Origin of the sequence: Pantoea phytostimulans (assembly GCF_046118715.1) — a bacterium.
Taxonomy (GTDB): Bacteria; Pseudomonadota; Gammaproteobacteria; order Enterobacterales; family Enterobacteriaceae; genus Pantoea; species Pantoea phytostimulans.
The window spans coordinates 2,762,456-2,819,806 of the sequence record NZ_CP173698.1 but is presented as its reverse complement, the minus strand read 5'-3'; the positions used below and the strand labels follow the sequence as shown (position 1 = coordinate 2,819,806).

The 57,351-nt window shown below is 51.8% G+C and carries 51 protein-coding genes (2 of these 51 only partly in view); 32 read left to right on the top strand and 19 right to left on the bottom strand.

What is annotated here, in order from left to right:
- A protein-coding gene (gene uxuA, locus ACF2G4_RS13215) for a mannonate dehydratase (RefSeq protein WP_243079890.1) crosses the window boundary here: on the bottom strand, positions 1-1,143 show its 5' portion. Its footprint begins 42 nt before the window's first position; the window shows 1,143 of its 1,185 coding nt (coding positions 1-1,143); the start codon lies at positions 1,141-1,143; the stop codon falls past the left edge of the window.
- A gap of 149 nt (positions 1,144-1,292) precedes the next feature.
- On the opposite strand from uxuA, the gene ACF2G4_RS13210 reads away from it, so the two are divergent.
- The gene (locus tag ACF2G4_RS13210) at positions 1,293-1,985 is read left to right on the top strand and encodes a FadR/GntR family transcriptional regulator (RefSeq protein WP_409074951.1); all 693 of its coding nucleotides are present in this window, start codon (positions 1,293-1,295) and stop codon (positions 1,983-1,985) included.
- On the opposite strand, the gene ACF2G4_RS13205 is transcribed toward ACF2G4_RS13210, so the two are convergent.
- The gene (locus tag ACF2G4_RS13205) at positions 1,974-3,029 is read right to left on the bottom strand and encodes an AI-2E family transporter (RefSeq protein WP_243079889.1); all 1,056 of its coding nucleotides are present in this window, start codon (positions 3,027-3,029) and stop codon (positions 1,974-1,976) included. The genes ACF2G4_RS13210 and ACF2G4_RS13205 overlap by 12 nt on opposite strands.
- Before the next feature lie 392 nt (positions 3,030-3,421).
- Here ACF2G4_RS13205 and ACF2G4_RS13200 point away from each other — a divergent pair, with 392 nt between their 5' ends.
- The gene (locus tag ACF2G4_RS13200; protein ID WP_243079888.1) at positions 3,422-4,642 is read left to right on the top strand and encodes an MFS transporter; all 1,221 of its coding nucleotides are present in this window, start codon (positions 3,422-3,424) and stop codon (positions 4,640-4,642) included.
- A gap of 94 nt (positions 4,643-4,736) precedes the next feature.
- Here the strand turns inward: ACF2G4_RS13200 and ACF2G4_RS13195 are convergent, their stop codons facing one another.
- A complete protein-coding gene (locus tag ACF2G4_RS13195; RefSeq protein WP_215845340.1) occupies positions 4,737-5,552 on the bottom strand; it encodes a TIM barrel protein in 816 nt (271 codons plus the stop codon).
- 412 nt (positions 5,553-5,964) lie between these two features.
- Here ACF2G4_RS13195 and ACF2G4_RS13190 point away from each other — a divergent pair, with 412 nt between their 5' ends.
- Entirely contained in the window at positions 5,965-7,470 is a 1,506-nt protein-coding gene (locus ACF2G4_RS13190) for a CoA-acylating methylmalonate-semialdehyde dehydrogenase (protein ID WP_409074950.1), read from the top strand.
- A gap of 132 nt (positions 7,471-7,602) precedes the next feature.
- Positions 7,603-8,421, top strand: coding sequence for a 5-deoxy-glucuronate isomerase (gene iolB, locus ACF2G4_RS13185; RefSeq protein ID WP_409074949.1), 819 nt, complete (start codon positions 7,603-7,605; stop codon positions 8,419-8,421).
- Between the two features lie 99 nt (positions 8,422-8,520).
- Here the strand turns inward: iolB and ACF2G4_RS13180 are convergent, their stop codons facing one another.
- From ACF2G4_RS13180 to iolD, 4 genes are all read right to left on the bottom strand, one after another.
- Entirely contained in the window at positions 8,521-9,378 is an 858-nt protein-coding gene (locus ACF2G4_RS13180) for a MurR/RpiR family transcriptional regulator (protein ID WP_243079885.1), read from the bottom strand.
- Positions 9,379-9,585: 207 nt separating this feature from the next.
- Positions 9,586-10,482: a myo-inosose-2 dehydratase gene (iolE, locus tag ACF2G4_RS13175; protein WP_332625997.1), complete on the bottom strand. Its 897-nt coding sequence runs from the start codon at positions 10,480-10,482 to the stop codon at positions 9,586-9,588.
- Positions 10,483-10,537: 55 nt separating this feature from the next.
- Complete coding sequence (locus ACF2G4_RS13170) at positions 10,538-11,551, bottom strand: Gfo/Idh/MocA family oxidoreductase (RefSeq protein WP_409074948.1); 1,014 nt, start codon at positions 11,549-11,551, stop codon at positions 10,538-10,540.
- 58 nt (positions 11,552-11,609) lie between these two features.
- On the bottom strand, positions 11,610-13,547 hold the full coding sequence (iolD, locus tag ACF2G4_RS13165) for a 3D-(3,5/4)-trihydroxycyclohexane-1,2-dione acylhydrolase (decyclizing) (protein ID WP_243079884.1): 1,938 nt from the start codon (positions 13,545-13,547) through the stop codon (positions 11,610-11,612).
- Between the two features lie 546 nt (positions 13,548-14,093).
- Between iolD and iolC the strand changes: the two genes are divergently transcribed.
- Entirely contained in the window at positions 14,094-16,007 is a 1,914-nt protein-coding gene (gene iolC / locus ACF2G4_RS13160) for a bifunctional 5-dehydro-2-deoxygluconokinase/5-dehydro-2-deoxyphosphogluconate aldolase (protein WP_215845346.1), read from the top strand.
- Between the two features lie 64 nt (positions 16,008-16,071).
- Here the strand turns inward: iolC and ACF2G4_RS13155 are convergent, their stop codons facing one another.
- A complete protein-coding gene (locus ACF2G4_RS13155; protein ID WP_243079883.1) occupies positions 16,072-16,626 on the bottom strand; it encodes a DcrB family lipoprotein in 555 nt (184 codons plus the stop codon).
- A 240-nt stretch (positions 16,627-16,866) separates the two neighbouring features.
- A complete protein-coding gene (locus ACF2G4_RS13150; RefSeq protein ID WP_409074947.1) occupies positions 16,867-17,532 on the bottom strand; it encodes a 7-cyano-7-deazaguanine/7-aminomethyl-7-deazaguanine transporter in 666 nt (221 codons plus the stop codon).
- A 203-nt stretch (positions 17,533-17,735) separates the two neighbouring features.
- Between ACF2G4_RS13150 and tusA the strand changes: the two genes are divergently transcribed.
- Positions 17,736-17,987 carry a sulfurtransferase TusA gene (gene tusA, locus ACF2G4_RS13145; protein ID WP_409074946.1) on the top strand — a complete coding sequence of 84 codons (252 nt, stop codon included), beginning with the start codon at positions 17,736-17,738 and terminating at the stop codon, positions 17,985-17,987.
- 25 nt (positions 17,988-18,012) lie between these two features.
- On the opposite strand, the gene ACF2G4_RS13140 is transcribed toward tusA, so the two are convergent.
- A complete protein-coding gene (locus ACF2G4_RS13140) occupies positions 18,013-20,307 on the bottom strand; it encodes a zinc/cadmium/mercury/lead-transporting ATPase (protein ID WP_409074945.1) in 2,295 nt (764 codons plus the stop codon).
- A gap of 88 nt (positions 20,308-20,395) precedes the next feature.
- Positions 20,396-21,025, bottom strand: coding sequence for a lysoplasmalogenase (locus ACF2G4_RS13135; RefSeq protein WP_215845349.1), 630 nt, complete (start codon positions 21,023-21,025; stop codon positions 20,396-20,398).
- 152 nt (positions 21,026-21,177) lie between these two features.
- Between ACF2G4_RS13135 and ACF2G4_RS13130 the strand changes: the two genes are divergently transcribed.
- Entirely contained in the window at positions 21,178-21,534 is a 357-nt protein-coding gene (locus ACF2G4_RS13130) for a DUF2500 domain-containing protein (protein ID WP_243079880.1), read from the top strand.
- A gap of 144 nt (positions 21,535-21,678) precedes the next feature.
- On the opposite strand, the gene ACF2G4_RS13125 is transcribed toward ACF2G4_RS13130, so the two are convergent.
- Together ACF2G4_RS13125 and ACF2G4_RS13120 are read right to left on the bottom strand one after the other, a co-directional pair.
- Positions 21,679-22,707 carry an acyltransferase family protein gene (locus tag ACF2G4_RS13125; protein WP_409074944.1) on the bottom strand — a complete coding sequence of 343 codons (1,029 nt, stop codon included), beginning with the start codon at positions 22,705-22,707 and terminating at the stop codon, positions 21,679-21,681.
- A 202-nt stretch (positions 22,708-22,909) separates the two neighbouring features.
- Positions 22,910-24,043, bottom strand: coding sequence for an EpsG family protein (locus ACF2G4_RS13120; RefSeq protein ID WP_409074943.1), 1,134 nt, complete (start codon positions 24,041-24,043; stop codon positions 22,910-22,912).
- A gap of 196 nt (positions 24,044-24,239) precedes the next feature.
- Between ACF2G4_RS13120 and ACF2G4_RS13115 the strand changes: the two genes are divergently transcribed.
- The gene (locus ACF2G4_RS13115) at positions 24,240-25,235 is read left to right on the top strand and encodes an alpha/beta hydrolase (RefSeq protein ID WP_409074942.1); all 996 of its coding nucleotides are present in this window, start codon (positions 24,240-24,242) and stop codon (positions 25,233-25,235) included.
- An 83-nt stretch (positions 25,236-25,318) separates the two neighbouring features.
- Here ACF2G4_RS13115 and ACF2G4_RS13110 read toward each other — a convergent pair whose 3' ends face one another.
- Both ACF2G4_RS13110 and rsmD read right to left on the bottom strand, forming a co-directional pair.
- Entirely contained in the window at positions 25,319-25,591 is a 273-nt protein-coding gene (locus ACF2G4_RS13110; protein ID WP_215848207.1) for a DUF1145 family protein, read from the bottom strand.
- Positions 25,581-26,180 (bottom strand): 16S rRNA (guanine(966)-N(2))-methyltransferase, encoded by a 600-nt coding sequence (rsmD, locus tag ACF2G4_RS13105; RefSeq protein ID WP_243079879.1) that lies wholly within the window; start codon positions 26,178-26,180, stop codon positions 25,581-25,583. The genes ACF2G4_RS13110 and rsmD overlap by 11 nt, the downstream gene beginning before the upstream one ends.
- A gap of 233 nt (positions 26,181-26,413) precedes the next feature.
- Between rsmD and ftsY the strand changes: the two genes are divergently transcribed.
- From ftsY to rpoH, 4 genes are all read left to right on the top strand, one after another.
- Positions 26,414-27,907: a signal recognition particle-docking protein FtsY gene (gene ftsY, locus ACF2G4_RS13100; RefSeq protein WP_332625992.1), complete on the top strand. Its 1,494-nt coding sequence runs from the start codon at positions 26,414-26,416 to the stop codon at positions 27,905-27,907.
- A 5-nt stretch (positions 27,908-27,912) separates the two neighbouring features.
- Positions 27,913-28,581 carry a cell division ATP-binding protein FtsE gene (ftsE, locus tag ACF2G4_RS13095; protein ID WP_215845351.1) on the top strand — a complete coding sequence of 223 codons (669 nt, stop codon included), beginning with the start codon at positions 27,913-27,915 and terminating at the stop codon, positions 28,579-28,581.
- The gene (ftsX, locus tag ACF2G4_RS13090) at positions 28,571-29,554 is read left to right on the top strand and encodes a permease-like cell division protein FtsX (protein ID WP_215845352.1); all 984 of its coding nucleotides are present in this window, start codon (positions 28,571-28,573) and stop codon (positions 29,552-29,554) included. Before ftsE ends, ftsX begins: the two co-directional genes overlap by 11 nt.
- 258 nt (positions 29,555-29,812) lie before the next feature.
- On the top strand, positions 29,813-30,670 hold the full coding sequence (rpoH, locus tag ACF2G4_RS13085) for an RNA polymerase sigma factor RpoH (RefSeq protein WP_215845353.1): 858 nt from the start codon (positions 29,813-29,815) through the stop codon (positions 30,668-30,670).
- 73 nt (positions 30,671-30,743) lie between these two features.
- On the opposite strand, the gene panM is transcribed toward rpoH, so the two are convergent.
- A complete protein-coding gene (gene panM, locus ACF2G4_RS13080) occupies positions 30,744-31,130 on the bottom strand; it encodes an aspartate 1-decarboxylase autocleavage activator PanM (RefSeq protein ID WP_215845354.1) in 387 nt (128 codons plus the stop codon).
- A 402-nt stretch (positions 31,131-31,532) separates the two neighbouring features.
- Here panM and ACF2G4_RS13075 point away from each other — a divergent pair, with 402 nt between their 5' ends.
- From ACF2G4_RS13075 to ugpQ, 10 genes are all read left to right on the top strand, one after another.
- Complete coding sequence (locus tag ACF2G4_RS13075) at positions 31,533-32,645, top strand: branched-chain amino acid ABC transporter substrate-binding protein (RefSeq protein WP_215845355.1); 1,113 nt, start codon at positions 31,533-31,535, stop codon at positions 32,643-32,645.
- 115 nt (positions 32,646-32,760) lie between these two features.
- Positions 32,761-33,687 (top strand): high-affinity branched-chain amino acid ABC transporter permease LivH, encoded by a 927-nt coding sequence (livH, locus tag ACF2G4_RS13070; RefSeq protein WP_215845356.1) that lies wholly within the window; start codon positions 32,761-32,763, stop codon positions 33,685-33,687.
- Positions 33,684-34,955 carry a high-affinity branched-chain amino acid ABC transporter permease LivM gene (locus tag ACF2G4_RS13065; RefSeq protein WP_215845357.1) on the top strand — a complete coding sequence of 424 codons (1,272 nt, stop codon included), beginning with the start codon at positions 33,684-33,686 and terminating at the stop codon, positions 34,953-34,955. The genes livH and ACF2G4_RS13065 overlap by 4 nt, the downstream gene beginning before the upstream one ends.
- Positions 34,952-35,719, top strand: a complete 768-nt coding sequence (livG, locus tag ACF2G4_RS13060; RefSeq protein ID WP_215845358.1) for a high-affinity branched-chain amino acid ABC transporter ATP-binding protein LivG — start codon at positions 34,952-34,954, stop codon at positions 35,717-35,719. The genes ACF2G4_RS13065 and livG overlap by 4 nt, the downstream gene beginning before the upstream one ends.
- A 1-nt stretch (position 35,720) precedes the next feature.
- Positions 35,721-36,434, top strand: coding sequence for a high-affinity branched-chain amino acid ABC transporter ATP-binding protein LivF (livF, locus tag ACF2G4_RS13055; RefSeq protein ID WP_215845359.1), 714 nt, complete (start codon positions 35,721-35,723; stop codon positions 36,432-36,434).
- A 475-nt stretch (positions 36,435-36,909) separates the two neighbouring features.
- Entirely contained in the window at positions 36,910-38,226 is a 1,317-nt protein-coding gene (gene ugpB / locus ACF2G4_RS13050; RefSeq protein WP_409074941.1) for a sn-glycerol-3-phosphate ABC transporter substrate-binding protein UgpB, read from the top strand.
- Between the two features lie 56 nt (positions 38,227-38,282).
- On the top strand, positions 38,283-39,170 hold the full coding sequence (gene ugpA / locus ACF2G4_RS13045; protein ID WP_409074940.1) for a sn-glycerol-3-phosphate ABC transporter permease UgpA: 888 nt from the start codon (positions 38,283-38,285) through the stop codon (positions 39,168-39,170).
- Positions 39,167-40,012 carry a sn-glycerol-3-phosphate ABC transporter permease UgpE gene (ugpE, locus tag ACF2G4_RS13040; protein WP_215845361.1) on the top strand — a complete coding sequence of 282 codons (846 nt, stop codon included), beginning with the start codon at positions 39,167-39,169 and terminating at the stop codon, positions 40,010-40,012. The genes ugpA and ugpE overlap by 4 nt, the downstream gene beginning before the upstream one ends.
- A gap of 3 nt (positions 40,013-40,015) precedes the next feature.
- A complete protein-coding gene (locus ACF2G4_RS13035) occupies positions 40,016-41,089 on the top strand; it encodes a sn-glycerol-3-phosphate import ATP-binding protein UgpC (RefSeq protein WP_409074939.1) in 1,074 nt (357 codons plus the stop codon).
- On the top strand, positions 41,086-41,829 hold the full coding sequence (gene ugpQ, locus ACF2G4_RS13030) for a glycerophosphodiester phosphodiesterase (RefSeq protein WP_409074938.1): 744 nt from the start codon (positions 41,086-41,088) through the stop codon (positions 41,827-41,829). Before ACF2G4_RS13035 ends, ugpQ begins: the two co-directional genes overlap by 4 nt.
- Here the strand turns inward: ugpQ and ACF2G4_RS13025 are convergent.
- Positions 41,826-42,104: a DUF2756 domain-containing protein gene (locus ACF2G4_RS13025; RefSeq protein ID WP_243079875.1), complete on the bottom strand. Its 279-nt coding sequence runs from the start codon at positions 42,102-42,104 to the stop codon at positions 41,826-41,828. The genes ugpQ and ACF2G4_RS13025 overlap by 4 nt on opposite strands.
- Positions 42,105-42,305: 201 nt before the next feature.
- Here ACF2G4_RS13025 and ggt point away from each other — a divergent pair, with 201 nt between their 5' ends.
- From ggt to gntU, 5 genes are all read left to right on the top strand, one after another.
- Positions 42,306-44,057, top strand: a complete 1,752-nt coding sequence (gene ggt, locus ACF2G4_RS13020; protein WP_409074937.1) for a gamma-glutamyltransferase — start codon at positions 42,306-42,308, stop codon at positions 44,055-44,057.
- Between the two features lie 445 nt (positions 44,058-44,502).
- Complete coding sequence (locus tag ACF2G4_RS13015; RefSeq protein WP_215845364.1) at positions 44,503-45,198, top strand: pirin family protein; 696 nt, start codon at positions 44,503-44,505, stop codon at positions 45,196-45,198.
- 102 nt (positions 45,199-45,300) lie between these two features.
- Positions 45,301-46,296, top strand: coding sequence for a gluconate operon transcriptional repressor GntR (gntR, locus tag ACF2G4_RS13010; protein WP_243079873.1), 996 nt, complete (start codon positions 45,301-45,303; stop codon positions 46,294-46,296).
- Between the two features lie 138 nt (positions 46,297-46,434).
- Positions 46,435-46,971 (top strand): gluconokinase, encoded by a 537-nt coding sequence (gene gntK, locus ACF2G4_RS13005; RefSeq protein ID WP_215845365.1) that lies wholly within the window; start codon positions 46,435-46,437, stop codon positions 46,969-46,971.
- Positions 46,972-46,974: 3 nt separating this feature from the next.
- The gene (gntU, locus tag ACF2G4_RS13000) at positions 46,975-48,315 is read left to right on the top strand and encodes a gluconate transporter (protein WP_243079872.1); all 1,341 of its coding nucleotides are present in this window, start codon (positions 46,975-46,977) and stop codon (positions 48,313-48,315) included.
- A gap of 234 nt (positions 48,316-48,549) precedes the next feature.
- Here the strand turns inward: gntU and ACF2G4_RS12995 are convergent, their stop codons facing one another.
- Both ACF2G4_RS12995 and ACF2G4_RS12990 read right to left on the bottom strand, forming a co-directional pair.
- Entirely contained in the window at positions 48,550-49,143 is a 594-nt protein-coding gene (locus tag ACF2G4_RS12995) for a YhgN family NAAT transporter (RefSeq protein ID WP_409074936.1), read from the bottom strand.
- Between the two features lie 73 nt (positions 49,144-49,216).
- Positions 49,217-49,444, bottom strand: a complete 228-nt coding sequence (locus tag ACF2G4_RS12990) for a hypothetical protein (protein WP_409074935.1) — start codon at positions 49,442-49,444, stop codon at positions 49,217-49,219.
- Between the two features lie 43 nt (positions 49,445-49,487).
- On the opposite strand from ACF2G4_RS12990, the gene asd reads away from it, so the two are divergent.
- The 5 genes from asd to glgA form a co-directional block, all read left to right on the top strand.
- Positions 49,488-50,597 (top strand): aspartate-semialdehyde dehydrogenase, encoded by a 1,110-nt coding sequence (gene asd, locus ACF2G4_RS12985; protein WP_409074934.1) that lies wholly within the window; start codon positions 49,488-49,490, stop codon positions 50,595-50,597.
- Between the two features lie 359 nt (positions 50,598-50,956).
- Positions 50,957-53,140, top strand: a complete 2,184-nt coding sequence (glgB, locus tag ACF2G4_RS12980) for a 1,4-alpha-glucan branching enzyme (RefSeq protein WP_215845369.1) — start codon at positions 50,957-50,959, stop codon at positions 53,138-53,140.
- Positions 53,137-55,119, top strand: a complete 1,983-nt coding sequence (gene glgX / locus ACF2G4_RS12975; protein WP_409074933.1) for a glycogen debranching protein GlgX — start codon at positions 53,137-53,139, stop codon at positions 55,117-55,119. Before glgB ends, glgX begins: the two co-directional genes overlap by 4 nt.
- A 10-nt stretch (positions 55,120-55,129) precedes the next feature.
- The gene (gene glgC, locus ACF2G4_RS12970; RefSeq protein ID WP_215845371.1) at positions 55,130-56,422 is read left to right on the top strand and encodes a glucose-1-phosphate adenylyltransferase; all 1,293 of its coding nucleotides are present in this window, start codon (positions 55,130-55,132) and stop codon (positions 56,420-56,422) included.
- Between the two features lie 61 nt (positions 56,423-56,483).
- Positions 56,484-57,351, top strand: partial view of a glycogen synthase GlgA gene (glgA, locus tag ACF2G4_RS12965; RefSeq protein ID WP_215845372.1) — the 5' portion only. The gene runs 566 nt beyond the window's last position; the window shows 868 of its 1,434 coding nt (coding positions 1-868); its start codon is at positions 56,484-56,486; its stop codon lies off the right edge, out of view.

Here is a 57,351-nt window from a genome sequence, read left to right as displayed (position 1 = left end):
TCGCAATTCCGCTAATCCTTTCAGACGGCCAATGGCTGAATAGCCGGGATTGGTACGCTTGTGCAGATCGTCTAACATTTGGTGGCCATGATCGGGACGCATCGGAATCGCGCGTTGGTTCCCCGCCCGGCGGCGACGTTGTTCTTCTGTCAGAATCGCTTTGATCACGCCGACCATATCGACGTCACCGGCCAAGTGCGCCGCCTCATGGAAACTGTTGGGATTTTCTTCGCGCTTGGTGGCGCGCAGATGGATAAAGTTGATGCGGTCAGCGTACGTTTCCGCCATCTCGACCAGTGCATTGTCTGCCCGCACGCCATATGAACCGGTGCAGAAGCAGAAGCCGTTATGCAGGCTGTCGACAGTTTCTTTGAGCCATTGCATATCCTCCTGCGTCGAAATAATGCGCGGCAAACCGAGAATAGGGCGCGGGGGATCATCAGGATGCACCGCCAGTTTAATACCCACTTCTTCCGCCACCGGCACGATGGCACGCAGGAAAGTCGCCATGTGTTCACGCAGTTTGGCCTTATCGATACCGTCATATTGCGCCAGCTGCGCCTGGAACTGTTCCAGCGTATAGCCCTCTTCGGCGCCTGGCAAACCGGCAATAATATTACGTACCAGCGTGGTTTTTTCCTCTTCGCTCATGGCGGCGAAGCGGTTAGCAGCAGCTTGCTGCTCTTCAGCACTGTAATCTTTTTCGGCACCGGGACGTTGCAGCAGAAACAGTTCAAAGGCGGCAAAAGCATCCGCATCAAAGCGCAGGGCTTTTGCGCCATCGGGCAATTCCCACGCCAGATCGGTTCGCGTCCAGTCGAGTACCGGCATGAAGTTGTAGCACACCGTATCAATGCCACAGGTCGCCAGATTGCGGATCGATTGCTGATAGTTAGCGATGTAACGCGCATAATCGCCGCGCTGGGTTTTAATGGATTCGTGCACCGGAATGCTTTCGACCACCGACCAGATCAAGCCTTTTTCCGCCAGTAACGCCTGACGCGCTTTGATCTCTTCCACCGGCCAGACTTCGCCATTCGCAATGTGATGCAGCGCGGTCACAATGCCTGTTGCACCCGCCTGACGTGCATCATCCAGAGAAACCGGATCGTTCGGGCCATACCAACGCCAAGTGTGTTCCATTTTCACTCCCTTTGTGATTTGGCCCAGTGGTCAGGCCGCTGGACCAAGAGTAAGATAGTGCGCTATAAAAGGCCGTGATCGGGATCGCAGCATGAAAAAATGTGAGCGCTGCGACACGTCGGTCTTCTGCGCACGCAAAGGAGAAAGAGATGGCGCTACCTGTACTGAAAGCAGAACGTTTATATCGTCAAATCGCTAACGCGATTATGGACAGCATTAAAAAGGGCGAATTTGTGCCGGGCGGATTATTGCCTGCGGAACGTGAGCTGGCGAAGCAACTTGGTGTGAGTCGCTCATCGGTACGCGAAGCCTTAATTGTTTTGGAAATGACGGGCTGGGTGGATATCCGTACCGGAAATGGCATTTATGTGGCGCAAGCGCTGCCGCAGGGCGGCATAAAAAATGACATCAGAGAAACAGAAAGCTTCAGTCTGCACGACCTGCTTCAGGCGCGTGAAGCTTTTGAAGGGATGTTAGCTGCCTTTGCAGCGCGTCATGGCACTGCACAACAGCGCGCCGCCTTGCTGGCGTTGACAGCAGAATTGCAGCAGTTTAATGAAAATGACGCCGCGTTTCTGGAGCAAGATAAACAATTTCATCTGTTAATCAGCGAAATGAGCGGCAACGATCTGCTGCGCGACATGATGGAATATCTCTGGAACAAGCGTCAAAGTCCGCATTTTAAACGGTTGGAGCGGCACTACGCAGATAACGCATTTGCCCAAGAAATGAATGAGGATCATCAGCACATTGCCGAGGCGATTGTCGCGGGTGATGAAACCGCTGCACGTGCGACGATGGAAAAGCATCTACAACACGTGCAGCAGCGTTTACTTGGTTAATCCTTTCGCGCGTTTGGGACGTCCGGTACCCAGCATGATCGCCAGACGGCTACCGCCCGGCGTGGTCTCCATCAATATTTTCGTAATGCTGGTCAGCGGCACCGATAGCAGCATACCGACCGGCCCCAGCAACCAGCCCCAAAAAATCAACGACAAAAAGACCACCAGCGTTGATAAACCCAGTCCACGCCCCATCAGGCGCGGTTCCAGCATATTGCCGAACACCATGTGAATGGCAGAGAACAGCGCCGCCACCATCACGGCATCAAAGAGGCTGTTCAGCAGCAGCGCCTGAATAAACGGTGGAATACCCGCAAGGATTGGACCGATGTTAGGAATGAAGTTGAGAATAAACGCCACCACGCCCCACAGCAGCGCGAACTTCACGCCCAGCAACACTAAGCTGAGCCAGACGGCAACGCCGGTAACTAAGCTAACCAGCGTTTTTAATGCCAGATAATGCGTGACGCCTTTCAATGCTTTGTGCAATCCCGCGATGCGTATTTTGGGATTGACCAGTGCGTTACGCATTTTGTAAGGCAGATGGTGGACTTCAAACAGCATGAAAACCACCGTCAGAACCAGCAGCACAATATTGGTCATGGCACCGGAAAAACGGGTTAGCGCACTGGTGGCCAGATTCATCATCATGCTGGGATCGAAGCGTTGTACCAGAGACTCGGTGGAGATATTAAGGTGAAACTGCGCTGCTAAATGCTGCACAACCGTCATTTTCTGTTCCAGGGTGGCGCGTAATTGCGGATAGATATCCGAAAATTCACTCACCGAACTGGCTATTACCGCGATGAGCAGCAACATCACCAACATAATCACCGTAATAACCAAGGTGATCGCCACTCCACGACGTAACCCGCGCCGCATCAACATCGTCACCAACGGATTAAGCACAATAGCGAAGAAGGCCGCGAGTAACAGCGGAACCAGAATATCGGAAGCTGCGCGGATACCCGCCAGAACGATGACCAGCATCGCCAGTTTAATCAGAATATTTTGCCCAATTTTTTCCTGCTGTAGCTCGCTCATTCCCTCTCCTGAAATAAAATTGGCTGAGAGAAGTGTAGCCTAAGCCGGATTAACAAACTGATTTATCAGAGAAACGGTAAGAGCTCACTCACGTGGCGACGCAGTCATGCCCGCGCGCCCACTATCAATGTCAGACGGGAAAGCAATGTGACTGCCGCTATTGTCCCACCACACCCTGTTCACACTGTCGCCAGATAAAATCGTGATGGTTTGCGTTGCCGCTGACGCAAATCGGTACGGTAAACCGCTCGCAGAGCACAATAGCGAACCTCCTCTCTATTGTTGTCTGTAAGCGGGGCCGATCAGCCACCGCCTTGCCGCAATCCGAATTATTTAAGGTATAGTCATTTCTTGAGCCTAAAAAATTCAGCTAAAGACGAGCGCAATCACTCATGCCAGACCAACCCGCAGCGCAATCTGCACCCCGTCATTCGCAGATTACCCTCCTGATTATCTCCATTGTGATGTACAACTTTGCTACTTATCTCACTATCGGTTTACCGTTAGCGGTGCTGCCGGGTTTTGTCAACGACACGCTCGGCTACAGCGCTTTTTGGGCGGGATTAGTCATCAGCTTGCAGTATCTCGCCACGCTGCTGAGTCGTCCGCATGCTGGACGATACGCCGATCTCTGGGGACCAAAAAAAGTGGTGGTTTGGGGGTTGGTGGGGTGTTTGATCAGCGGGTTATGCATTTTGGCGGCAGCATTGACGCTCAGCACACCAACGTTGAGCCTGGTGTTGCTGTGTGTGGGACGATTAATTCTTGGCGTGGGCCAAAGTTTCTCGGGAACGGGCACCTCGCTATGGGGCGTGGCGCGCGTCGGCTCGCTGCATATTGGTCGGGTAATATCCTGGAATGGCATCGTCACCTATGGCGCGATGGCGATTGGTGCGCCGCTCGGCGTCATGATTTTTCGTATGGGCGGCTTATTGTGGCTCTCCGCCATTATTATCACTATTTCTGTGGTCGCCATTGCTTTGGCAATACCGCGCCCAGCGGTAAAAGCGAGCAAAGGCAGGCCACTGCCGTTTCGCGCCGTGTTGGGAAAAGTGTATGGATTTGGCCTGATCCTGGCGATGGGATCCGCGGGCTTCGGCGTTATTGCGACCTTTATTACGCTGTTCTACAAGGCGAAAGGCTGGGAAGGTGCCGCCTTTGCGCTCACGCTGTTTAGTGCCGCTTTTGTCGGTGCACGCTTGCTGTTTCCCAATGCGATTACTCGTCACGGTGGACTGCGCGTTGCCAGCGTTTGCCTGGCAGTGGAAGCGGTTGGTCTGTTTCTGGTGGCGGGCGCATTTGAGCCCTGGATGGCAAAAGCGGGGGCGTTTCTCACCGGCGCAGGCTTCTCGCTGGTATTCCCGGCAATTGGCGTGGTGGCGGTAAAAGTGGTGCCGCAGCAAAATCAGGGCAGCGCGTTAGCAACCTACACGGCGTTTATGGATTTATCTCTGGGGATCACCGGGCCAATTGCCGGGTTTATCATGAGCTACGCAGGTGTGCCGCTGGTCTATCTGCTCACCGCGCTGTTGGTCTGCTTTGCGCTGTTTTGCACATTACGCATGATTCGTCATCAGCCCACCGCGCTGAAGAGTGAAAGAGAGGAAAAGTAAAAAAGCGGCCTCCGACCGAGGCCAAAAAATGTGTCACAAGACACAGATAAGGGTAAGGTCACGCGGCGCAAAGACGTCAGCGCCGCGCAGGGGATTAGGCTTGTAGCAGTTCGATACTGAAACGAATTTGGCGTTCTATTTCGGTTGGCGTCCAGCGGTTTAGTTCGGATGAGAAAGGCTCAAACGCGTAGACACCTTTATAACCAAGCATCTCCAGGCGCTTCACCTGCGCCACGCTGTTCAACACATCGTGATCACTCAACATGATGCGTTCTTCGTCGGTCAACTCAGCCGTTGGGCGGGTATCTTCCACGCCGGACAAGTGCACCAGGCCAATCTGGTTAACATCAATCTCTGCCGGAAATTCTTGTTCGGCATTTTCATACAGATGGTGGTGGAAAGTATCCAGCAGCAGTTTAAACGGTACGTTGGCATCACGAATCAACTGCTGTGCCTGTACGGCAGAACGCAGCGAACTGATCGGGAAACCCAGCGGCTCAACTAAACCCTGCACGCCATAATGTTCAAAACGCGGCGCGAGTTTCTGCATCGCTTCCAGCGTCTGCTGAGGTGAGATGGCAACGCCTTCGTTCAGTGGGCACATCACCAAGGCTTTCGCACCGATACTTTTCGCCTCTTTTAACAGCGCCTCCGCTTTTTCCAACAGCGCATCGTCGGCACGGTTAAAGGGATAAAGCGCATTAATAGTGACAATTTCAATATGATATTTCTCGGTAAGCGCGCGCAGTTGTTCAGGTGATAAATCATCTGTCACTTTGCCGCTCGGCATGTCATTACGCAGCTCTACTTTGCTTAATCCCAGGCGCTGTACTAACTGGAAGAAGGCTTCCAGCGAAAGGGCAGGGGCAATTTTTCGGTTAATACAGAAACGAGTGGGATCAATGGCCATGCTGCGGCTCCTGTTAGGGGAGATAAGATGCAGCAAAGAAAACATTTATTTCATTAATAGTGAATAATGGAATGCGTATTATTAGATCTGCTTCGCAATAATTTCATATTTCGTTCCATAGCACAGCTCCTCCACCCTGTTTCTTTGAAAAAACACATAAGATTTTATGGCACTGCTGCCGCTGCTGGAGGCGCATTATCACTGGCTAAAATGCATTTTGATGCCAACACGCAAAGCCGCGAAGAAAAATGCGATCTGTGCCGCTAAAAAGAAATTTTCCAAAAAGAACTATTTGAAAAATTTGTTCCACTGTAATAGCTTCATAACACGCTTTAGGCTTCGCCTGATCAGGCAACGTGACTTCCAGCACGCGCAGTCTGCAGGGAACGTAAACATTCAAAGAGGCAACAACATGAATATCGTAGGAAACTTTATTGGCGGTAAAACCACCCACAGCGCCAGCAACGAAACCATTCCTGTTTATGATCCGGCAACCGGCAAAGTGGTCCGCGAACTGACGCAAAGTACCGCTGATGAAGTCGCTCAGGCGATTGAAGTTGCACACAATGCCTTTCCAGCCTGGTCAAAAACCTCTCCGCTACGTCGTGCGCGCGTGCTGTTCAATTTTAAAGCATTGATGGAACAACATCGCGATGAGCTGGCGGCATTGATCGTCTCTGAACACGGTAAAGTCTGGTCAGATGCGCTGGGCGAACTGACGCGCGGCATCGAAGTGATTGAATTTGCCTGCGGTATTCCACACCTGATTAAAGGCGAATATTCGGCTAACGTCGGCACTGGCGTTGACAGCTTCTCGCTGATGCAGCCGGTGGGTGTTGTGGCGGGTATTACCCCGTTCAACTTCCCGGCGATGGTGCCGTTATGGATGTTCCCTATCGCGCTGGCGTGCGGTAATACCTTCATTCTTAAGCCGGCTGCACTCGATCCTTCTGCCGCTGTTCGCATGGCAGAACTGCTGACCGAAGCGGGTCTGCCGGACGGTGTCTTTAATGTGGTTCACAGTTCCAACGACGATGCAGAGCAGTTGTATAAAGATCCACGCATCGCTGCTGTTAGCTTTGTGGGTTCTTCCGGCGTCGCAGAACATATCTATAAAACAGCCAGCGCCCACGGCAAACGCGTTCAGGCGTTTGGTGCAGCGAAAAACCACGCTATTGTGATGCCGGATGCCGATCTGGATGCCACCGTGAACGCCATCATGGGCGGCGCGTTTGGATCCGCAGGCGAACGCTGCATGGCGTTGCCAGTTGTGGTTGCTGTTGGCGATGATACGGCTGATAAGTTAATTGCGAGCCTGACTCCGCTGGTGAAAGCGCTGCGTGTCGGCCCTGGCATCAACAAAGGTTCAGAAGAGAATGAGATGGGGCCGGTGGTTTCTGCGGCACATCAGAAAAAAGTGCTTGGCTACATAGATAAAGGCGAGCAGGAAGGTGCAAAACTGGTGGTGGATGGCCGTAACTTCCAGGTGCCTGGCCATGCTGAAGGTTATTACGTTGGCGGCACGCTGTTCGACAACGTGACGTCTGACATGGTGATCTGGCGTGAAGAAATTTTTGGACCGGTGCTGAGCATTATGCGCGCGCCTGATTACGACAGCGCACTGAAACTGGTTAACAGCCACGAATTTGGCAACGGCAGCGCTATCTTTACCAGCAACGGCAATACCGCGCGCGAATTTGTGCAGGATGTTGAAGCGGGCATGGTGGGTGTTAACGTACCGGTTCCTGTGCCGATGGCCTTCCACAGCTTTGGCGGCTGGAAACGTTCGGTCTTTGGTGCATTGAACGTGCACGGCCCAGACGGCGTACGCTTCTATACCCGCATGAAAACCGCAACCGCCCGTTGGCCGAGTGGTCAGCAAACCGTTTCTGAATTCAGCATGCCGACGCTGGGCTAATTCATTTTTATACCCGAAAACCTTCAGGCGACAGCAGTGGAACATGCGTTTGCATCCTCAATCCTTGATAGAGGTAAACAGACGCTATTAACGCAGTTGTCGCTTGAATGATGACGGAGAAGGAGGATTAGGATGTCTTTACTTTCTAAAGCACAACAGCCTGACAGCCAGGGACGTATTCAGCATGTCACCCCGGAAAGTGCAGGCTGGCGTTATGTTGGCTTTGACGCTTACCTGCTGAAAAAGGGAGAAATCCTGCGTCTGAGCAGCGGTGAAAAAGAGCTTTGTTTAGTGTTAGTGGCGGGGCTGGCATCAGTGAAAACGCGCCACGCTGAGTTTCCTGGCATCGGCAAACGCATGTCACCCTTTGAACGCGTTCCCCCCTATTCGGTGTATGTGCCGCACAACGATGAAGTCGAGATTCAGGCGGACAGCGATCTTGAGCTGGCGGTATGTAATGCGCCAAGTCAGGGCAGTTTACCGGCTCGCCTGATTGCGCCCGCTGACGTCGGCGTTGAACAGCGCGGAAAAGGGCGCAATAAACGCCTGGTACATAATATTCTGCCGGATAATGAACCCGCCGACAGCCTGCTGGTCGTGGAAGTGTATACCGATGAGGGCGACACCAGCTCATATCCAAGCCACAAGCACGATCAGGAAAACAGCGAAAACGAAACCTATCTGGAAGAGACCTATTATCACCGTTTCGATCCAGAGCGTGGATTTGCGATGCAGCGCGTTTATACCGAAGATCGCTCGCTGGATGAGTGCATGGCGCCCTATAACCGCGATGTGGTTACTGTGCCGCGCGGTTATCATCCGGTCGCGACTCTGGCGGGGTATAACAACTATTACCTCAACGTGATGGCTGGCCCGGAACGTTTGTGGAAGTTTACCTGGGAGAAAGATCACGTCTGGGTAAACAGCGATGACTATCCGCGCAGCAAATAATGGCGGAAAACAAAAAGGCAGCCTTGAAATGGCTGCCTTTTTTATGCCTGAACGCGAATGTTTGATAAAACACCCTGCTCAGCAATGATCTCTAATCAGTTATGACTTCTTTTCGACATTCTTATCCGCATTATTCAAGGCAAGCGAAACGGCCAACGTCTGCGCCAGGCACAACGAAGCGACCTGAGAACGGAAACCATCAACCTGCGCTTCACGTACCACGAAGCAGACATCGCTGAAAGCGGCCAGCGGACTGACCTGGCTGTCGGTAATGGCGATTTGATGCGCGCCGCGTTTAGCCCCTAATTCAACCACTTCAACGGCTTCACGTGCGTAAGGTGAATAGCTAATGGCGATCACCACATCTTTCGGGTTTACCAGGCTGAGCTGCTCGGTGAACATCCCACCCAGACCATCAATCAGGAAGGCACGACGTTCAAGGTGGCGCAGAGCATAAACCAGATAGGACGCCACGCTAAACGAGCGGCGCAGGCCAATAACGTAAATGTTTTCAGCTTCATTAAGCAGCTTAACGGCTTTATTTAACTGGTCCGGATTCACCTGCATCGCCAGCTGCTGCAATGCCTGGCTGTTTACCATAGTGAAAACGTTAAGGATTTCGGCTGGGCTTTCTGGTGCGCTGGCGCTGTCATCGGTAGAGGTTTGACGAAACAGGCGGGCGCGCTCGGTATAGTTCACCGTTTCTTCCATCAGATGCTGACGGAAAACTTGTTTCATTTCGTTGAACCCGCTGAAGCCAAACGCATTGGCAAAGCGAATCAGTGTGGAAGGCGGTACATCCGCTTGGGATGCGATGGAAGCCACGGTATCAAAAGCAATGCTGTTACTGTTATCAAGGATATAACGAGCGACCTGTTTTAGACGCTTGCTCAGTGTTTCATAGCGGCGACGAATATCGTCCTGCAGCAAGGAAAGTTGGGTGGGATTATTGGTCATTACTTCTGCCCGTTTAATAAGAATAATGGCTGGATAATGAGCGCTATAGTACCAGATGGATGGAAAATTTCATTTCTTTGCGTGTAATGAGGGCTTTATTTCATGGGTTTATGAAATACCTCACAGAATCCGTGGAGATGCGTGACGAAGCACGACATCTCCACCATTTTATTACGATCAGATTTCAGGTTAAAGAAGGATTAAACGTTACAAACCTGCATTTTCGCGAATGTATTTGCGCGCTTTCACTGCATATTCAAAGGGATTAGCCAGCGCGGGATCTTGCTCCGCTTCTACCACCATCCAACCTTTGTAGCCGTAATCGTCGAGGATTTTGAACACCGGTTTGAAGTCAATCACGCCGTCGCCGGGTACGGTAAACGTGCCTTTTTTCACCCCATCGAGGAAAGAGAGTTTATTTTGACGCACCTCTGCCACTACGTCATCGCGCACATCTTTCAGATGGACGTGGAAGATACGCGGCAGGTATTTTTTCAGCACTGCCAGCATCTTCTCTTGTGAGCCTTCTGAGTAGTAAACATGGCCAGTGTCATACAACAGACCGACGTTTTCGTTGGTCAGCGCCATGAAACGGTCAATCTCTTCAGTGGTCTGAATGCCGGTTCCCATATGATGATGCAGCGTAACGCGCATGCCTTTTTCAGCTGCGATAACCGCCAGCTCGTTATAACCTTCCGCCGTTAAACGCCACTCTTCATCGGTGAAAACAGGCTTCTCTTCCAGCACCGCCAGCGTGGTGCCCTGAATACTTTTGCTCTGCTCAGAGCAGCCAATGACACGTGCACCCATCGCGTGCAAGAAGTTCATGTGGTTCACAAACTCGTCGATGGTTTTAGCTTTGTCGCCGTTGGCAAAAAAGGTGCTGAACCAGGCGTTACAGATCTCAATGCCACGAATATCCAGCATCGGCTTTAAAATTGCCGGATCGCGCGGGTATTTGCTGCCCACTTCGCTGCCAGTAAATCCTGCCAGCGCCATCTCACTCACCGTCTGCTGAAAAGTATTTTCACTGCCCAAATCAGGCATATCATCATTGGTCCAACCGATCGGCGCTATTGCCAGCTTCACGTTATCTTTGTTCATCTTGTAATCCTTTTGATAAGGGCGGGCCAGTGCCGCCCACAATGAAAGCGCGGGATCAGTGGTTATAAAAATCAGGACGCGGCGGCATTTCTACTGGCTCAATCGCGCCGCTGTTTTGCGCCTTCAGGCACGCATCGGCAGCAACGGAAGCAGCAAAGCCATCCCAGGCTGAGGGGCCCGTTAACTGGCCCGCTTTCACATCATTGATGAACGCCTGCAGCTCAACGTCATAGGCATCAATAAAACGATCTTTCCAGTCGACCAAAATGGTATTCGAAAGTTTGGCATCTTTACGCAGCTGAACAGAAGAGGGCTCAGGCAGTTTGGCAATACCGGTTTCGCCAACCACTTCACACTGAATGTCGTAGCCGTAAGCGCAGTTAACAAAAATTTCCACGTCGATGCGCACGCCTTTTTGCGTTTCAAACAGCACAATTTGCGGATCTTTCAATTTGGCGTGGCTCTTCGACGTCACGCGTGGGAAGACCACCTGCACGCTTTTATAATCGTCGTTGGTCAGCCAGCGCAGCACATCCAGTTCGTGAATCACGGTGTTAGTAATCGCCATATCGGTGGTGTAATTTTCCGGCACCGTTGGGTTGCGATGGGCGCAATGCAGCATCAGCGGTTCGCCAATTTCACCATCGGTAATCACCTTTTTCAGGGCGCGATAACCAGAATCGTAAGGGCGCATAAAGCCTACCTGCACCAGACGCTTGCCGTGTTTGATCTCCGCCTCTACCACGTGACGGCAGCCTTCAGCGCTCATTGCCAGCGGCTTTTCACAGAACACCGGTTTACCGGCAGCAATCGCAGCCAGGGTAAACTCTTCATGAGTCGGATCCCATGAAGTCACTAATATGGCGTCGACTTCAGGCGATTGAATCACCTGATGACCATCTTGATAGACTTCTGCTTCGATATTCAGGCGTTGCAACGCTGCGCGTGCGCCATCAACGTTGATGTCAGATACGGCGACCACTTTCGCACCCTGCAGCACGTTATTGCAGCGGCGAATGTGTTCCTGACCAATTGCACCTGTACCGATTACGCCAAGTTTCAAAGTCATAATTATACCTGTAGGGTTCATTCGGATAAGAGAAAGGGGCCGGGAACCGGCCCTGAGATTAATACTTACGGGCTTGATCCAGGTGCGCGTTTAGGCTGTCGGCGACGCTTTGGGTGCGTTCTGAATCCGACGTCTGCGCCACGCCCACGTGCCACCAGCTGAAGTACTTATGAATCATGGTTTTTGGTAAGACTTTAATATCAATGAGCGTCGATACCGTCTGCTTCTTCGCATCTTCCAGCGCCGCTTTGAGCTGATCCAGCGTGGTCACACGATAGGTTTTGCAGCCGTAACCGGCGGCAATAGAAGCAAAATCAACCGGGACAAAACCCCCATCCAGCTTGCCACCTTCCGGGTTACGGAAGCGGAATTCGGTGGTGAAGCTATCCATGCCGTGTTCCATTTGCAGGTTATTGATGCAGCCGTTGGTCATGTTATCCAACAGCACCACGTTGATTTTGGCGCCTTCCTGAATGGATGTGACCAGCTCGGAGTGCAGCATCATGAATGAACCATCACCGACCAGCGCGTAAACTTCACGCTGCGGCTGCGCCAGTTTGACGCCCAGTGCGGCATTCACTTCATAACCCATGCAGGAATAGCCGTACTCAACGTGGTACGCGTTGTAATCTTTGGTGCGCCACACGCGTTGCAGGTCGCCCGGCAAGCTGCCCGCGGCTGCCACAATCACTGCATCCTTTGGGAGCTGCTCGTTTAAGGTGCCGAGCACGCTGCTTTGCGTGAGCAGGGATTGTGTCAAACGGTTGAACTCAGCAAATACCGCTTCGCGATCGATGTGATCGGCAATTTCTGGGGTAAAGCCTTCGCTGTATTCAACCTGATAAACACGCTGCGTCTCTTTCAGCAGTTTGCTTTGAGCCTGCTCGATTTGGTTGCCCCAATCGTTGCTGTAATTTTGGGAAACCAGCGCCGCGCTCAGCGCCGTTAATCCTTCACGCGCATCCGCTAGCAACTGCACGCCATCTAACTTGTAGCTGTCGAAATTACTGACGTTAACGTTGAGGAAGCTGACCTCGGGGTTCTGGAAAATCCATTTCGATGCGGTGGTGAAATCGGTGTAGCGCGTCCCCACGCCAATCACCAAATCAGCCTCTTTCGCCAGCAAGTTGGCGGCCAGACAGCCGGTTTCGCCGACACCGCCCACGTTGAGCGGATGATCGGAAATGATTGTGCCTTTACCCGCCTGGGTTTCAGCAAAAGGGATTTGATAGCGTTCAGCAAACTGACGCAGCGCTTCGCCCGCTTCGGAGTATTTCACGCCACCGCCACAAACAATGATTGGCTTGCGTTTACGCACAATCAGCGAAAGGGCATCTTCTAACTGTGCCGCGGTGGGTAAGCGGCGATCGAGACGATGAACACGTTTTTGGAAGAAATATTCCGGGTAATCCCAGGCTTCGCCTTGTACATCTTGTGGCAGAGAGATTGTCACCGCGCCGGTTTCTGCCGGATCGGTGAGCACGCGCATCGCATTGATGCAGGCGGTCATCAGCTGTTCTGGGCGGCTGACACGGTCCCAGTATTTGCTGACGGCGCGGAAGGCGTCATTGGTGCTGATGCTGAGATCGTGCGCTTGTTCAATTTGTTGCAGCACCGGATCGGGCTGGCGGGTCGCGAACACGTCGCCCGGCAGCAGCAGCAGAGGAATACGGTTTGCCGTGGCGGTAGCGGCGGCGGTAATCATGTTTGCCGCACCCGGCCCAACGGAAGAGGTGCAAGCAATGATTTGACGACGCAGCGATTGCTTAGCAAAACCCGTCGCAGCATGCGCCATGCCTTGTTCGTTACGTCCCTGATGCACTACCAGATCGCCGCTATCCTGCTCCAGCGCCTGACCCAAACCCAGAACGTTGCCATGACCGAAGATGGCGAAGATGCCTTTGACAAACTTCGTCTCAACGCCATCAACATCAATGAATTGGTTATCAAGAAATTTAACCAGCGCCTGTGCAGTGGTCAGTCTGATTGTGCCCATATGCTCTTCCTTTACATGCTGGTGGTGCCTGAAATCCGAGCGCGGTAGGCGATGTAGAACCTCGGAAAAGGCGACCGGGGGTAATTGAAACGTGAAGCGATTATAAACAAATATATTTTTCATAAAACACGATTACAGAAGAAACATTTCATTTTGCGAGTGAGATCAAATTTAACGCCAGAACGGGCCTTTGATCGTTTTTGTCACGCCGTAAAGTGGAACGCCCGGTAGGCTTCACTGCCATATGAAAAATTTCATTTCATTTCAGTAGATTCCCCTTTTAATCAGGCTTTTCCTGCGATCTGTCTCACAACCCTGCAACAGCGGGTACTGGCGGGGTTGAATCTTTCCAGTATTGATAGCTTTCCAGAGTTTTACCTGGTTCACAAAATCGCGATGGATATTTCATTTCATATTGAATTTGGAATTTTTATTCCCCATACTTCGGAAATAGCCAATCAGGCACCTTGAGACCCCGGAAGCAAAGCGCGCGTTATCGGGCTTTTCGCCGACAGTGTCTGCTTATCACAGAAGGAAACCACAGGTATGAGTACACAACAGAAGCGGCTTGATGTGATTTGTATCGGACGCATCGCCGTCGATTTTTATGGTCAGCAAATTGGCGCTCGCCTTGAGGATGCCACCTCGTTTGCTAAATACCTTGGCGGTTCTTCAGGGAACGTGGCTTACGGTACGGCCATTCAGGGTTTGAAATCCGCCATGCTGGCGCGGGTGGGTGATGAGCATAATGGCCGCTTCCTGCGTGAAGAGTTACAGCGCGTGGGCTGTAATACCGAGGGATTGATTACCGATGAGAAACGTCTTACCGGCATGGTGATCCTTGGCATTAAAGATGAAGAGACCTTTCCGCTGATTTTCTACCGTGATAACTGCGCCGATATGGGTCTGGTGCCAGAAGACATTAAAGAGGAATTTATCACTGCTTCTCGCGCCGTGGCGGTTACGGGAACCCATTTATCGCATCCGCAAACGCGTGAAGCGGTACTGAAAGCGCTGGATATTGCCAAGCGCAATGGCCTACGTACCGCGCTGGATATCGATTATCGCCCGGTTTTATGGGGTTTGACCTCGTTGGGTGACGGTGAAACGCGTTTCATCGAATCGGCTCAGGTCACGCAGCAGCTACAAGAAGTGGTGCATTACTTCGATTTGATTGTTGGAACCGAAGAAGAGTTTCATATCGCTGGTGGCAGCACTGACACGTTAACCGCGTTGAAAAATGTGCGTCAGGCGAGTCAGGCGACGCTGGTTTGTAAGCGTGGTCCAATGGGATGCGTGGTGTTTGAAGGCGATATTCCTGACAGCTGGGAACAAACCAAACTGCAAACTGGCGTACGCGTAGACGTGCTAAATGTACTGGGCGCAGGCGATGCCTTTATGTCTGGCCTGCTGCGCGGCTGGTTGAATGATGAAGGTTGGGAGCAAGCTTGCCGCTACGCCAATGCCTGCGGCGCGCTGGTGGTGTCACGTCACGGTTGTGCGCCAGCCATGCCGACCAAAGCGGAGCTGGATGATTTCCTCAGCCGTGACAAAGACGTTAAACGCCCCGATCTCGACAGCCGACTGAACCATCTGCACCGCGTTACAACACGTAAGCAGCAATGGCCAGAACTGAATGTTTTTGCCTTTGACCATCGCAAGCAGCTCGCGGATATGGCACGTGAAGCCGGTGTTGATGAAAGCAAAATTCCGCAGTTAAAAGTCCTGCTGTTAAGAGCAGCAGAAGAAGCGGCGCAAGAAGCGGGCCTGGAGAACAAGAGCGGCATTTTGGCCGACACCACATATGGGCAGAAAGCGCTGAATGCGATTACCGGAAAAAACTGGTGGATTGGCCGTCCGATTGAACTGCCAAGTTCACGGCCGCTACGTCTTGAGCATGGAAACATCGGTTCTCAGCTTATCGACTGGCCTACTGAACACGTGGTGAAATGTCTGGTGTTTTATCATCCGCATGACAGCGCCGAACTGCGCAAAGAGCAGGATGATCTGATCCTTGACGTGTGGAAAGGTTGTAACAAAAGCGGGCATGAGCTGCTGCTGGAAGTGATTTTGCCAGAGAGCAACCCGGACCATAAAGAAGCCTATTATCTGGAGATGCTGAGCCATTTCTACAGCCTGGGCGTTCAGCCAGACTGGTGGAAACTGCCACCGATGTCAGCAGAAACCTGGCAGGCGATAAGCGGCTTGATTGAGCAGCAAGACCCATACTGCCGCGGCATTCTGTTACTGGGACTTGATGCGCCAGAAGAAAAGCTGAAAGCAGGCTTTGCCGCCGCCGCTAAGGCACCGTGGGTGAAAGGCTTTGCTGTCGGACGGACCATTTTTGGTCAGCCTTCACGCATGTGGCTGCAAGGTGAGCTGGACGATCAGGCGCTGATTGATACGGTGAAAGGTAATTATTTGCGCCTCATTGGTTACTGGCGCGAAGCGCGAGGTTAAAGAGAGGATCGGGCGCGATATCGCGCCCGATAAGCCCTTCGGTGAGTCGGAACTCCCCATCAAATCACTTCAGCGTTACGCTCTTCACGATATTGTCGGCATCGCTTTGCGCTTGCTGCTGATTATCGCCTGGCAGCGTAATCTGCATCGTCATCAGCTTACCGTCCACTTTTGCCAGAATCACGGAGGACCATGAGGTCTGATTGTTGGCAGAAATTACCGTATCCAACTGCTGTGCGGGTTGGTCTTTCAGGGTAACGGATTTGTTCGATACCACCTGCAACTGCGGATCGCGGTTACGTTGCTGCTGCTCCATACGTTGCGACAGCACATCCAGACCATCGGTGGTTTCGTCACCCGCAATAACAATAATGGCGCGTGCACCTGTTTCGTCAGCATAAACATGCATGTTGGTGGTTTGATTGCCCAGTTTGCCGCTCTTATCAGACATGCCTGGCGGCAGCGAGAAGCTCAGCTTGCCATCCATCAGCGTGACGTTTTGACTGGATTGGCTGGCGCTCACACCGTTGTCGTTCGCCGCTTCGTCTTTTTTCTGGTCACAGGCGGCTAAGCCTAAAACCAGTAAACCCATTCCCGCATATTTCACTAGGTTACGCATCAGAATCCCTTTTATCTTTCCAGACAGCCGTTTATATACCTTACACCCTTCGCGTTGCAGGAAGGCGGCAAGCGTGTGAATCCCAGAGAGCTTACTCGGGTAAGTGACTGGGTGAACGCGCGCTGCCAACGCACCTGCAGCTTGAAGTATGACGGGTATACAACAGTAATCAGGTTGCAAACGCAACCCGATGATTGTCAGGAAATCTTAGCCTGTCGTGGCAAAAAGCTCTATTTCCGTTTAGCCGAAATTAACGTGTGCACTGTTGGCGTGCTCGGCCAGGCGTTTTAATGTGGCATTCAACAGGACACCGTAAGCGGGCAGGAAGAACACCATGCAGATCAACACTTTAAAAGTGTAATCCACTAAAGCGATCTCAACCCAATGCTGCGCCATAAACGGATCGGGACTTTGATAGAAGGCGATAGAAAAGAAGGCTAGCGTGTCGCTGATATTACCGAGGAACATCGCGCAGCCGGGCGCAATCCACCACTGTGGCAAGCGACGCAGGCGATTAAACACATGCACATCAAGGATTTGGCCCAGCGCGTAAGCCATAAAGCTGGCGCAGGCGATGCGGGCGACGAAAAGATTTACCTCTTCCAGCGCATGCCAGCCTTGCCATTCGCCTTGATAGTAGAGGCTAGAAACAGCGTAAGAGATAAACAGCGCAGGGATCATCACCGCCAAAATAATGCGGCGTGCCAGCGCCGCGCCAAAAATGCGCACGGTGAGATCGGTAGCAAGAAAGATAAATGGGAAGCTGAAAGCGCCCCATGTGGTGTGAAAGCCAAAAATGGAAACCGGCAATTGCACCAGATAATTGCTGGAGGTGATCACCAACAAATGAAACAACGACAACCAAAACAGCGCGTGCATGCGCTGACGCGATGAGAATGCGATCATAATAAGCCTTTTTAGTGTTGGGGTGAGGGAACCCATTGCAGAAGATTGCCAGCAATATCCTGCGATTAAACGGATGAAAAAGCGGCGGCATCTTACCGCGTTGTGCTATTTATGCAATGGCTAATTTTAACGCAATCGTTATCGTCTTGCGTCGGTTTATTGACGCGCTAGAATAGCCGACCCACATCAAAACTGAGTCCATTATGAGCGATGCTTTTACTTCTGCCGACCACCAGCTCGATGCGCGCGGCCTGCGCTGTCCTGAGCCGGTAATGATGGTGCGTAAAACCGTCCGCAACTTGCAGGATGGAGAAACGCTGCTGATCATTGCCGATGATCCGGCGGCGACACGTGATATTCCAGGCTTCTGCCGCTTTATGGAACATCGGCTTTTAGCCCAGCAGACGGAAACCTTGCCTTACCAGTTTCTGCTGCAAAAAGGGTTGGAAGGTTAACGGCGGCAGATGACCGCCGTCGATTTTACCGCGTTCGTGAATGCAGAAGCCGCAAGGCGTTTGCCGTGACCAGCGCGGTAGCGCCAGAATCGGCTAAAACCGCCAGCCATAATCCGGTTAATCCCATCAGCGTTGTCACCAGAAACAGCGCTTTCAGCCCCAGCGCCAGCGCGATGTTTTGGCGGATGATGCTGCGTGTTCGGCGGGCTAATGCAATCATGGGTGCCAGATTCGTTAGTTGGTTACGGGTTAATGCGGCGTCGGCAGCCTCCAGTGCGACGTCTGTGCCGCTGCCCATGGCGATGCCTAACGTTGCGGCTTTCATGGCAGGCGCATCGTTGATGCCATCGCCGACCATCGCCAATGAAGAGTATTGACTGAGCTGACGAACCGCCTCGACTTTATCGGCGGGCAGCAGGCTGGCGCGGTAATCGATGCCAAGCTGCTGAGCAATGCTCGCTGCGGCACGCGGATTGTCACCGGTTAACATCAGGCTCTTAATGCCGAGTTTTTTCAACGCGGCTATTGCTGCTATCGCATCGCTACGCAGCTGATCCTGCAACGCCAATGCACCCAACGCTTCGCCATCACGCAGCACAATCACCAGCGTCTGACCGTGCGCCTCCTGCTCGGCAATCAACGTCTGCTGCGCTGGCGTCAGTGTCGTCACGCGTGCCGGGGCAAGTAATTCTATTCGTTGGCCTGCGACCTGTGCGGCGATACCACTTCCCGCGAGTGCCTGTTGTGAGTTGGCCTGCGGAATCTGCAGATCACGTGCCTGTGCAGCCGCAATAATCGCTGTCGCCAGCGGATGCGTGGAACCTTGCTCCACGGCGGCGCTGAGTGTTAACAGCTGTGCTTCGCTGATCCCGATAAACGGTAAGATGCGCGTAACCTGCGGTTTCCCGGCGGTCAGCGTACCGGTTTTATCAAACGCCAGCATGTGTAGCGAACTCAGCCGTTCCAGCGCTGCGCCACCTTTGATCAACGCGCCCTGACGAGCGGCAGCGGCTAACCCGGAAGTAATGGCGGCGGGCGTTGAGATCACCAGCGCGCAAGGACAGCCAATCAGTAATAACGTAAGCCCTTTATAAATCCAGGGTTGCCAGTCGCCGTAGCCCAGCAGCGGCGGCAGCACCATCACCAGTAGCGATAACAACATAATGGCGGGCGTATAAATGCGGCTGAAAGAGTCGATAAAACGCTCCACGGGCGCGCGATGGCTTTCGGCTTCTTCGATCAGTTGCAGAATGCGGTCAATGGCACTTTCGCCGGGTTTCGACGTGACTTCCAGTGTCACCAGCCGATCTACGCTGATGGCACCCGCCATAATTTTTTCGCCGCTTTCGTGCGAGACCGGCAATGATTCTCCGGTTAATGCGCTTTCATCAAAGCTGGCGCTACCGCTTAACAAACGCGCATCGACCGGTAAACGCCTGCCCGCAGCAACTTCAATCACATCGCCGGGTTGCAACGCATCCAGTGCAATCTGTGAGCGCGTGCTGCCTTGAATACGCATGGCGAATTCTGGGCGCAGCGCCATCAGGCTAGTGACGCCGCTGCGCGCGCGTGAGGCAGCATAGGCTTCCAGGCGTTCACCCAGCTGGAACAGCAGCAGTACCATGGCAGCCTCTATATGCGCGCCAATGATTAATGCGCCCGCAGAGGCCAGCGTCATTAACATTTCAATCGTAAAGGCAGAGCCGCTGCGCAGTCGAAGCCAGGCGCTGTATGCTACTGGGCCTAGCCCAATCAGTGTGGTGACAACAAACAGGCGATCGCCCCAAACGGCGTCAAAGTGGCTAACTAACGCGCTGACAACCATCAGCACACCAAGCAGAATGAAACTGCGATTGGCTTGCCAGTGCGAAGGGGGAGACGTCTGGGTTTGAGATGATGACAGTGTGAAACCGGCTTTTTTTACTGCATTTTCAACGGTAATTTGCACATCACGATAGGCATCGACCACCAGTTTTTCACTGGAAAAAAGGATGCGGGCGGCGGCAACGTCAGGTAAATGGCGAACGGCGGTTTCAATCGTGCGGGCACAGCTGGGACAATCCATGCCGCTTACGCGCCAGCTGAATTGTTGCGTACTTTGCTGCGTTCTGGCGACTCGCCGGTCGCTTTCCTCTTCAGCTTCGCTAGCGGGGCCGGAAGGGCTATCGCCAGAACAGCAGGCAGGCGTATCTGATGAAATCGGCGTGGCAGCGCTAATAGAAAGTGTTGTCGGGCGAATGTGCCTTAGGTTGCAAAGGGGCTTTGATGCAGCATGCATGGTGTGGGATTTACCGCAGCCACAGGATTGATGTTGATGCATATGACCTCCAGAAGCGGGCGGAAGTGCCCGCTCTGATATCCTACACTCTGGAGTCAACTCCAGAGTCAAGCCTTTGGTCATTTTTTCTTCAGTAGAGCCACAGTGAACGCACAATCATGAAGTGACCGGCGAAATAGCAGGCTGCGATGATGGCGCTATCGGCGCTGAAACGGCGGCGATAATGAGAGATAAACCAAATAATATTGGCTAACAGCAACAGGCCGGCACCGACCATGATCGAAAAGCTGTAATCGGTTGGACGGAAGAAATATTGCTCGGTCGCCATCCAGGTCATGACCAATGTCATGCCAATAAAGGTACAGATTGGCCACCGCAAATCGGCCAGCTTGTTCCAAAGAACACCAATCACCACCACGCCAATAATCAGCAGCGTAAGGGGAATCGGCCAGAAGAAGCTCATCGTCATGTTAGCGGCAAAACTCAGCGTATAAAGCAGGTGCGAAAGAAAGAACGCACCCAGCGCATAGAGCATTTTCTGACGCGGCAGCAGTGTAAGGGCATCGCCAACCAAGGTAGCGATTAACCCGGCAAGGATCAGATAATCGGTGGTATTAAGCGTAGGTGCTTGCCATGCCAGGCCAACCAGCAGCAGAAGCGTAACCGGTTTAAACAGCCAGCGTTGCCATTGTGGACCACGATATGAGGCATCGACATACAGCCAACCGGAGAAAAGTACAGCGAGGAAAGACCAGAGCATTGTTTCTCCCTTTTAACCAAAAATGGTGAATGTTCCCAAAATGTCGATCTCAGTTTAGGTTACGCCTCAGCAATGTGACAATCAGGCAACTCTGGTTGTATGCTTGCCGCGCAATAAATCTCTCCTGTAACCGATTAAGAACGAGCGAAAATATGAGCAAACCACCGCTACTCTTTTTTATCGTCCTGGCCATTATCGCCGTGTTGGCGACCCGTCAGTTCATTAAGCAACGGCGTGAAGCTGCCGTGAATGATGTTTCACCGATCCGCAGTCTGACGGTTGAAGTGAAGACTAAACGCGAATTTCCAGCACCCAATCGCCGCTCACGTCAGCGAGAAGTGATTGCTGGTGAAGAGATGCGTTACGAAGCCTGGTTTCACCCACTGAACGGGGCGAGTGATATAAAAGTGCAGGTAAAAGAAGATGATTATCATCAAATGGATAAAGGATCGAAAGGCGAGCTAAAAATGCAGGGTTCGCGTTTTGTGAGTTTTACGCCTGTGCATTAAAAATATACGCCACGTATTTTCATAGAGAACAGGTATTTTAAGACAAAAATTATTGCTTACAATAGCGGTTAAACATTAAATGCAAAAGGGTTCATGAGAAATCATGAACCCTTTTTTATCACTCGCTTGAGGCGTAATCAGTGCTTAAGCTTCATGGCTGGTCGCTTTAGGAATATGCCCATGACTTCTTTTAAGAAACCGGCTTTCCAGCAAGTTCCATGAAGTAAACGCAAGTGTTACGGTTAATATAATAGTGAGCATTAGGCCGAGATAAGCATTCCTGTCAAATACACCGAAATGCGTAAGAACCTGAATAATTGGCCAGTGATATAAATACATTCCGTAAGAAAGATCACCGAACTGGCTAATTTTAATTTCTCTGCAAAGTCCAGTGCAGAACAAAATAACAACGGATGAGAATGCAACAGGCTCAATAAGATAAGAGAAGGATGTATTTTTAAAAATCACGAAAGCCACGAGTGAGACGATAGTGATTTCTTTAAGCTTATCAAAAATAGCTTGATTCGTAGCCAGTAAGCTGCCGAAGAAGAAATACGACGACAAAGCGATAAATTGTTTCGCCAAAGTGTCAGCTTTAGGTCCAGTATAGACAGAAGTAAAATAGAAAAACCACAAGCATGAGATAGCGAAGATAGCAGCATAAGTCTTAAATGGCTTTTTCACGAGTAATGGCACGATAAAAGGCAAAAGCACATACAAAGTGATTTCTGCTTTAATCGTCCAGAGAGAACCATCCATCGGTTGGTTCGGGTTATCCGTAAAAACACCCGGTAAAGAAGGCTGAATAAAATTCATAAAAGAAAAGTTTGCAATGACATATTTTATTGTTTCTTTATTAGTGACGAATTCTTTAAGCGGGAGGCTTGTTAGACAAACTCCAATGATTAAACACATCACTATTACAAAAATATAAGCAGGAAGGATTCTTTGAGCGCGCTTGACAAAATAAGATTTAATCGAGTTACTTCTTAAGTAACTTTTTGCAATAAGGAATCCGCTTATTGCAAAAAATCCTTTTACAGCAAAATCACTATTCAGGATATGAGCAAGAAAGCGTATGTCAGCATTTCGCGTTACTTCTGCTGTGTGCACTAACATGACGACAGATGCTAAGATTAGTCTTACTATATCAAAGTTGTTTTTTGAGTTCATTTTTAATTTCTTACATATGCTGATGAGTGAGTGATTAGAACAACGCTTGTGTAGGGTTTTTTTATAGAGAGGATCTTAAAGCCATTAGAATTTTAATCATTCTAAAAAGCAAGAAAGTATTTTTCGAATAGTAAGAATCAGAATTTTCTCAGGCTAAGAGCAGAGCGCTAAAATAAAAATTTAGCGCTCATTCAATAACTAATTACTTTAACAACTGGTAAGACTGAGCTACTTCATATCCTACCACAGACTGCTTGCTTGAAATAGTGTTGTAATAAAGATAGTAGAGAACCATAAGAATAGTTACTGACACGGCAGCAACCTTTTTAAGTTTAAATGATTCATAAATACAAAGGGATATTAAAACAGGTTCGACCTGAAGAAGGTAGTTGGCTAGTCGACCACCAGAGGCATAATCTTGCAGTGCAAGTCTTAGACCACTGCCAATTGCAAATGTAATAACTATTACATAGTAGAAATTGAATTTTTCGGGAGCAATTTTTTTCAGTGAATTGCTTAAAAGCATAAAACTAAAAATAAATACGAAGCCAATGTTTTTTAGATTAGATAACGTCAAAATCCCTTGTTCTTGTGCGGAATCTTGGTTCGCGTAACCCATAGCCCTTTCACCGATAGAACCAATGTGGCTCGATACGAGCGAGATAATTGCAGAGCTTCCAATAAATGCCATTGGTATACTTACCAGAACTATGGCAATAGGGATAAATTTGTTTCGCTTAACAATTAAACTGAGCGGTATCAATAACGCCGTGATCGCAGTTGCGTGGCTAATAAATGATAGGATAAAAAGCTTTATCATACCTTTTTTGTTTTTATTACAGGTATGATAAACAAAGCCCAGTAGAAATGCAGAACTCAAACCAAACCTGATCTGGTTCATGTCTTTATTTATAAAGAGGTGCGCGGAATAGACAGCCAATGCGACCATTGGTAATGGGGATAGCTTTTTGAAATAAAATGAATTAACACATACTGCAATCATGCAATATATGAAAATAAAAATGTCAGCATTTTTTGAAAATATTCTTGAAATGAGCGCAATGAAATAAATAGCGGGCTCATAACGGAAATCATTTAAACTTTCCCAAAAACCTTTAATTGTAATTTTGGATGTGAACTGTGAATAGAAGTCACGGTACTGGAAATCATCAAGCCCTGTGCCAAGCCCACGAATCCCACCGAACGTAAAGAGAACACCTACAGCGATAATGTAGAAATATAATCTTATCGACTTAGAATTTTCGTTATTACTAAGCACAACCTCAACAATCGCAAAGAATGTCAGGGTTAAGCTTATGATCCAGTAAATTCCCATAGCTCAACATTCTAATAGTTTTAAAACGTTTTTATACCATATGGTACTGCCTGCGTAAACATGAGAAAATTCTAATTTTTTATGCTTAGAAAGGCTTGTTTATCAGTGAATTTAATTTACATATAATCATTTTACTGTACTTAATAGTGGTGTTAATTAAGTGTAATAGTTTAGGCTAATAAATTTGAGGTGGAGCGTGAAAGTGAACATAAGTAAGAATTATATACAAATAGCCAGAGGGCGTTTGGTTTGTTTTCCTAATGTGTCTATAGTTAAATTCCTTGCTTTTTTGCTATGTGCTTTAGTTTTTTATTCACAAATGTCCTCCGCTAATGAGGATATTCCTATTTGGCCCGGAGCTAACTCAGGAAAAAATAAAGTAGTTGATTTCAGTAAGAATTCCACTGTACCTAATCGTGCAATAACCCGTGTTTCTTCGCCAAACTTCATATATGTACCACCGAAAGTTCATAACAATCATACAGCCATTCTAATAGTTCCCGGTGGTGGTTTTTCCTATATCATGAAAGATCTTGAAGGGCTAAGAGTTGCTGATTATTTAAGTCAAAGAGGTTACTCATCATTTGTGCTTATTTACCGTATGCCAAAAGGCGGTAGTGATGAAAATAGAAATAATGCATTTTCGGATGTACAACGCTCCCTAAGAAAAATCCGCTCGATGAGTGTAAATAACGAAATATCCATAAACAAAGTGGGCGTGATGGGTTTTTCTGCTGGCGCTTATCTGGCTGCAAATGTAAGTAATAAGCCTAATGAAAACTATGGCCATAACAATGATGCAATAGATAGGCTAAGTGCCCGACCTGATTTTACTGCCTTGATTTATCCCGTTATCTCTATGAAAACGGGAATAACGCATCAAGGCACCCGGCAGGCTCTATATGGGAAAAGTACATCCCAACAAATTGGCAACGAGTTTTCGCAGGAAAATTTGGTCTCAAAACAGACACCACCAACATTTATCGCTCAAGCTTTGGATGATAAAGTCGCATCGCCACAAAATTCACTGCTGATGTTTGATGCTTTGCGCAAAATGAGAGTAAATGTTGAACTTCATTTGTTTCATGAGGGAGGGCACGGCTTCTCCACAGGAGCCGGTAAAACAACACCCGTTAGCGACTGGCTTGATCTTTTCTGTAAATGGCAGCAATCAATTGATAATGCGACGTAAGTCTGTTGAGCTGGCTTTACTTAAGAAAAATAAATAGAAACATTGTTCAAATTGTTTGACCAATGTTTCTATGAGAATAGTAATTATTTTTTTCTGGGGAAATGTTTTTTTTGCCAGGCCACCAGTTCAAACACGCCAAACAGGAAAACTTTTGCCTGCGTTAAGCGGTCAATGGGCGGCGCATCTTTGGTTTGCGTTGCGCGCAGTAACACCAACTGCAAGCCGTGCATCATAATCATGAAAAACAGTGCGACGTTAATGAAATAGGTCAACGGCTTCGGATACGGATGTATCACGTTGAACAGTAGAAATCCCCAAACGCACAGCATCAACAGGCGTCCTAAATTAAGTAACATCATGCGTCTCCTGTTGACGTTGATATAAACGATAAGCTACCTGACCTGCGATTTTTTCGCGGTGCAAATCCCAGTTCGCCGGTACTGGCGGCGTGCCATTTTCTACTTCGCTTTCGACGTAAATCAGCGCCTCTTCTGCCAGCCAACCGTTTTGCTCCAGCAGCAGTAATGTTTGCTCCAGCAAGCCTTTACGAAACGGCGGATCGATAAACACCACATCAAAAGGCTGGCCAGGCTGATCGAGCCAGGTCAACGCGTTGGTTTGAATCACCTTGCCGTGAGTGGCACGCAGCGTTTGCAGGTTTTTTTCCAACTGCTGCGCGACCGGACGTTCTAGCTCCAGCAGTGTTGCCGCACCTGCATAGCGCGACAGCGCTTCAAGGCCCAGTGCGCCGCTGCCGGCAAAACAGTCCAGGCAATTAGCCTGCTGAATCACGGGCGCCAGCCAGTTAAACAGCGTTTCACGCACGCGATCGGTGGTGGGGCGCAGACCGGCGCTGTCTGGCACCGGCAATTTACGTCCGCGCCATTGACCGCCAATAATGCGGATCTGCCCGGCACCGCCCGTATTGCGGGGATTTTTTATCATCTTGCTCACAACTCGTCATAATTTGTTGCGTAGTTTAACGGGCGAAACGATGAGAAGAAACGTTAAAAAAGGGTGCTGTGGTGAGCTGGCTGGAAAGTGTTAGACTACTGAGTTGCTGAAGTCATGCATAATTCTGCGGTTTTGCGCCGGTCTGGCGTTTAATACCACTACTGATTTTACACCTGGGAACAGTGTGCGACCGGGATAAAGCCATCGAGGAGTGTAGTCACACAATGGCAAAAGAGAAAAAACGTGGCTTTTTTTCCTGGCTAGGATTTGGCAAAGAGGAAGAAACGCAAAAACCGGTTGAGACGCCAGAGCAGGAGCAGGAACAACAGCCTGCTGAAGCTGAGGTTCAGCAGCCGGAACATCCATCCCAGGCGCTAAACGAGGCCGAAGCGGACGCGGAAGAGACTGTCGCCATTACCGAAGCGGTGGCCGAACAGCAACGCGAAGCGGAAATTGAACCTGAACTCGAAACTGAATCTGAACCAGAACCTCAACTGATCGTCGCTGAACCCGACGTTTTGGCGACACCAGAAGCGGTGAAAGCCGATCCTGAAGCGCTGCTTGAAGTTGAGCCAGAAGTTGAACTTGAGCCAGAGCCAGACGTGGCTGAAGTTGTCGACATCGACGTGGAAGACGTCGAAGACGACGCGCCACTCAGCGACGAAGAGCTGGAAGCGCTGGCACTCGCCGATGCAGGCATCATCGAAGAGGCGGAAGTCGTTGAGCCGGAAGATACCGTCAGCGATCTGCCGTTAGCGGCCGCACCCATCATTTCCCACGAGCAGGAACGTCCTACTAAAGAGGGCTTCTTTGCGCGCCTGAAGCGTAGCCTGGTTAAAACCCGTCAGAATCTTGGCTCGGGCTTTATCAGTCTGTTCCGCGGCAAGAAAATTGATGACGAGCTGTTTGAAGAACTGGAAGAGCAACTGCTGATCGCTGATGTCGGCGTGGAAACCACGCGTCGCATCATCACCAATCTGACGCAACAGGCAAACCGCAAACAGCTGCGTGACGCTGAAGCGCTATACGGTCTGCTGAAAACTGAAATGGCCGATATTCTGGCTAAAGTTGATGCGCCGCTGGATGTGACCGGTCAAACACCTTTCGTCATCCTGATGGTTGGCGTGAACGGCGTGGGTAAAACCACCACCATCGGTAAGATGGCGCGCCAGTATCAGGCCGAAGGCAAATCAGTGATGCTGGCGGCGGGTGACACCTTCCGTGCTGCTGCTGTTGAACAGCTTCAGGTTTGGGGCCAACGTAACAACATTCCTGTTATAGCTCAGCATACCGGCGCTGATTCCGCCTCGGTGATTTTTGACGCGATTCAGGCTGCCAAATCACGCGGCGTAGATGTGTTGATTGCCGATACTGCGGGTCGCTTGCAGAATAAAGCGCATCTCATGGAAGAACTAAAGAAAATCACTCGCGTCATGAAGAAGCTGGATGATTCTGCGCCGCACGAAGTGATGCTGACGCTGGACGCCAGCACTGGGCAGAACGCCGTTAGCCAAGCCAAACTGTTCCATGAAGCGGTGGGTTTAACCGGTATTACCCTCACCAAGCTAGATGGTACGGCCAAAGGCGGCGTGATCTTCTCGATAGCCGATCAGTTCAGTATTCCGATTCGCTATATCGGTGTTGGGGAAGGCATTGAGGATTTACGGCCGTTCAAGGCTGAAGATTTTATTGAGGCACTGTTTGCCCGAGAGGACTAATTGGGATGATTCGCTTTCAAGAGGTGAGTAAGGCATATCTCGGTGGACGTCAGGCGTTGCAGGGCGTGGATTTTCATCTGCGTCCCGGCGAAATGGCGTTCCTGACCGGCCATTCTGGTGCCGGTAAAAGTACGTTGCTGAAGTTGATATGCGGCATTGAACGTCCAAGCGCCGGACAAATTTGGTTTAGCGGTCATGATATTTCTCGCCTGCGCAACAGCGAGGTGCCATTCCTGCGTCGCCAAATCGGCATGATTTTCCAGGATCACCATCTGCTGATGGATCGTTCCGTTTATGAAAACGTGGCGATTCCGCTGATCATTTCGGGTGCCAGCGGCGAAGATATTCGTCGTCGCGTGTCAGCGGCACTGGATAAAGTCGGCTTACTCGACAAAGCGAAAAGTTTTCCGATTCAGCTTTCTGGTGGTGAACAGCAGCGCGTTGGTATTGCGCGCGCAGTGGTTAACAAACCCGCTGTATTGCTGGCGGATGAGCCAACCGGTAACCTTGACGATGCACTGTCGGAAGATATTCTTCGGCTGTTCGAGGAGTTTAATCGCGTTGGCGTAACGGTGTTGATGGCAACGCACGACAGCGGCTTGATTGCGCGTCGTCAGTATCGTGTGATGACGCTGAATCAGGGACGTTTGCATGGAGGCCACGATGGTCAATAAACGCAATAAACGCCCAGCGGCGCCAAAAGCGAAGCAGCCGTCAAAAAGCAAAGCGCTGAAAGGCGGCTGGCAGGAACAGTGGCGTTATGCCCTGCGCGGCACGCTGTCAGATATGTGGCGTCAACCGCTGGCAACGCTGTTAACGGTGATGGTCATTGCGATTTCGCTTACCTTGCCCAGCGTCTGCTACATGGTGTGGAAAAATGTGAGTCAGGCCGCGACGCAATGGTATCCCGCGCCGCAGTTGACGGTTTATCTCTCCAAAACGTTGGATGATACAGCAGCAGAAAACGTGGTGGCACAGCTTAAGCAAGTCGATGGTGTGGATAACGTCAATTATCTGACCCGCGAAGAAGCGTTGAACGAGTTCCGCAACTGGTCTGGGTTTGGTGGTGCAATGGATATGCTGGAGCAAAATCCGCTGCCGGCAGTGGCTATCATCACGCCGAAACTTAATTTCCAAAATTCAGACACTATGCAAAATCTGCGCGACAGCGTGGCGAAAGTGCAGGGCGTGGATGAAGTGCGTATGGATGACAGCTGGTTTGCCAGGTTAGCGGCATTAACAGGATTAGTCGGTCAAATTGCGTCGATGATTGGCATCCTGATGATCATCGCGGTGTTCCTGGTGATAGGCAACAGCGTGCGGCTCAGCATCTTTGCCCGGCGCGACACCATCAATGTGCAGAAACTGATAGGCGCTACCGACGGCTTTATTCTGCGTCCTTTTTTATACGGCGGCGCATTGTTAGGCCTAAGCGGCGCGGTATTATCCTTGATCCTGTCGGAAGTATTGGTGTTAAGGCTACAATCGGTAGTGGCTAACGTTGCATCGGTGTTTGGCACCACATTCTTGCTGGAAGGTTTTTCCTGGGATGAAGCGTTGCTGCTATTACTGATTGCCGCGATCATTGGTTGGATCGCCGCCTGGCTGGCGACAGTTCAACATTTACGTCGTTTTACGCCCCAGTAAACGCCTGCAACATTTTTTTGCTATAATGGTCCTCTGCTATCGACAAGGGAAAGCAGAGGATCTTTTCCCCGCTTTCCTTCTTGTCATCTGTGTGTAAAATATGCACCGCTAATATTGAACTTGTGGATAACTTTATCATCCAATAAGTAGCACAGATTGCTTTCGAACTTTTAGCGGCGTTGACATACTGTAGCGTCTGCTCAAGGACGACGGTTCAAAGAACTGTGCAGCTATTCCACTTGATTTGTGAGGGTTTGAATGACCAAAGAAATGCAAACTTTAGCTATTGCTCCTCTTGGTAACCTGGAATCATACATTCGGGCTGCCAATGTCTGGCCGATGCTGTCGGCAGAAGAGGAAAAAGCGTTGGCTGAACGGCTGCATTACCAGGGCGATCTGGATGCGGCAAAGACGCTGATCCTGTCTCACCTACGCTTTGTAGTTCATATCGCTCGTAATTATTCCGGTTACGGCCTGCCGCAAGCGGACCTGATTCAGGAGGGCAACATCGGCTTAATGAAAGCCGTGCGTCGCTTCAACCCTGAAGTGGGTGTGCGTTTGGTTTCTTTTGCCGTGCACTGGATTAAAGCCGAGATTCACGAATACGTGCTGCGTAACTGGCGTATTGTGAAAGTCGCTACCACGAAAGCACAACGTAAGTTGTTCTTTAACCTGCGTAAAACCAAGCAGCGTCTGGGCTGGTTTAACCAGGATGAAGTTGAAATGGTTGCGCGTGAACTGGGCGTAAGCAGTAAAGACGTGCGTGAAATGGAATCACGTATGGCCGCACAGGATATGACCTTCGATATGTCCGCAGACGATGAAAGCGGTGAAGGTAAATCCATGGCACCCGTGTTGTATCTGCAGGATAAAACCTCAGACTTCGCGGACGGCATCGAAGAGGATAACTGGGATTCGCATGCGGCAGACAAGCTGAGCTATGCGATGGAAGGCCTCGACGAACGCAGCCAGCACATTATCCGTGCACGTTGGTTAGATGAAGACAACAAAACCACGCTGCAAGAGTTAGCCGATCAGTACGGCGTGTCAGCAGAACGTGTGCGACAGCTCGAGAAGAATGCCATGAAAAAACTGCGTATGGCGATCGAAGCGTAATAACGCGAAGCGTTAATGAAAGAGGGCGACAACATGTCGCCCTTTTTGTTGCCTGTGGTTTATAGCCTGAAACTCACTTCACCCAGCCGTCGGTTTGCGCCCTGAATCCACAGGCCTGCATAAACGCCGCACGAATCCTTTGATCATCACTGCCATCATCCGCAATCCACCAATCCGCCAGCGACGGATTCTGCGCCATGGTCTCTTCCAGCAGATATTGCCCAACGCCGCGACGCCGCGTGGCATCCCGCACCCTTAAGCGATGTACCTTTCCGTGTATCCCCGAAATTTCCAGTTGCAGCGCAGCTAATAAGCGGTCATTAAAACGCGCCGCATACAGCCGATGATTCTCGCTCAGCGACTGCTCTAACTTTTCTATGTCCAGTTCAGGCCAAACTTTGCCTAAGTCGATGCGGTCCTGCGTTGTAAACGCTGTTAAGCGCAGGATAGTGAGTTTCATGACAAACACCTGTTGGTTTAAAAGAGGAAGTGTAGCGAAATTATACAACCACAGCGCCAACAGATTTTCCCGAATAAAACAGGTCAAAAGTTGGCCTGGATGCCAGAATGATAGTTGTAAACAGGTAAACCTGAGGCATAAACCAGCATAATGCGCTGGAGAAATGGTGAAAATACGGCCATTGCATCCAGTAGATTATGCTGCGTAACCCTGCCGTTACTGAATATGTCAGTTGATTTACCGAAGAAACATCCTGTTTAATGAGCTGAAAAATAAAGCCTTATTACCAATAAATGCCAGAAAAGCGTGCTAACTCATTATTGTTTAATCAGTTTTCAACTTTATCTGGCAGAAAATAAAGCAACTCACAACAAACACGACATAACAGATGGGGTAGTTCGGATGAAGATGAAAGGTCGCGCGTTACTGGCAGGATGCGTTGCACTGGCGATGAGCCATGCTGCGCTGGCAAAAGACATTAAAGTGGCCATCGTTGGGGCGATGTCAGGTCCGGTTGCACAATATGGCGATATGCAGTTCGCAGGCGCAACGCAGGCCATTGAAGACATCAACGCGAAAGGCGGCATCAACGGTGACAAGCTGGTTGCGGTAAAATATGACGATGCCTGTGACCCAAAACAAGCGGTCGCGGTGGCGAACAAAGTGATTAACGATGGCATCCGCTATGTGATTGGCCATCTTTGCTCCTCTTCAACTCAGCCCGCTTCTGACATCTATGAAGACGAAGGCGTACTGATGATTACGCCAGCCGCTACCGCGCCAGACTTAACCTCTCGCGGATACAAGCTGATTATGCGTACCACCGGCCTCGATTCTGACCAAGGCCCTACGGCGGCAAAATATGCGATGAGCGAGATCAAACCACAGCGTATCGCTATCGTTCATGACAAACAGCAATATGGCGAAGGCCTGGCGCGTTCAGTACAAAAAAGTCTGAAAGACGCAGGCGCTAACATTGTGATGTTTGAAGGTATCACCGCAGGCGATAAAGATTTTTCTACGCTGGTGGCCCGCCTGAAAAAAGATAACGTCGATTTCGTCTACTTCGGCGGTTACTACCCAGAAATGGGGCAGATCGTACGCCAGGCGCGTGCAGCGGGCCTGAAAACCCAGTTTATGGGGCCAGAAGGCGTGGGCAATGCCTCGCTGTCGAACATTGCTGGTGCTGCCTCTGAAGGCATGCTGGTGACGTTACCGAAGCGTTACGATCAAGTGCCAACCAACAAAACCATTGTTGATGCTCTGAAAGCCAAAAAGCTCGATCCAACCGGCCCCTTCGTCTGGACCACCTACGCGGCATTGCAATCGCTGGTGGCTGGTATGGAGCGCAGCAAGAGCGCAGAGCCAGAAGATATTGTGAAGAACCTGAAAGAGGGCGCAGCCGTGCCGACCGTGATGGGCGACCTGAGCTGGGATGAGAAGGGCGACCTGAAAGGCTTTGAATTTGGTGTGTTCAAGTGGCATGCCGACGGTACGTCTACTGCGGTGAAATAAGTTTTAGGGGCGGCTTTAATGCCGCCTTTATCAACACGGCTTTACTTTCCGCCTGGCTGTCAAAGATTCACGCTAACGCATTCAGTTCACGGACGTTTTTTTTAAGGTACATTCTATGTCCGAGCAATTCCTCTATTTCCTTCAGCAAATGTTCAACGGTGTTACCCTTGGCAGCACCTACGCGCTGATCGCCATCGGTTACACCATGGTTTACGGCATTATCGGCATGATTAACTTCGCCCACGGCGAGGTCTACATGATCGGTAGCTATGTCTCCTTCATCGTGATTGCCGCCCTGATGATGATGGGCATCGACACTACGTGGCTAATGATTGCCGCCGGTTTCGTGATGGCGGTGATCATTTCCAGCGCTTACGGCTGGAGCATTGAGCGCGTGGCATATAAGCCGGTGCGCTCTTCTAAGCGATTGATCGCACTGATCTCCGCGATCGGTATGTCGATCTTTCTGCAAAACTACGTCAGCCTGACGCAAGGTTCCCGCGACCTCGCGCTGCCAAGCTTGATTACCGGGCAATGGACGGTAGGCGAAAGCAACGGCTTTGCCGCCACCATTTCAACCATGCAAATTGTTATTTGGATTGTGACCTTCCTGGCGATGCTGGCGTTGACCACGTTTATCCGCTATTCCCGCATGGGCCGCGCCTGTCGCGCCTGCGCTGAAGACCTGAAAATGGCCAGCCTGTTGGGGATCAACACTGACCGCGTGATTTCGCTGACCTTTGTGATCGGTGCGGCGATGGCGGCAGTTGCAGGTGTGCTGTTAGGCCAGTTCTACGGTTCAATCAACCCCTTTATCGGCTTTATGGCGGGGATGAAAGCGTTTACCGCGGCGGTTTTAGGCGGCATTGGCAGCATTCCCGGCGCGATGATTGGCGGATTAGTATTGGGTATTGCTGAAGCACTGACATCGGCCTACCTCAGCACTGAATATAAAGATGTGGTTTCGTTTGCCTTGCTGATTGTGGTGCTGTTGGTGATGCCGACCGGAATTCTGGGGCGTCCGGAGGTCGAAAAAGTATGAAGTCTTCCTTCGTTAATGCACTTATCTCCTCGCTGATGCTGCTGGTTCTCGCCACCTTTTTCATGGGGTTGCGCCTGAACCTGGATGGCACGAATTTGATAGTACAGAACGCCGGTAGTCTGCGGTGGGAATGGATCGCTGTCGCCTGCGTGGTGGTATTCTTGTTCCAGCTGATGCGCCCAGTGTGGCAGAGCGGCATGAAGAAAGTCTCGTTGCCCGCTTTCGTATTACCCGGCATTGATGGTTCCACGCCAAAGCAGAAACTGGTGATGGGGATCATGATCCTGGCCGCTGTTGCCTGGCCGTTTTTGGTCTCACGCGGCACCGTCGATATCGCCACCATGACGTTGATTTACATCATGCTTGGCCTTGGCCTCAACGTAGTGGTTGGCCTTTCTGGCCTGTTAGTATTGGGCTACGGCGGTTTCTATGCGATTGGCGCTTACACTTTCGCGCTGCTTAATCACTATTTCGGTTTAGGTTTCTGGGAATGTCTGCCGCTGGCGGGCATTGTGGCAGCGATGTTTGGTCTACTGCTGGGTTTCCCGGTGCTGCGCTTGCGTGGCGACTATTTGGCGATTGTGACGCTTGGCTTTGGCGAAATTGTGCGTATTTTGCTGCTCAATAACACCGACATCACCGGTGGTCCAAACGGCATCAGCCAGATCCCCAAACCTACCTTTTTCGGGCTGGAGTTTAACCGCACCCCGCGTGATGGCGGCTGGGATACCTTCCATAACGTCTTTGGCCTGAAATACGATCCCAGCGACCGCATCATTTTCCTCTATTTGGTTGCGCTACTGCTGGTGGTGCTCACGCTGTTTGTGATCAATCGTCTGCTGCGCATGCCACTGGGCCGTGCGTGGGAAGCGCTGCGTGAAGATGAAATTGCCTGCCGCTCGCTGGGCCTCAGCCCAACGCGCATCAAGCTCACCGCTTTTACTATCAGCGCCGCTTTTGCCGGGTTTGCCGGTAGCCTGTTTGCAGCACGACAGGGCTTTGTTAGCCCCGAATCCTTTACCTTTGTTGAATCCGCCTTTGTACTGGCGATTGTGGTGTTGGGCGGCATGGGTTCGCAGTTTGCCGTGATTCTCGCCGCCATTCTGTTGGTGGTTTCGCGTGAACTTATGCGCGATCTCAATGAATACAGCATGTTGGTGCTGGGTGGATTAATGGTGCTAATGATGATTTGGCGCCCGCAAGGTCTGCTGCCGATGAAGCGTCCACACCTGAAACTCAAGCAGGGTAAAAAAGGAGAGCAGGCATGAGTCAGCCTTTGTTAGCCGTTGAAGGCCTGATGATGCGCTTCGGCGGCCTGTTAGCCGTGAATAACGTGGCGCTGGAACTGCGTCCGCAAGAGATCGTTTCTTTGATTGGCCCAAATGGCGCCGGCAAAACCACCGTTTTTAACTGCCTGACCGGTTTCTACAAACCCACCGGCGGCAGCATCAAGTTGCGCGATCAGCATCTTGAAGGGTTGCCGGGCCAAAAGATTGCGCGCATGGGTATCGTTCGCACCTTCCAACATGTGCGTCTGTTCCGCGAAATGACGGTGATTGAAAACCTGTTAGTGGCGCAGCATCAGCACCTGAAAAGTGGCGTGTTCTCTGGATTATTGAAAACGCCAGCGTTTCGCCGCAGCGAAAGTGAAGCGTTGGATCGCGCCGCAACCTGGCTGGATCGCGTGGGCTTGCTGGAAATGGCAAACCGGCAGGCGGGCAACCTGGCGTATGGTCAGCAGCGTCGTCTGGAAATTGCCCGCTGCATGGTGACACGCCCAGAAATTCTGATGCTGGATGAACCCGCGGCGGGTTTGAACCCCAAAGAAACCCACGAACTGGATGAGTTGATTGCTGAACTGCGCGGTGATCACAAGGTTTCCGTGTTGTTGATTGAACACGATATGAAGCTGGTGATGGGTATTTCCGATCGTATTTACGTGGTGAACCAAGGAACGCCATTAGCCAACGGCACGCCGGAAGAGATTCGCAATAACCCGGATGTGATCCGTGCCTATTTAGGAGAGGCGTAACATGGCCAACACGATGCTAACCATTGAGAACGTCAGCGCGCATTACGGCAAAATCCAGGCGCTGCACAATGTCAGCCTGTATATCAACCAAGGCGAAATCGTCACCTTAATTGGCGCGAACGGCGCAGGTAAAACCACGCTGCTCGGCACGTTGTGTGGCGAACCTCGCGCCACGCAGGGTTCCATCACCTTTGACGGTAAAGCCATAACCGACTGGCAAACTGCACGCATCATGCGTGAAGCGATTGCGATTGTGCCGGAAGGGCGTCGCGTCTTTTCACGCATGACGGTGGAAGAAAATCTGGCGATGGGTGGTTTTTTTGCCAGCCGTCAGCAGTATCAGGAGCGCATCAAGCGCGTTTATGCGCTGTTTCCGCGTCTGGATGAGCGCAGATTACAGCGCGCAGGAACTATGTCCGGTGGCGAACAGCAGATGTTAGCGATTGGTCGTGCATTGATGAGCCAGCCGCGTCTGTTACTGCTGGATGAGCCTTCACTCGGTCTGGCCCCGATTATTATTCAGCAAATTTTCGATACCATTGAGCAGCTGCGTAGCGAAGGGATGACCATTTTCCTTGTGGAGCAGAATGCGAATCAGGCATTGAAACTGGCCGATCGGGGTTACGTGTTGGAAAACGGCCATGTGGTGCTGGAAGATACCGGCGCTGCGTTGTTATCCAATGAAGCGGTACGCAGTGCTTATTTAGGCGCCTAGTTTTCCTGTTGCTCTAACTCAAGTACGAGGTCGTTGCCCCCCACCTCAGTCCTCCCCCATACATGGGGGAGGAAGACGCTGCAATATGCTCGCTCTGAAATTGCATATGGCAGCGTCTCCTTCCCCTGCTTCGCGGGGGAAGGTCGGGATGGGGGACAGCGCGCAGATGAGGTCGTTTGCCCCCCACCTCAGTCCTCCCCCCATAAATGGGGGAGGAAGACGCTGCAATATGCTCGCTCTGAAATTGCATATGGCAGCGTCTCCTTCCCCCGCTTTGCGGGGGAAGGCCGGGATGGGGGACAGCGCGCACCATCAAAAAACGCTTCGATCCACTTCACTCTGCTTAAATCCTGAAATCCCGCTGTAACCTCTCTGTCATTAAGCCGTTATTTATCCGTCATTTTCCCGTGTCATGTTACGTCGCGAACAAAAAAATGCGCGATCTTGCGCGTACTTACCTGCACAGGAAAACAATATGTCCGTGTTTACTTTTCGTCGTAGCCTGATGAGTGCGGTGCTGGGCCTGACGCTCAGCGGCAATGCGCTCGCCGCCACTGAAATTCCTTTCTGGCACTCAATGGAGGGCGAGTTGGGCAAAGAAGTTGACTCTTTGGCGCAGCGTTTTAACCAGGCGCACCCCGATTACAAAATTGTTCCGACCTACAAAGGTAACTACGAGCAGAGCCTGGCCGCAGGCATTGCGGCGGTGCGTACCGGCAAAGCGCCGGCCATTTTGCAGGTTTATGAAGTCGGCACTGCCACCATGATGGCATCGAAAGCCATTGTGCCCGTGCATCAGCTCTTCCAGGATGCAGGCATCGCGTTTGATGAAAAACAGTTCGTTCCTACCGTTTCCGGCTATTACAGTGACTCAAGCGGCCATCTGATCTCACAACCGTTTAACAGCTCTACGCCGGTGCTTTACTACAACAAAGACGCGTTTAAAAAAGCGGGTTTGAATCCCGATCAACCGCCAAAAACCTGGCAAGAACTGGCGAAAAGCGCCGATGCGCTGCGTAAAGCGGGCATGAGCTGTGGCTACGCCAGCGGTTGGCAAGGCTGGATCCAAATTGAAAACTTCAGCGCCTGGCACGCGTTGCCGGTTGCAACCAAAAACAACGGTTTCGATGGCACTGACGCGGTGCTGGAGTTCAACAAACCGGTTCAGGTTCGTCATATCCAGATGCTGGAAGAGATGAACAAAAAAGGTGACTTCACCTACTTTGGTCGTAAAGACGAATCCACCGCCAAGTTTTATAACGGCGATTGCGCTATCACCACCGCTTCTTCCGGTTCGCTGGCCGACATCCGCCATTATGCGAAATTCAATTTCGGCGTAGGCATGATGCCGTATGACGAAAAGGTCGCGAACGCGCCGCAAAATGCCATCATCGGCGGGGCGAGTTTGTGGGTGATGAAGGGCAAAGATGCAGGCACTTATAAAGGCGTTGCGGAATTCATGCAGTTCCTCGCGCAGCCAGAAATTGCAGCCGAATGGCATCAGAAAACCGGTTATCTGCCTATTACCACCGCGGCTTATACACTGAGCAAGCAGCAGGGTTTTTATGACAAAAATCCAGGTGCCGATATCGCCACTCGTCAGATGCTGAACAAACCGCCATTGCCGTTTACCCAAGGTATGCGTCTGGGCAACATGCCGCAGATCCGTACCGTGATTGACGAGGAGTTGGAAGGCGTCTGGACCGGCAAGCAGTCACCACAAAACGCGCTGGATAACGCCGTGAAACGTGGCAACGATCTGCTGCGTCGCTTCGAACAGCAAGTTAAGTAATTGCCCTTCAGGGCCAGCTTATCCTGGCCCTTGTTCTCCTTTACGCAGAGCACGCTATGTCTTCAACTCGTCCGGTATTTCGCACCAGCGCGTTGCCCTATCTTCTGGTGCTGCCGCAATTGCTAATTACGGCTATTTTCTTTCTCTGGCCTGCCGGAGAAGCGCTGTGGTATTCGCTACAAAACCTCGATCCTTTTGGCCTCTCCAGCACTTTTGTCGGTTTAGATAATTTCAAGCGCCTGTTCGCTGATGCGTATTACCTGGCGTCGTTTTGGACCACGTTAAAATTCAGTGGATTGGTCACGGTGTGCGGCATGACCTTTTCGCTGCTGCTGGCAGCGCTGGTGGATTACGTCATTCGCCTGCGCAAGCTCTATCAAATGCTGCTGCTGCTGCCCTATGCCGTCGCGCCGGTTGTTGCAGCGGTATTGTGGATGTTCCTGTTTAATCCTGGGCTTGGCCTGTTCAGCTACTTGCTGAACCATGTCGGTTATAACTGGAACTACGCGCAAAACAGCGGTCAGGCGATGTTCCTGATTGTGCTGGCCTCTATCTGGCAGCAGATGAGCTATAACTTCTTGTTTTTCTTCGCTGCACTGCAATCTATCCCTAAGTCGCTGGTGGAAGCGGCGGCAATCGATGGCGCAGGCCCGGTGCGCCGCTTCTTTAATTTATCGCTGCCGCTGATAACACCAGTGAGTTTCTTCCTGCTGGTCGTGAATCTGATTTACGCCTTCTTCGATACCTTCCCGGTGATCGATGCCGCCACCGGCGGCGGTCCGGTTCAGGCCACTACCACGCTGATCTACAAAATTTATCGCGAAGGATTTACTGGCCTGGATCTGTCGTCCTCGGCGGCGCAATCCGTGGTGCTGATGCTGCTGGTGATTGGCTTAACGGTGATTCAGTTCCGCTTTGTGGAGCGTAAGGTGCAATACCAATGATTGAAAATCGACGCGGGTTGGATATCTTTAGCCACATCGTTTTGGTGCTTGGCGTGCTGACCATTCTGTTTCCGCTGTATGTCGCTTTCGTGGCCGCCACGCTGGATAACGAAGCGGTTTATCAGGTGCCAATGACGCTAATTCCCGGCACGCATTTATGGGAGAACGTCTCGCGCATCTGGACACAGGGCGTCAACGGTAACGGCCCGGCTTTTGGCATGATGCTGCTCAACAGCATGATCATGGCGCTCGGCATCACCTTCGGCAAAATCGTGGTGTCGATCCTCTCCGCTTTTGCGCTGGTGTGGTTTCGCTTTCCGCTGCGCACGCTGTTCTTCTGGCTGATTTTCATCACCCTGATGTTGCCAGTTGAAGTGCGTATTTTCCCTACCGTGCAGGTGATCGCGGATCTGAACATGCTCGACAGCTACAGCGGTTTAACGCTGCCGCTGATGGCCTCTGCGACCGCGACATTCCTGTTTCGCCAGTTTTTTATGTCATTACCCGATGAGCTGGTTGAAGCGGCACGCATTGATGGCGCCAGCCCGATGCGCTTTTTCTGGGACATCGTACTGCCGCTCTCCAAAACCAATCTGGCAGCGCTGTTCGTCATCACCTTTATCTACGGCTGGAACCAATATCTTTGGCCGCTGCTGGTGATCAACGACGCCAGCCTGGGAACTGCAGTAGCCGGGATAAAAAGCATGATCTCCAGCAGCGGTTCGCCCACGCAGTGGAACGAAGTCATGGCAGCAATGCTATTAACCCTGATCCCACCGGTGGTGGTGGTATTCGTCATGCAGCGCGCCTTTGTGCGTGGCTTGGTTGAGAGTGAGAAATAAGAGATGGCAGGTGTAACGCTTCAGGCGGTGACAAAATCCTACGATGGAAAAAATCAGGTCATTCAACCGCTGAATGTCACGGTGAATGAGGGCGAATTTATGGTAATGGTGGGGCCGTCCGGCTGCGGCAAATCAACCCTGCTGCGCATGGTCGCTGGGCTGGAGCGCGTCAGCTCAGGCGATATTTATATCGATGGCAAACGTGTCACCCACGAAGAACCGAAAGATCGCGGTATCGCGATGGTGTTTCAGAATTACGCGCTCTATCCGCACATGTCGGTAGAAGAGAACATGGCGTATGGCTTAAAGATTCGCGGCATGGGCAAAGAGCAGATCCGCCAGCGCGTACTGGATGCCGCACGCAGTCTTGAGCTGGATCCACTTTTAAGCCGCCGTCCGCGTGAGCTTTCTGGCGGGCAGCGCCAGCGCGTTGCGATGGGCCGGGCGATTGTGCGCGAACCGGCGGTATTTTTGTTTGATGAACCGCTGTCCAATTTAGATGCACGGCTGCGTGTGCAGATGCGGTTGGAACTGCAACAGTTGCATCGCCGCCTGAAAACCACCAGCCTGTATGTCACGCACGATCAAGTGGAAGCGATGACGCTGGCGCAAAGAGTGATGGTGATGAACAAAGGCATTGTCGAGCAGATCGGCACGCCGGTTGATGTCTATGAACGGCCCGCCAGCCAATTCGTTGCCGCGTTTATCGGTTCGCCGGCCATGAACCTGCTGAAAGGAGACATCAACAGCGACGGCACGCGTTTCACCCTTAATCCCTCCTGCGCGCTGCCGCTTGGCATAAATAAAGCGAAATGGGCAAACCGGCCAATGGTACTCGGCATTCGCCCGGAACACATTCAGATCAGCAGCCGCGAGCAGGTAGGCATTCCGATGGTGGTCGAAACGCTGGAGATGCTGGGCGCGGACAACCTGGTACATGGGCGTATTGGCGAGTCACGTTTAGTGGTGCGCTTGCCCTACAGCGAACGTCCCAAGGTGGGCAGCACGCTGTGGCTGCATCTGCCAGCAGATGCGTTACACTTCTTCGATTCAACCCATGGAAAGCGTCTGGAATGAGTCAAAAAAACTGGCCTTACCCGCACATCGTCGCGCATCGCGGTGGCGGTAAACTGGCACCGGAAAACACCTTAGCGGCGATTGATATCGGTGCGAAATATGGTCATTTGATGATTGAGTTCGATGCCAAACTGTCGAACGATGCGCAAATTTTTCTGCTGCACGATGACACGCTTGATCGAACCAGTAACGGTTGGGGCATCGCCGGAGAGTTGTCCTGGGACAAGCTGGCGAAACTCGATGCGGGCAGCTGGTTTAGCCGCGACTTTAACGGTGAACCGCTGGCGCTGTTGGCCGACGTCGCCGCGCGCTGCCGTCAGCATCAGATGATGGCGAATATCGAAATCAAACCTACGACTAACAGCGAAATTGAAACCGGTCGCGCTATCGCACAGGCTGCGGCGCAACTGTGGCAAGGTCAAACCGCACCGTTACTTTCTTCTTTCTCTTATGAAGCGCTGGAAGCCGCTATGCAGGTTGAACCTGAGCTGCCGCGCGGATTGTTGTTGCACAGTTGGGATAAACAGTGGCAGGAGAAGACCACCGCGCTGGATTGCGTGTCGATACACCTTAATCACAAGGTGTTAAGTGCTGCTCGCGTTGCTGAACTCAAAGCAGCAGGCTTACGCATTTTGGCTTATACCGTAAATAACCCTGAGCGGGCGCGGGCGTTGCTGAAGTGGGGCGTCGATGCCATCTGTACCGATCGCATCGACATCATTGGCCCCGATTTTACCTAGTTCTGATTCTGCTGCTGGCCTGGCTGCGTTCTAATCACGCGCTGCTGGGCACTGTCACGCTGTTCCTGCATTTTGCGCTGCACGTCCTGATTTTGCTGCTGCTGATCCTGCTGCAACTTCCTTTTTTGCTGTTGCTGCTGGTTCTGCATCTGCGACTGCATCCGCTGCTGGCTCGGATTGTAGCCCGGTTTGTTCGGATCATTAGTGCTGTTCAGCGTGTTCGCCATGCTGGTTAACGGCAAGAGCGCCGCAAAAACAATTAGCCATCTCTTCATAAAAAATCCTCCGTAAGCGCGATCGCTGCTGTGTGCAATAGGCTGAAATCAACCTTTAGATTACCTCTTCTAGTTTATTAGATATCACAAACTCCACATTTAAGAGTGTGCCGAATTTGACTTAACCCTCAATAATTTGCTGTATTTGTAATCACTTGAAGAAATGATAAAAAAATGTAAATAACAGAGGATGGTGGCAGGATGAAAATTCAAGGCAAGGTGCGCCAGCTCGGCTGGTCGTTGTTAATGAGTTTTGTGGTGGTGAGTGGGGCCAGCGCAGCCCCTGGTTCGACGCCACCGGTTTCGTATGGCGTCGACAGTGACACCTTTCACCCGGTAAAAGCGCAGCACGGCATGGTGGCCTCAGTAGATGCGATGGCAACAAACGTCGGCGTTGATATTCTGCGTCAGGGCGGCAATGCCGTTGATGCGGCCGTTGCCGTGGGATTCGCCTTAGCCGTGACCCATCCGCAGGCAGGTAACCTGGGGGGCGGAGGTTTTATGCTGCTGCGCACTGCATCAGGCCGCACCACTGCCATCGATTTTCGTGAAATGGCGCCGGGCCACGCTTCACGCGATATGTTCCTCGACAAGCAAGGCAACGCTGATAGCAAGCTTTCACTGACTTCTCATCTCGCGTCTGGTACGCCAGGCACCGTGGCCGGTTTTGCCTTAGCTGCGCAGAAATATGGCACATTGCCACTGAGCACCTTGCTGGCACCGGCCATTAAACTGGCGCGCGACGGCATTGTGGTTAACGATGCGCTGGCTGATGATCTGAAAACCTACGGCAAAGAAGTCTTGATCACCCACGCCAACAGCAAAGCTATTTTCTACAAGCCGGACGGTACGCCGTGGCAGAAGGGAGATCGTCTGGTGCAGAAGAATCTGGCGCGTAGCTTAACGTTAATTGCGCAGCAGGGACCGGATGCATTTTACAAAGGCAATATTGCCGACGAAATCGCCGGAGAAATGGCGCAGCACGGTGGTCTCATCAACAAAGCGGATTTAGCGGCTTACCGCGCGGTTGAGCGCAAGCCCGTCAGTGGCACCTATCGCGGTTATGAGGTCTTTTCGATGCCGCCTCCTTCTTCCGGTGGCATTCACATCGTTCAAATCCTCAATATTTTGGAAAACTTTGATTTAGCGAAGATGGGCTTTGGCAGCGCCGATGCGATGCAGGTAATGGCTGAAGCGGAGAAATACGCTTACGCTGACCGCTCTGAATATCTTGGCGACCCAGATTTCGTCAGAGTTCCTTGGCAGGCGTTGACCAGCAAAGCCTATGCGAAATCGCTGGCGCAGCAGATTGATGTGGCAAAAGCGCGTCCTTCCAGTGAGATCAAACCCGGCAAACTCGCGCCTTATGAAAGCAATCAGACCACCCATTTCTCGGTGGTGGACAAGAACGGCAACGCGGTCGCGGTAACGTACACGCTCAACACCTATTTCGGCAGCGGCATTGTGGCGGGCAACAGCGGCATCCTGATGAACAACGAAATGGATGATTTCTCTGCCAAACCCGGCACGCCAAACGTTTACGGATTGGTTGGCGGAGAAGCGAATGCTGTACAACCGGCGAAACGTCCGCTCTCATCGATGTCTCCGACCATTGTGGCGAAAGAAGGTAAAACCTGGCTGGTTACTGGCAGTCCAGGCGGTAGTCGAATCATCACAACTGTGCTGCAAATGGTGGTGAACAGTATCGATTTTGGTATGAATGTGGCAGAAGCGACTAACGCGCCGCGCTTCCATCATCAATGGTTGCCGGATCAGCTACGCGTTGAAAAAGGCTTTAGCCCGGATACGCTGCGCCTGCTGGAGAATAAAGGTCAGCACGTAAAAGTTCTGCCCGCTATGGGCAGCACCCAGAGCATTATGATTGGGCCAGATGGCACATTATATGGCGCATCCGATCCGCGCAGCGTGGACGATCTCAGCGCAGGTTATTAAGTCTTTAAGGCACCGGTTAGGTGCCTTTTTTATGGGGAATAACAGAAAGGTTTTCGTTTGGATTCGAATAATCCCTTTTAACATCAAGGGTTTTTTGAATTAATTAAATGAAAATTATTCTCAAAAACACTTTACAGACGCGAATGATAATGATTATTATTGCCATGCGTTCTCGGGACTCCAACGACGTCCTTAGAAAGCACGACATTGCTCACATTGCTTCCAGTATTATTTAGCCAGCCCGGGTGCTGGCTTTTTTTTTACTGCGTATAAGCGGTTTCTGACCTTCGTTCCCACCCGCCAGCCCCAATGACGGTATCGTACAAAAAGCGCGTCTACGGGACGCCATCTTCATCATTTTTTTTGAACAGAGGAATGAAGTTTTTCAGCTATCAATCTTTTCCCCTCAGGCACAGACTACATAAAACATTGAGGAGATTTGAACATGATCTATTTACGTAAAGCTGAAGAACGCGGCCATGCCAATCACGGTTGGCTGGATAGCTGGCACACTTTCTCCTTTGCCGACTATTACGATGCCAACTTTATGGGCTTCTCGGCGCTGCGCGTGATCAACGAAGATGTGATCGATGGAGGGCAGGGTTTTGGCACTCATCCGCACAGAGACATGGAAATTCTGACTTATGTGTTGTCCGGCACCGTTGAGCACCAAGACAGCATGGGCAATAAAGAGCAGATTCCCACTGGTGAATTCCAGATCATGAGCGCCGGTACCGGTGTGCGTCATTCGGAATACAACGCCAGCAAAACGGATGCGCTGCATCTGTATCAGATCTGGATTATCCCTGAGCGCACCGGCATTGAACCGCGCTACGATCAGCGCCGGTTCCCGGATATAAAAGGTCGCCAATTTGTCCTGACACCGGATGCGCGTGACGGCTCGTTGAAGGTTTATCAGGATATGACGCTATCGCGTTGGCTGTTTGCCGCCGGGGATAGCGACAGCGTGGAGATTGAAGCGGGTCGCCGCGTCTGGATCCAAGTGGTGAAGGGCGATGTAAAGGTCAATGGTCAGCCCGCTGGAACCAGCGATGCGTTCGCTATTTGGGATGAAAATACACTGACAATTGAAGCGGACAGCGCTGCCGAAGTGCTGCTGTTTGATCTGCCGCCAGTCTAAAACGTTAAGGGGCGCGCATCGTCGTGCCCCATTGGCAATTCCATGACAATTTAATGTTAGACTCATCGTAAATTAGCTTTCAGCTGACTCCAGGCGCTTACGATGAAGAAAAAAAGACCGGTATTACAGGACGTTGCCGATCGCGTCGGCATTACTAAAATGACCGTCAGCCGCTACCTGCGCAATCCCCAGCAGGTCTCCGCTGCGCTGGGCGAGAAGATCGCCGTGGCGCTGGATGAGCTCGGTTATATCCCCAATCGCGCCCCCGATATGCTTTCTAACGCCACCAGTCGCGCCATCGGCGTGCTGCTGCCTTCGCTGACCAATCAGGTATTTGCCGATGTACTGCGTGGTATCGAAGCCGTTACCGATGAAGCGGGCTACCAGACGCTGGTGGCGCACTTTGGCTATAACCCGCAAAAAGAGGAGTTGCAGCTACGATCGCTGTTGGGCTGGAATATTGATGGGGTGATCCTGACGGAACGCAGCCATACGCCGGGCACGCTGCGTATGCTTGAAGTGGCGGGGATCCCGGTCATAGAAGTGATGGACAGCGTTACGCCTTGCCTGGATATGGCGGTGGGTTTTGACAATGTCGAAGCGGCACGTCAGATGACACAGGCTATCCTGAATAAAGGCCATCGACACACCGTCTATTTAGGTGCTCGCCTTGATGAACGTACGTTGCAAAAGCAGCGTGGCTACGAAAAAGCGATGCAGGAAGCGGGCCTCACGCCGCACAGCGTGATGATGGAAGATGCTTCTTCGTTCAGTGCCGGTGGTGAGTTGTTATGTGAAGCGCAACGTCTTTACCCTGAAACAGACAGCCTGTTTTGTACCAATGATGACCTGGCGGTTGGTGCGATGTTTGAGTGCCAGCGTCAGGGATTACACGTGCCGACACAAATGGCGATTGCTGGATTCCACGGACATGATATTGCGCTAGTGGTGACGCCGCCTTTAGCGACAGTGCTGACGCCACGCGACCGTATGGGACGTGAAGCTGCCGCGCTGTTACTGGCGCGTATTGCGGGCGATCACAGTGTAAGCCAGCCGCTGGATGTGGGTTTTGAAATAGCGGAAGGCGGCAGCATCTGATTCTGTCGAATCTTTGAGTCAGTTCACACTTTTGTGCTTTTCCGGGTAAAAGGGTTGCCAGGCTGTTAAGCGGTCAAGACAATGAGAAATGACATTGTTATCGGTAACATTGGCAATTCCACCTGCCGGAGAAGAAAAATGACAACGCACTCCCCGTCGCATCACGTCTTTATCCTGATGGGCGTTTCAGGCAGCGGCAAATCTGCCGTCGCCAACCAGGTTTCGCATCAACTGAATACCGCCTTTCTCGACGGTGATTTTCTCCATCCGCGTGCCAACATCATGAAAATGGCAGAGGGTCATCCGCTGGATGACAACGATCGCCAGCCGTGGCTACAAGCCCTTAATGATGCAGCGTTTGCGATGCAGCGCACCCAAGAGATCTCCATTATTGTCTGCTCCGCGCTGAAAAAGCGTTACCGTGACATCCTGCGTCAGGGCAATGCCAACCTGAGTTTTGTCTACCTGAAAGGGGATTTCGATACCATCGAGTCACGCCTGAAAGCGCGCAAAGGCCACTTCTTCAAGCCGCAAATGCTGGTGACGCAGTTCGCCACGCTGGAAGAGCCGGGCAGTGACGAGCCGGACGTACTATCAGTGAATATTGATCATTCACTCGACGAGGTTGTAGCGGCTACGGTTGCGACCATCAAGGAAGCAATCAATCAAGGCTAGGCAATGAATACCGCAACACTCGTTTTGACGGCAGCAGGCTCAGTCCTGCTGCTGCTGTTTTTGGTGATGAAAGCCCGCATGCATGCTTTTGTTGCTTTGATGATTGTCTCTGTGGGGGCGGGTTTGTTTTCCGGCATGCCGCTGGATCAAATCGCTGAAACCATGCAGAAAGGGATGGGCGGTACGCTCGGTTTTTTGGCCATTGTCGTGGCGTTGGGCGCAATGTTCGGCAAAATTTTGCATGAAACTGGCGCAGTTGACCAAATCGCCATTCGCATGTTGAAAGCTTTTGGCGAAAGCCGTGCGCACTACGCGATGGGTATCGCAGGATTGATCTGTGCGCTGCCGCTGTTTTTTGAAGTCGCGGTGGTGTTGCTGATCAGCATCGCTTTCGCGGTGGCACGTCGCACTCAAGGTAATCTGGTGAAACTGGTGATCCCGCTGTTTGCGGGCGTTGCGGCGGCGGCGGCTTTTCTACTGCCGGGACCTGCACCAATGTTGCTGGCTTCACAGATGCACGCCGATTTCGGCTGGATGATTTTGCTGGGCCTATGCGCCGCCATTCCGGGCATGTTGATTGCTGGTCCGCTGTTCGGCAACTTCATCGGTAATCACGTGACCTTCAGTTCGCCGCCGGAAGATCATCAACCTGATGTTGATGAAAACAAGCTACCATCCTTTGGTTTTAGCCTGTCGCTGATTTTGTTTCCGCTGGTGTTGGTTGGCCTGAAAACCATTGGCGCGCGCTTTACCACCGAAGGCACTTCGCTGTATCAATGGCTGGAGTTTATTGGCCATCCGTTTATTGCGATTTTACTGGCTTGCCTGGTGGCGATTTATGGTCTGGCTTATCGTCAGGGCATGGACAAAGAGAAGGTGATGCAGGTATGCGGCAGTGCGCTGCAACCGGCGGGGATTATTCTGCTGGTGATTGGTGCGGGCGGTGTATTTAAGCAGGTGCTGGTCGATTCTGGCGTGGGCCCGGTGTTGGGCAATGCGCTGACCGGAGCTGGTCTGCCGATCGCGCTGGCCTGTTTTATTCTCTCTGGGGCGGTACGTGTGATTCAAGGTTCGGCGACCGTCGCGTGCTTAACCACGGTGGGGTTGATCATGCCGGTGATTGAGCCACTGCATTACAGTGGCGCGCAGCTGGCTGCATTGTCGATTTGTATTGGCGGCGGGTCGATCATTATCAGTCACGTGAATGATGCGGGTTTCTGGCTGTTCGGGCGCTTTACCGGTGCCAGCGAAGCGGAAACATTGAAAACGTGGACGTTGATGGAAACCATCCTCGGCACGGTCGGTGCCATTGTCGGTATGATCGCGTTTACGTTGTTGTCGTAATGAGGCATCGTTTGTCCCCCACCTCGGTCTTCTCAAGTGCGAGGTCGTTTGTCCCCCATCCCGGCCTTCCCCCGCATCGCGGGGGAAGGAGACGCTGCCACATGCCGTCTCATCACTAACATAAAGCAGCATCTTCCTCCCCCATAAATGGGGGAGGACTGAGGTGGGGGACAGCGCGCAGAGGCCAATAACGCGCAGAAGCCAATAACATGCAGTAAGCAAAACCTACCCAAACTACAACTTTAAATAAACCCGAATCCCATCCAAAAACATCTGCGTTGCCAGCATGATCAGAATTAATCCCATCAGACGTTCCAGCGCATTCACACCTTTATCACCCAGTAACCGCAGAAACAGGCCTGACAACAGCAGGATTACCACCGTAGCGCCCCAGGCGATCAGCAGCGCGCCTACCAGATACGACATTTGATGGGGATATTGATGCGATAGCAGCATCAAGGTTGCCAGCAGTGAAGGGCCTGCAACCAGCGGAATCGCCAGCGGTACCAGAAAGGGTTCTTCTCCCGCAGACAAACCGGTGCTGCTGCTTTCAGGAGAAGGGAAAATCATTTTTATTGCGATCAGGAACAGGATCACGCCACCCGAAATTGAAACGGTTTCCGTACGCAGATTCAAAAACGCCAGGATGCGTTCACCCGCAAACAGAAACAGCAACATAATTGCCAGGGCGATCAGCATTTCGCGGATCAACACAATACGCCGCCGCTTGGGTTCCAGATGCTTCAAAACCGACATAAAAATCGGTAAATTGCCCAGCGGATCCATAATTAGCCACAATAATATTGTCGCAGAGATCATTTCAGTCATTCGTTTTACATCATCTTATTGTCGATAAATTACTATTATTAGGTGCGCTGCTGAAAAAGTTAGCGCCATCGAATTAATTCACTTGCCAGATGTGCTGCATTTTGTAGAGTTGGTCGTCATATACCCTACAGACTTCACGCCGCCGGTGCGTTGGCTGCACGACTTCACCCCAGTCACTTACCAGAGTAAGCGCTTGGGGCTGAATCAGCTTGCCGCCTTCCTGCAACGCGAAGTCTGTAGGGTAACGGCAATTCTCATTATTACGCAGAGTGGAGTGAAAGTGGCATTCCGCTCTTCCCATCGATAAAAGTCAGGTCGTTAACACAGCCTGAGACGGACACAACATGAAGAATGTAGGTTTAGTTGGTTGGCGCGGTATGGTCGGCTCTGTGCTGATGTCCCGCATGATCGAAGAACGCGATTTTGATGTCATCAATCCGGTCTTCTTCTCCACCTCGCAGCATGGTCAGGCGGCGCCAGAGTTTGGCGGTAAACACCATGGCACGCTGCAGGATGCGTTTGATATCGATGCACTAAAGGCGCTGGATATCATTATTACCTGCCAGGGCGGCGACTATACCAGTGAAGTTTATCCTAAGCTGCGCGCCAGCGGCTGGAAAGGTTACTGGATTGATGCGGCGTCCACGCTGCGTATGAAAGAGGATGCCATCATCATCCTCGATCCGGTAAACCAACAGGTTATTCGTCAGGGCATTGACAGTGGTCTCAATACCTTTGTCGGCGGGAACTGTACCGTAAGCCTGATGCTAATGTCGCTCGGCGGTCTGTTTGCGCAAAATCTGGTTGAGTGGGCCTCGGTGGCGACTTATCAAGCTGCATCAGGTGGCGGTGCGCGTCACATGCGCGAACTGCTGACACAAATGGGCATGTTGCACGATCATGTAGCGAAATCGCTGCAGAATCCCGCCTCCGCGATTCTTGATATCGAACGTAGCGTGACTGACTTCACTCGCTCCGGCACGCTGCCAACCGATAACTTCGGCGTGCCGCTGGCGGGCAGCCTGATTCCATGGATCGACAAGCAGTTGGACAATGGCCAGAGCCGCGAAGAGTGGAAAGGCCAGGCCGAAACCAACAAGATTCTGGGCACGCAGCACACTATTCCAGTCGATGGCTTGTGCGTGCGCGTCGGCGCGCTGCGCTGCCACAGTCAGGCATTTACCCTGAAGCTGAAAAAAGACCTGCCGCTGGCCGAAATTGAACAACTGCTGGCTTCGCACAATGAATGGGTAAAAGTCGTGCCAAACGATCGTGAATTAACGATGCGTGAACTCACGCCTGCCGCTGTCACCGGCACGCTGACTACGCCAGTGGGTCGCTTGCGCAAGCTCAATATGGGACCGGAATACCTTTCCGCCTTTACGGTTGGCGATCAACTGTTGTGGGGCGCTGCTGAACCGCTGCGTCGTATGCTGCGCCTGCTGGTCGACTAATTCTGAAAACCTCTTTCAAAGGCCGAAAAACTTCGGCCTTTTCTCTTTTTATCCTGTAATAAGTCAATTAGCTTGCCTCCCGGAAGTGATCCGCTTCCCCTTTTTGTCTGTTAGTTAATAATTTTTTTGGTTTCTTCCCTGGCAACTTCTCTCGCCAAGCTATGATTTAACAATGATGTGCCGCTAGTAAACTGTTTTGATTTTTGAACTGAATGGTTGTTGTACACGGCAAAGACTCTTTCCCACGGACTGGCTTATCTCCCTTGCCGTTGTACTCATGGCTCAATGAAGAGCAGTGCATCTGTTGCGCGAGACAAGTCGCATCCATTTCGCCTGCCAAATATCACAGGAAGAAAGTCATGTCAGAGCTTCCCGATCGCCAGGCGATCAATGCCCTGTTTGCGGGTAATTACGCCGATCCCTTTTCGTTATTAGGGATGCACCAGACTGAGCAAGGACTTGAAGTGCGAGCCTTGCTACCCGAAGCCTCGGAAGTCTGGGTTATTGAAACCAACACCGGGCGCAAACTGGCCCAACTGAAATGTGTCGATTCGCGTGGCTTTTTTAGCGGCGTGATTCCGCGTCGTAAAAAGCCGTTTCGCTATCAGCTGGCGGTAAACTGGCACGGCCAGCAAAATTTACTGGATGATGCTTATCGCTTTGGCCCGCTGCTGGAAGAGATGGATGCGTGGTTGCTGGCGGAAGGGACGCATTTACGTCCTTATGAAACCTTAGGCGCACACGGCGCGGTGATAGATGGCGTTAACGGTACGCGCTTTTGCGTCTGGGCGCCGAATGCACGCCGCGTTTCGGTGGTAGGCGATTTCAACTTCTGGGATGGACGTCGTCACCCGATGCGCCTGCGTCAGGAGATGGGCATCTGGGAACTGTTTGTTCCCGGCGCGTTTAACGGTCAGCTCTACAAATTTGAAATCATCGATGCCAACGACAAGCTGCGCATCAAAGCTGATCCCTTTGCCTTTGAAGCGCAGATGCGTCCAGAAACCGCGTCAATGATTTGTGGCCTGCCCAACAAAGTGGAGATGAGTGCCGAGCGCAAAGCCGCCAATGCTTTCGACCAGCCTATCTCAATCTATGAAGTGCATCTGGGCTCCTGGCGTCGTCACACCGACAACAATTTCTGGCTGAGTTACAAAGAGCTCTCTGAGCAGCTGATTCCCTACGTCAAAGAGATGGGTTTTACCCACCTTGAATTGCTGCCGATTAACGAACATCCGTTTGATGGAAGTTGGGGGTATCAGCCGCTGGGTATGTACGCACCAACGCGTCGCTTTGGTGCGCGCGATGAATTCCGTGACTTCATCGCCAGCGCTCATGAGGCGGGCCTGAACGTGCTGCTGGATTGGGTGCCGGGCCATTTCCCTAGCGATGATTTTGGTTTAGCGAAATTTGACGGCACCGAACTCTACGAGCACAGCGATCCGCGTGAAGGCTATCATCAAGACTGGAACACGCTGATTTATAACTTCGGTCGCCGTGAAGTCAGTAATTACCTCTCCGGCAACGCGCTGTACTGGCTGGAGCGGTTTGGCATTGATGGATTGCGCGTAGATGCGGTGGCATCAATGATTTACCGCGACTACAGCCGCGCTGAAGGTGAATGGGTTCCCAATCATTTCGGTGGCCGTGAAAACCTCGAAGCCATTACCTTCTTACGTTACACCAACCGTACGTTGGGCCATGCGGCAGAAGGCACGATCACCATGGCGGAAGAGTCCACCGATTTCCCTGGCGTTTCACGTCCACCGGAAAGTGGCGGATTGGGCTTCTGGTTCAAATGGAATCTCGGTTGGATGCACGACACGCTGGACTACATGAAACTCGATCCGGTGCATCGTCGTTTTCATCACAATCTGATGAGCTTCGGCATGATGTACAACTACACCGAAAACTTTGTGTTGCCGCTGTCGCACGATGAAGTGGTACATGGCAAGCGCTCTATTCTGGATCGCATGCCGGGCGATGCATGGCAAAAATTTGCCAATCTGCGGGCTTATTACGGCTGGATGTGGGCGTTTCCCGGTAAAAAGCTGCAGTTCATGGGCAATGAATTTGCCCAAGGCAGAGAGTGGAATCACGATACCAGCCTCGACTGGCATCTGCTGGAAGGCGAAGACAACTGGCACCACGGCGTACATCGCCTGGTGCGCGACCTTAACTTCACTTATCGCCACTACACGCAGCTCTATCAGCTTGACTACGATCCGGCAGGCTTTGAGTGGCTAGTGGTTGATGACGCTGAAAATTCGGTATTTGTGTTTATCCGCCGCGATCGTGAAGGTAACGAGATGATTGTTGCCAGTAACTTCACGCCAGTTACGCGTCCCGGTTACCGTTTTGGTGTGAATCAAGCGGGCAACTGGCGCGAGGTGCTTAACACCGACCAGCACGAATATCATGGCAGCGATGTACGTAACCATTTAGTGCATACCGATCAGATTGAAAGCCATGGACGACCACAATCGCTGAGTCTGAGTCTGCCACCGCTTGCTACTGTGTGGCTGGTGCGGGAGGCCGAATGACATTAAGACCCGGTCAGCCTGAACCGTTAGGTGCTGTTTACGATGGTAAAGGGGTTAACTTTACCCTGTTTTCACAGCATGCCGAACGCGTCGAACTTTGTCTGTTTGATGATCATGGCGTTGAACACCGTTTTGACTTGCCGGGCCGCACTGAAGATATCTGGCACGGCTATTTTCCTGCGCTTAAACCAGGCCAGCGCTATGGCTATCGCGTTCATGGCCCTTGGGCACCGCAAAAAGGGCATCGCTTTAATCCGGCTAAGCTGTTGGTGGATCCTTGTGCCCGCGAGGTGGTGGGCGATGTACCGGATGATCCGCGTTTTCAAAGTGGTGAAGTTGAACCCGATCCCTTGGATAACGCGGCGATAGCGCCTAAGTCGCTAGTGGTAGCGGAAGATTTCGACTGGGAAGATGATATTGCACCTCGCACGCCGTGGGGAAAAACGGTTATTTATGAAGCTCACGTGCGTGGGTTAACCCTCCAGCACCCGGATATTCCGGAAACGCTGCGCGGGACTTACGCGGCGCTAGGCCATCCTGTTATGGTGGATTATCTCAGCCACCTTGGCATCACCGCCATCGAACTGCTGCCGATTGCCCACTTTGCCAGCGAGCCGCGTTTGCTGCGGCTTGGATTAAGCAATTATTGGGGCTACAACCCGTTTGCACTTTGGGCTGTCGACCCACGTTACGCCGCTGGGCAGGATGGTGTAACGCCTTTGCAGGAGTTCCAACAGGCGGTGAAAAATCTGCACGCCGCGGGTATTGAAGTGCTGCTGGACGTGGTGTTTAACCACACCGCAGAACTGCACGAGGCGGGCCCAACGATCTCGATGCGTGGTATCGACAATGCCAGCTATTACTGGCTCAACGAGCAGGGCGATTACGAAAACTGGACCGGCTGTGGCAACACAGTCAACCTTAATCATCCGCGGGTAATGGAATGGACGCTGGAAGCGCTGCGCTATTGGGTACGCGTTTGCCACGTTGATGGTTTCCGTTTTGACCTCGCTACGGTAATGGGCCGCACACCCGATTACCAGCGCGATGCGCCGCTATTCGAGGCGATACGCGCTTGCCCGCTGCTGTCGACGTGCAAATTGATTGCCGAGCCTTGGGATATCGGTCCCCACGGTTATCAGGTGGGTAACTATCCGCAGCCCTTTGCTGAATGGAACGATCAGTTTCGTGATACTGCGCGCCGCTATTGGCTACGCGGCGAAATGAGCAACAGTGATTTTGTCCGGCGCTTTGCGGCTTCCAGCGATCTTTATCAGCGTGAGGCAAGGCAACCTCATGCCACGATTAATCTCATTACCGCCCATGACGGTTTTACGCTGTGCGATCTGGTGAGCTTCAACAATAAACATAACGAAGCCAACGGCGAAGACAACCGCGACGGTCATGGCAGTAACTTTAGCCACAATCACGGCAAAGAAGGGCTTAGCGTTAGCTTCGATGTCATTGAGCGCCGACGCCTCAGCGTGCATGGCTTACTCACCACACTGCTGCTGTCGCAAGGCACACCTATGCTGTTGGCTGGCGATGAGCGTGGCAACAGCCAACACGGAAACAACAACGCTTATTGTCAGGACAACGCGCTCAGTTGGCTTGACTGGCAGGAAGGCGATAACGGCTTGGTCGATTTCACCGCTGCATTGATCCATCTGCGCCAGCGCATTCCCGCGCTGACCAAGGATCGCTGGTGGCAGCCGGGTGACGACAATGTGCAGTGGCTCAATGCCAGCGGCAAACCACTGCAGCACGAAGAATGGACGCAGGGGGCGCATAGATTGCAGATCCTGCTCTCCGGCCGCTGGTTAATAACAATAAACGCCACGGAATCGGTGAGTGATATCGCCTTACCAGACGGAGAATGGCGTGCCCTTCCTCCTTTCGCCGGGGACGATAACCCCATTTTGTTAACTGTCTGGCATGGTCCCGCACACGGTGTGTGCGTGTTCCAAAAGCAATCATAAGGAGTCAGACATGGTTAAATTAGATAGAACAGAACACCTGATGTTGGCCCGCCAACTCCCTTCACAAACGGTGGCCCTGATCCTCGCGGGAGGACGCGGTACGCGCCTGGTCGATCTGACGGCAAAACGTGCCAAACCCGCGGTGCATTTCGGTGGCAAGTTTCGCATCATCGACTTTGCGCTTTCCAACTGCGTCAACTCCGGCATCCGCCGCATTGGCGTTATCACTCAATACCAGTCGCATACGCTAACCCAGCATATTCAGCGTGGCTGGTCGATCTTCAACGAAGAGATGAATGAGTTTGTGGATTTGCTGCCAGCGCAGCAGCGTTTAGCCACCGACCAATGGTATCGCGGCACCGCCGATGCTGTGACCCAAAATCTTGACGTCATTCGTCGCTATCAGGCGCAATACATCGTGATTCTTGCCGGGGACCATATTTATAAAATGGATTACTCGCGCATGCTGTTGGATCACGTGGGCAAAGAGGCGAAATGCACCATCGCCTGTTTACCGGTGCCGGTGCATGAAGCGACGGCATTCGGCGTGATGGCGGTAGATGAAGAGAATATGGTGGTGGATTTTGTTGAGAAACCGCCAAAACCGCCGACCATGCCGGGTGATGACACCAAGGCATTGGCCAGCATGGGCGTCTACGTTTTTAACGCAGATTATCTTTATCAACTGCTAGAAGAAGACTTACAGGAACCTAATTCGAATCACGATTTTGGTAAGGATATTTTGCCAAAAATCGTGGCGAGCGGCGAAGGTTATGCCCATTCGTTTGTGCTCTCCTGTGTGCAAAACGATGACAACGCGCCGCCTTATTGGCGCGATGTGGGGACGCTGGAAGCTTACTGGCGTGCCAACCTCGACCTGGCTTCGGTAACACCTGAGTTGGATATGTATGACTCTACCTGGCCAATACGCACGCATATGGAACCGCTGCCGCCTGCCAAGTTTGTGCAGGATCGATCCGGTAGCCACGGCATGACCATGAATTCGTTGGTCTCCGGCGGCTGCATTATCTCCGGCTCAGTGGTGGTGAACTCCGTGCTTTTCCCACGCGTGCGCGTTAATTCTTTTTGCAATATCGATTCCACCGTGCTGCTGCCTGATGTGGTAGTGAGCCGATCCTGTCGTCTGCGCCGCTGTGTGATTGACCGCGCCTGCGTGCTGCCAGAAGGGATGGTGATTGGTGAAAATCCAGATGAAGACAGTCGCCGGTTTCACCGTTCGGAAGAGGGCATCGTACTGGTTACCCGCGCCATGTTGGCCAAATTGGCTACTGCGGGGCAGTAAGCGATAAGCGGCACACGCAATCGGCACGCGGATCGTGTCTGATAACTTAATGAGGTCGAGGATGCAGGTTTTACATGTCTGTTCAGAACTTTTTCCGCTGCTAAAAACTGGCGGGTTGGCTGATGTAGTCGGGGCATTACCTCAAGCACAAATTGCAGGTGGAACGGATACGCGGGTGCTGCTTCCCGCGTTTCCTGCATTGCGTAAAGGCATTCCTGATACACAAGTCGTTGCCGAGCTACAGACCTTTGCGGGTCCTGTAAGCTTACTTTTTGGACAGTTCGATGGTGTGGGTATTTATTTAATCGATGCGCCCGGACTTTATAACCGACCGGGAAGTCCGTATCACGACGAATCGCAGTTCGCCTATGTCGATAACTATATGCGTTTTGCGCTACTGGGTTGGATGGGGTGCGAGCTGGCGTGTGGGCTTGATCCTTACTGGCGTCCTGACATTGTGCATGCGCACGACTGGCATGCGGGACTCACCTGCGCCTACATGGAAGCGCGCGGGCGTCCGGCAAAATCGGTGTTTACGGTGCACAACCTGGCGTATCAAGGCTTGTTCTCTGCGCATCACATGGCCGAGATTCAGCTGCCGCAGTCGTTTTTCAACATGCACGGCCTTGAATTTTTTGGCCAAATTTCTTTTCTTAAAGCTGGGCTGTTTTATGCCGATCATATTACGGCAGTGAGTCCAACTTATGCGCATGAGATTACCTCGGCAGAGTTTGGTTACGGCATGGAAACCTTGCTGGCGCAGCGCATGCTCGAAGGGCGGTTGAGTGGCATCTTAAATGGCGTGGATCCCTCCATTTGGGATCCGGCGCACGATCTACTGCTCAGTGCCCGCTACAACCGCGACACGCTGGAAGCCAAAGCAGAAAACAAGCGCCAGCTGCAGGTCGCGATGGGGTTGAAAGTGGATG

Bases quoted from the DNA above. Each gene is read 5' to 3' on its own strand.
- ftsY (WP_332625992.1), top strand. From the start codon at position 26,414: ATGGCAAAAGAGAAAAAACGTGGCTTTTTTTCCTGGCTAGGATTTGGC.
- panM (WP_215845354.1), bottom strand. From the start codon at position 31,130: ATGAAACTCACTATCCTGCGCTTAACAGCGTTTACAACGCAGGACCGC.
- ACF2G4_RS13170 (WP_409074948.1), bottom strand. From the start codon at position 11,551: ATGACTTTGAAACTTGGCGTAATCGGTACAGGTGCAATTGGTCAGGAA.
- ACF2G4_RS12995 (WP_409074936.1), bottom strand. From the start codon at position 49,143: ATGACTGAAATGATCTCTGCGACAATATTATTGTGGCTAATTATGGAT.
- ACF2G4_RS13155 (WP_243079883.1), bottom strand. From the start codon at position 16,626: ATGCGTAACCTAGTGAAATATGCGGGAATGGGTTTACTGGTTTTAGGC.
- ACF2G4_RS13035 (WP_409074939.1), top strand. From the start codon at position 40,016: ATGGCAGGTGTAACGCTTCAGGCGGTGACAAAATCCTACGATGGAAAA.
- gntK (WP_215845365.1), top strand. From the start codon at position 46,435: ATGACAACGCACTCCCCGTCGCATCACGTCTTTATCCTGATGGGCGTT.
- tusA (WP_409074946.1), top strand. From the start codon at position 17,736: ATGAGCGATGCTTTTACTTCTGCCGACCACCAGCTCGATGCGCGCGGC.
- ACF2G4_RS13110 (WP_215848207.1), bottom strand. From the start codon at position 25,591: ATGTTACTTAATTTAGGACGCCTGTTGATGCTGTGCGTTTGGGGATTT.
- asd (WP_409074934.1), top strand. From the start codon at position 49,488: ATGAAGAATGTAGGTTTAGTTGGTTGGCGCGGTATGGTCGGCTCTGTG.
- ugpE (WP_215845361.1), top strand. From the start codon at position 39,167: ATGATTGAAAATCGACGCGGGTTGGATATCTTTAGCCACATCGTTTTG.
- ACF2G4_RS13120 (WP_409074943.1), bottom strand. From the start codon at position 24,043: ATGGGAATTTACTGGATCATAAGCTTAACCCTGACATTCTTTGCGATT.
- iolD (WP_243079884.1), bottom strand. From the start codon at position 13,547: ATGGGCACAATCAGACTGACCACTGCACAGGCGCTGGTTAAATTTCTT.
- rsmD (WP_243079879.1), bottom strand. From the start codon at position 26,180: ATGATAAAAAATCCCCGCAATACGGGCGGTGCCGGGCAGATCCGCATT.
- livF (WP_215845359.1), top strand. From the start codon at position 35,721: ATGGCCAACACGATGCTAACCATTGAGAACGTCAGCGCGCATTACGGC.
- gntU (WP_243079872.1), top strand. From the start codon at position 46,975: ATGAATACCGCAACACTCGTTTTGACGGCAGCAGGCTCAGTCCTGCTG.
- ugpQ (WP_409074938.1), top strand. From the start codon at position 41,086: ATGAGTCAAAAAAACTGGCCTTACCCGCACATCGTCGCGCATCGCGGT.
- livH (WP_215845356.1), top strand. From the start codon at position 32,761: ATGTCCGAGCAATTCCTCTATTTCCTTCAGCAAATGTTCAACGGTGTT.
- ACF2G4_RS13135 (WP_215845349.1), bottom strand. From the start codon at position 21,025: ATGCTCTGGTCTTTCCTCGCTGTACTTTTCTCCGGTTGGCTGTATGTC.
- gntR (WP_243079873.1), top strand. From the start codon at position 45,301: ATGAAGAAAAAAAGACCGGTATTACAGGACGTTGCCGATCGCGTCGGC.
- rpoH (WP_215845353.1), top strand. From the start codon at position 29,813: ATGACCAAAGAAATGCAAACTTTAGCTATTGCTCCTCTTGGTAACCTG.
- ACF2G4_RS13195 (WP_215845340.1), bottom strand. From the start codon at position 5,552: ATGGCCATTGATCCCACTCGTTTCTGTATTAACCGAAAAATTGCCCCT.
- ACF2G4_RS13025 (WP_243079875.1), bottom strand. From the start codon at position 42,104: ATGAAGAGATGGCTAATTGTTTTTGCGGCGCTCTTGCCGTTAACCAGC.
- glgC (WP_215845371.1), top strand. From the start codon at position 55,130: ATGGTTAAATTAGATAGAACAGAACACCTGATGTTGGCCCGCCAACTC.
- ACF2G4_RS13015 (WP_215845364.1), top strand. From the start codon at position 44,503: ATGATCTATTTACGTAAAGCTGAAGAACGCGGCCATGCCAATCACGGT.
- ACF2G4_RS13140 (WP_409074945.1), bottom strand. From the start codon at position 20,307: ATGCATCAACATCAATCCTGTGGCTGCGGTAAATCCCACACCATGCAT.
- ggt (WP_409074937.1), top strand. From the start codon at position 42,306: ATGAAAATTCAAGGCAAGGTGCGCCAGCTCGGCTGGTCGTTGTTAATG.
- ACF2G4_RS13065 (WP_215845357.1), top strand. From the start codon at position 33,684: ATGAAGTCTTCCTTCGTTAATGCACTTATCTCCTCGCTGATGCTGCTG.
- glgB (WP_215845369.1), top strand. From the start codon at position 50,957: ATGTCAGAGCTTCCCGATCGCCAGGCGATCAATGCCCTGTTTGCGGGT.
- iolE (WP_332625997.1), bottom strand. From the start codon at position 10,482: ATGAACAAAGATAACGTGAAGCTGGCAATAGCGCCGATCGGTTGGACC.
- ACF2G4_RS12990 (WP_409074935.1), bottom strand. From the start codon at position 49,444: ATGGGAAGAGCGGAATGCCACTTTCACTCCACTCTGCGTAATAATGAG.
- ftsX (WP_215845352.1), top strand. From the start codon at position 28,571: ATGGTCAATAAACGCAATAAACGCCCAGCGGCGCCAAAAGCGAAGCAG.
- ACF2G4_RS13130 (WP_243079880.1), top strand. From the start codon at position 21,178: ATGAGCAAACCACCGCTACTCTTTTTTATCGTCCTGGCCATTATCGCC.
- ACF2G4_RS13125 (WP_409074944.1), bottom strand. From the start codon at position 22,707: ATGAACTCAAAAAACAACTTTGATATAGTAAGACTAATCTTAGCATCT.
- iolB (WP_409074949.1), top strand. From the start codon at position 7,603: ATGTCTTTACTTTCTAAAGCACAACAGCCTGACAGCCAGGGACGTATT.
- ftsE (WP_215845351.1), top strand. From the start codon at position 27,913: ATGATTCGCTTTCAAGAGGTGAGTAAGGCATATCTCGGTGGACGTCAG.
- ugpA (WP_409074940.1), top strand. From the start codon at position 38,283: ATGTCTTCAACTCGTCCGGTATTTCGCACCAGCGCGTTGCCCTATCTT.
- glgX (WP_409074933.1), top strand. From the start codon at position 53,137: ATGACATTAAGACCCGGTCAGCCTGAACCGTTAGGTGCTGTTTACGAT.
- ACF2G4_RS13190 (WP_409074950.1), top strand. From the start codon at position 5,965: ATGAATATCGTAGGAAACTTTATTGGCGGTAAAACCACCCACAGCGCC.
- iolC (WP_215845346.1), top strand. From the start codon at position 14,094: ATGAGTACACAACAGAAGCGGCTTGATGTGATTTGTATCGGACGCATC.
- ACF2G4_RS13150 (WP_409074947.1), bottom strand. From the start codon at position 17,532: ATGATCGCATTCTCATCGCGTCAGCGCATGCACGCGCTGTTTTGGTTG.
- ACF2G4_RS13210 (WP_409074951.1), top strand. From the start codon at position 1,293: ATGGCGCTACCTGTACTGAAAGCAGAACGTTTATATCGTCAAATCGCT.
- ACF2G4_RS13200 (WP_243079888.1), top strand. From the start codon at position 3,422: ATGCCAGACCAACCCGCAGCGCAATCTGCACCCCGTCATTCGCAGATT.
- ACF2G4_RS13180 (WP_243079885.1), bottom strand. From the start codon at position 9,378: ATGACCAATAATCCCACCCAACTTTCCTTGCTGCAGGACGATATTCGT.
- ACF2G4_RS13205 (WP_243079889.1), bottom strand. From the start codon at position 3,029: ATGAGCGAGCTACAGCAGGAAAAAATTGGGCAAAATATTCTGATTAAA.
- ACF2G4_RS13075 (WP_215845355.1), top strand. From the start codon at position 31,533: ATGAAGATGAAAGGTCGCGCGTTACTGGCAGGATGCGTTGCACTGGCG.
- ugpB (WP_409074941.1), top strand. From the start codon at position 36,910: ATGTCCGTGTTTACTTTTCGTCGTAGCCTGATGAGTGCGGTGCTGGGC.
- livG (WP_215845358.1), top strand. From the start codon at position 34,952: ATGAGTCAGCCTTTGTTAGCCGTTGAAGGCCTGATGATGCGCTTCGGC.